We start from the raw sequence: 53,736 nt of genomic DNA on the forward strand, positions 1-53,736 counted from the left end.
ATCCGGGTCATCCTCTCCCTCCAATCCACGGACGAGCTGTCCGTGGGTGAACTGGCCGAAAGGGTCGGCAAGAATCCCTCCGGCGTGTCCCAGCACCTTGCCCGGCTCCGGATGGCGCGCATGGTCACCACCCGGCAGGACGGCACCAAGGTTCTGTACAAGCTCGCCGACGAGCACGCCCTCGGCGTCATCCTGGAGGCCGTCAGGCAGGCGGAGCACTCCGTCGCTGCGACCGGGCAGACGCCGCTGCACCACACCGTCGTGAACGACGACGCCCCGCAGCGGGGGACCGACAGACTAGGCCCCCGCCGCAGGTCCTCAGACGCCTGAGCGCGGGTCCTCACTATGCTGATAGTCCTTCGCAACCGCACCTACCGGACCCTGTTCTCCGCCCAGGTGATCGCGCTTCTCGGCACCGGCCTGCTCACCGTGGCCCTAGGGTTGTTGGCCTTCGAGGTCTCGCCGGACAGCGCCGGCGCGGTGATGGGGCTCGCGATGACCATCAAGATGGCGGCCTACGTTGGCGTCGCCCCCGTGATGTCCGCCGTCGTCGCCCGGGTGCCGCGCAAGCCGCTGCTGATCACCGCGGATCTGGTCCGCGCCGGCGTCGCTCTGTGCCTGCCCTTCGTGAGCGAGGCGTGGCAGATCTATGCGCTGATCTTCCTGCTTCAGTCGGCCTCGGCCACGTTCACGCCGGCCTTCCAGGCACTGATCCCGTCGGTGCTACCCCAAGAGCGGGAGTACACGCGGGCGCTCTCGTTGTCGCGGCTGGCCTACGACATGGAGGCCCTCGCCAGCCCCATGATCGCCGCACTTCTGTTGGCGGTGGTGGGATATCAGGACCTGTTCGTGGGCACCGTCGTGGGTTTTGCCGGCTCAGCGGTTCTGGTGGCTGTCACCCGGCTCCCACAGGTCGAGCCGCCCCCGCCCGCGCCGTTCCTCGAGCGCCTGACCAGCGGCACCCGGCACTTCTGGGCCGCGCCCGAACTGCGCGGGCTGTTGGGGATCAACCTCGTCGTGGCCGCCACCACCGCGATGGTAATCGTCAACACCGTCGTGATCGTGCGCGCGCACCTCGGGCGCGATCAGGGTGACCTGGCCCTGCTGCTGGCCGCCTACGGGGCGGGCTCGATGCTGGTGGCGTTGGCGGTACCGCGGCTGCTCGACCACCTGCCCGATCGTCGAGTGATGCTGGCGGGCGCGTCCATCCTTCCGGCGAGCCTGGGCGTGGCGGCTGCTGTCCTTGCGTGGGTCGATGCAGGGCTTGCGTGGCGGCTGCTGTTTGGGCTCTGGTTCGTCATCGGCGCCGCGACCTCTGCGGTGCTCACGCCGTCGGCGCGGCTCCTGCGCAGGAACTCGACGGAGCAGACCTGCCCGGCGGTGTTCGCCGCCCAGTTTTCGCTCTCGCATGCGTGCTTCCTCCTCACGTATCCGCTCGCAGGACTGCTGGGTGCCCAGTTCGGGCTGCCAGGTGTGGCGACGGTGCTTGTGGGCGTGGCGGTGGTCGGCCTGGGGTGGGCGCGCTCGGCGTGGACGGTGGTACCCCAGGTCTCGGACGAGACGTTCGTCCACCGAGGTTCACGTACGATCGACGCGTGAACGACGGTCATAGTCCTTTGCCCTCCGGGGCCGCCCAGATGTCTCTGAGCCCTTCGACGGGGGTGAGGCAGCGATGATTGTCGAGTGGCTACTGCTCCTGGCCGTGGTTGTGCTGATCGCCGCGAACGCCATGTTCGTGGCCGCCGAATTCTCCCTGGTGGCCGTGGACCGTCCCACTGTGGCGAGGCTCGCCGAGACGGACCCGAAGGCTAAGTCGCTGCGCGAGGCGCTGCGCACCATGTCGACGCAGCTTTCCGGCGCGCAGCTCGGCATCACCATCACCAGCCTGGTGGTCGGCTTCATCGCGGAGCCTTCGATCGCGACGCTGCTCCAGGTGCCGATCCGCGCCGCCGGCCTGCCTGAGGAGACGGCCTCCGTGGTGGCCTTCACCGCAGCCTTCCTCATCGCGACCATGGTCCAGATGGTGTTCGGCGAGCTGGTGCCCAAGAACTGGGCCATCGCTGAGCCTCTGAAGGTGGGGCGGGCGGTGGTGGGGTTCCAGCGTGGCTTCACCTGGGTGAGCAGGCCGCTGCTGTGGTTCCTCAACGGCACCGCCAACCACATCGTCCGCGCGCTGGGCATGGAGCCGCAGGAGGAGCTCGCCTCCGCCCGTTCCGCGCAGGAGTTGGGATCGCTCGCCGCCCGTTCCGCACAGCAGGGCCTGCTGGGCGAGGAGCTTGCGAGGCGGCTCGAACACTCCGTGGCACTCAACGAACGCACTGCTTCCGACGCCATGACCCCGCGACCCCGCGTCCGCTTCCTCGAGCTCGACGAGACCGCGTCGGACGTTCTCGATGCGGTCCGCGCCAGCGGCCACGCGCGTTTCCCGGTCATCGGCGAGAGCGTCGACGATGTCCGAGGGGTCGTGCTCTTCAAGGACGCCCTGGCGATCCCCTCGGCGGACCGCGCTGGCCGCACCGTCCAGGACCTGGTCCGTCCCATCCGGGCCGTGCCCTCGACGATGCCCCTGGGCTCGGTGCTCGAGGTCCTTCGACTCGGGGTACAGATGGCGGTCGTCGTCGATGAATACGGCGGCACCGACGGCATCGTGACTCTTGAGGACGTGGTGGAGGAGATCGTCGGCGAGATCGATGACGAGCAGGACAACCCCACCCGCGCCTACCGCCAGCTGGAGGAGCGGCGTTGGTCCTTGTCTGGGCTGCTCCGGCCGGACGAAGCGAGCGAGACACTGAGCATCGAACTGCCCGAGGGACGCGAGTCCGACACCCTCGGCGGCCTCATCACAGAGCAGCTCGGCCGCTTCCCGCGGGTGGGCGACGAGGTGCTCCTCGGCGTCCGCGACGAGACCAGACCCGACGGCGATGGGCTACCGACCCCGGCGGTCGCGCGGCTGAAGGTCACCCGTCTGGATGGCTGGCGCGTCGACAGGCTCACCCTGACCGTCGAGGATGCAGAGGAAGGTGAGGTCGATGCTTGATTCCACTGCCATCCTCATTGCCATCGCCCTGCTGATCGGCAACGCCTTCTTCGTGGGTGCCGAGTTCGCGCTCATCGCCGCTCGGCGCACGCAGATCGAGCCGCGGGCCGCGGCCGGATCGCGCTCGGCGCGGATCACGCTGCGGGCCATGGAACGGGTCTCCCTCATGATGGCCGGTGCACAACTGGGCATCACCATGTGCTCCCTCGGACTGGGCGCCATCGGTGAGCCCGCCGTCGCGCATCTGCTGGAGATCCCGCTGGCCGCCATCGGCATCAGCGGCGCCGCGCTCCACACGGTGTCTTTCATCATCGCGCTGGCCATCGTCGTGTTCCTGCACATGGTGCTCGGCGAGATGGTGCCGAAGAACATCGCGATCTCCGGTCCCGAGCGATCCGCCATGATCCTCGGCCCCATTCTCTACGGGATCGTGCTCGTGCTGCGCCCGCTGATCTGGCTGCTCAACTGGATCGCCAATGCGGTGCTGCGCCTGCTGAAGGTGGAGCCGAGGGAGGAGATCGCCTCGGCATTCACCGCCGACGAGGTGGCCGCCTTCATCGCGGAGTCGCGCGAGGAGGGGCTGCTCGAGGATCGCGAACACCAGCTGCTCAGCGGGGCGGTCAGCATCGGGACTGAGACCGTCGAGGCGGTGATGGTCCCGCTAGGCGACCTCGTGACGCTCCCCTCCGAGGCCACGCCGGCCCAGGTGGAGGCGGAGTTCCTGCGCACGGGATACTCGCGTTTCCCCGTCGCAGCGCAGGAGGGCCACGTCGTCGGCTACGTCCACCTCAAGGATTTCCTCGGGCTGACCGACGACGAATTCACCCGTCCCCTAGGCGAGCACGTGGTCCGGCCGCTGGCCACCATTGCGAAGGACGCCACCCTGGAGGCCACGCTCGCCGCGATGCAGGCCGGAGGCACGCACTTCGCGCTCGTCATTGACGGCGAGCAGACGGTGGGCGCGGCCATGCTGGAGGACGTCGTCGAGCGGCTGATCGGTGAGGTCAAGGACGCTGCGACGGTGGCGCGGCGGTAGGCGCCTCTGCATTCTGCTACCTAGAGAGCGGCATCTGTGCATATACGCAGATGCCGCTCTCTGGGTAGATAGTTGCAGACGGTCGAGGCCGATCAGAGGGTGATCTCCAGGGTGCTGGTCAGGTCGCAGGCGGAGCTGCCTCCGACGAAGACATCGATCACTGTGGCGTCCTGCACCCAGGTGCGGGTGGCGGCGCTCCAGTAGCGCAACTGGTCGGGACCCAGCTCGAACTCGACCTCCACCGAGGCACCCGCGGGCACGTGCACGCGCTGGAAGCCTTTGAGCTCGCGGACCGGACGGGTGGCGGTGCCGTAGCGCTGGTGGATGTACAGCTGGGCCACCTCGTCGGAATCCACTTCGGAGGTGTTGGTGAGTGTCACCGCGACCCTGGCCGTCTCCCCGACCGCGACACTCGCCGGCGCCCGCAGGTCCGAGTAGCCCACCGTGGCATAGGTGAGGCCGTGCCCGAAGGGGTAGAGCGGGGTGCTCTCCTCGTCCCAGTAGCGCTTGTCCGCCTCCTCCGGCTGGAAGGTGCGGTAGTGCGAGTGCACCATCGGCACCTGGCCCACATGCCGGGGCCAGGTGAAGGGCAGCCGGCCGGCGGGGGAGACGTCTCCGAACAGCACCCGTGCGACCGCGTCTCCGCCGCGCACGCCCGGGTACCAGATCTGGACGATGGCGTCGGCGTTGGCGTCGGCCCAGCGCAGGTCCAGCGGGCGGCCCGACATCACGAGCACGACCATGGGGGTGCCCGTGGCGTGGACGCGCTGCAACAGCTCAAGCTGGCGGCCGGGGAGGTCGAGCGTGGAGACCGAGGCCTTCTCGCCGATCATGTTCTGCGGCTGCCCCACCACCACGACGGCAACCTCGGACTCTGCGGCCAGGGCGACGGCGCGCTCCAGCTCGGCGTCCTCATCGAAGCCCTCAGGAGTCTGCGGCAGCGTGCCCGACTCGTGGCTGTCGAACATGGACGGGTAGACCCGGGTGGCGCAGGCCGTGGCCGGCGCGTACTCGACGCGCGTCCCCTCTCCGGCGCGGCGGCGGATGCCGTCGAGGAGGGTGACGGACTCGGACTCGTCGAAGTCGAAGATCCAGGGGCCGAGGATGTCGCGCTGCGAGTCGGCGAGGTCGCCGAGGACCGCGATCGAGGCGGGCGCCCTCAGCGGCAGGGCACCGTCGTTCTTGAGCAGGACGGCGGTGCGCTCGGCGGCCGCCTGGGCGGCGTCGCGGTGCGAGGCGTCGCCGAGGACGGTGGCGGTGGCGGCCTCGTCGACGAACGGCTGCTCGAACAGGCCGGCGGTGAACTTGGCGGTGAGGACCCGGCGGACGGCTAGATCGATGGTGGCCTCGTCGACCAGCCCGTCCGCCACGGCCTGCGGGAGGCGCGTGTAGGAGGCGTCGAACATGGCCATCTCCATGTCCAGCCCGGCGTAGACCGCGCGGGCGCCGGCGTCGGTGAGGTCGCGGGCGAAGTGCTGGGTCTCGAGCGATCGCACCGCGTTGGCGTCTGAGACGACGAAGCCGTCGAAGCCCAGTTCGTCGCGGAGCATGTCGGTGAGCAGCCAACGGTTGCCGCTCGCGGGCACGCCGTTGAGGTCCATGTAGGCGCTCATGATGTTCTTGGCGCCGGCGTCGATGGCGGCCTTGAAGGGCGGGAAGTAGACGTTGTGGAGCTCGGAGTCCGAGATTTCCGAGTCCTCGTAGTCGCGGCCGCCGCGGGCCGCGCCGTAGCCGGCGAAGTGCTTCGGCCCGGCGATGACGGACTCGGGCCCGCCGTCGCCCTGGAACCCGCGCACCTGCGCGGCCGCCATCGCCCCACCCAGGCACGGGTCCTCGCCGGCGCCCTCGATGATGCGGCCCCAGCGTGGGTCGCGGGCGATGTCCACCATGGGCGCGAACGTCCAGTGGATGCCGACGGCGCGGGCCTCGCGGGCTGCGACCCGCTGGCCCTGCTCGGCCACCTCGGGGTCCCAGCTCGCCGCGACCGCGATCGGCACGGGGAAGGTGGTGCGCAGGCCGTGGATGACGTCGAAGCCGAAGAGGGCCGGGATGCCGTGGCGGTTGCCGGCGATGGTCCTGCGCTGCAGGTGGTTGGCCAGTGCCGCATTGCGGACGAACAGCAGCGAGCCGACGCGTCCGGCGTCGATCTCCTTGTCCACCATCCGCGGGAAGTCGAGGAACTGCCGTTGCTCGAAGGGCATAGCCGCCAGGTCCTCGTCGGAGACTACCGGGGTGTCGAGCTGGCCGAAGTAGAAGTACTGCGTCAGCTGGCCGGCCTTCTCCTCCAGTGTCAGGCGGCCGAGGAGGTCCTCGACGCGCTCCTCGACGGGGAGGGCAGGGTCGCGGTAGGCGGGGGCGTCGGTCATGGGGGTCCTTCGGGGTCGGCGTCGACGGTGGTCTCAATTCGTAGTGAACAGCATAGTTCAAGGATGGTCAAGGCTTGACTCAGGCCGCTCCATGGGTTCAAGGTTTGGGGTAGGAAAGTTTTAAGGAGGTGGCGATGTCGACCAGCCCGGCGAAGCGTGGACCCTATGCGAAATCGGCGGAGAAGCGCGCCGCCATCGCCAAGGCTGCGTACGAGGTGGTGATGGAGATGGGGCATGTGCAGCTGACGACGGCGGCGGTCGCGGCCCGGGCCGGCATGTTGGAGCGGACGATGCTCTACCACTTTCCGACCCGCGACCACCTCCTGGTCGCGGCCATTGAGTACTTCGAGGGATTCATCGACGGCGACGGGCAGGAGGGTGAGCGCCCGCTCGCCCCGCCGTCGGAGTTCCGCGACCTCATTGATCAACTCGCCCAGCGCTCCCCTGGGGAGGACAAGCGGCTGCGCCTCCAGGTGGCGCTTGCGTCGGCCGCGCAGGACCCGACGCACCCCGCCCACGAGTTCTTCCAGCGCCATTACGAGCGGGTCATGGCGGAGATGATCGACCTCATGAAAGCCCGGCAGGCGGCGGGCCTGGCGCACCCTGACCGCGATCCGGTGCGGATGGCCCGTCAGTTCGTTGCAGTCTGGGACGGGCTCCAGCAGAGCTGGCTGATCCGCCGCGACTTCGACCTCACCGAGGAGATCACTGAGGCCTTCCGAGAGATCAGCGGCCAGAACGCGTTGGAGGCGAGGGCGGCGGTCCAGGACCTCCTCTCGCGCATCTGACACGTTCTCGCTGAACCTGGGTCGAGACACGCCCGCCCGCGGGTTGAGCCGGGCCACGCGGCGGAGCGGCGGAGCCCGCGTCGAAACCATCGGTTGGCATCCCAGGGACCTGGGTCGGGTTCGGCGGCGGCTGAGGGGGACCGGCCTCGCCCATGGGCGCCCTCGGCACGCCCAACCGCGGCGTGCCTTGCCCAACGCCCGACCCACCGCGACCGGTCCCCCTCATCCACCGCTCCGCCTGAAACCCTCGGATCTGCGCGACCCCAACCGCTGGCTGAGGTGCCGCGAAGCGGCCTCGAAGCCTAAAAGAAACGTAGGCTGACAAGGGAAGTTTTGAGGCTTCGAGGCTCGTCGCTGCGCTCCTCGCGCCTCAGCCCGCGGGCGCGCTCCTCACTCCTCATTCAGCAGGTGGAGGCTCAGTGGCCGAAGTGGTCCGAGTCCATCAGGTGGTAGTCCGAGCTCTTGAGCGCGGTCAGGGTCCGGACCTCGTCGTCGGTGAGTTGGAGGCCGAGCGCGGCGAAGTTCTCGGCCAGCCTCTCCCGGTTCGACGACTTCGGAATGGGGAGCAGGCCCTGCTGGAGGTGCCAGGCCAGCACCGCCTGGGCGGGGGAGACGTCATGCGCGTCAGCAACCTCCCAGACGGCAGGATGGCCGATCAGCCCGGTGCCGGCGGCCAACGGGGCCCACGACTCCGTCACAATCCCGTGCTTCTCATGGAATGCCCTCTCAGCCGTGCGCTCGGTGAACGGGTTGCACTGGATCTGGTTGACCTCCGGCGCGACACCCGTGGCATCGATGAGGCGCTGCACATGCTCGGGCTTGAAGTTGGACGTCCCGATCGCCCTGGTCAGGCCGCGCTCGCGCGCCTCGATCAGCCCCTCCCAAGCGCGGACGTACAGGTCCTGATCCGGGTTGGGCCAGTGGATGAGGACCAGGTCGGCGTACTCGAGGCTCAGCCGGCCGAGGTTTCCCTCCACTCCCGCGACGGCGTTGCCGTGCCACTTCTTGTTGAACTTCGTGGTGACGAACACGTCCTCGCGAGCCAGCCCCGACTCCCGCACCGCCCGCCCGACTCCGGCCTCGTTGCGGTAGTTCTCCGCAGTGTCGACGAGCCGGTAGCCGATCTCGAACGCGGTGAGGCACATCTCGCGCACCTCCGCGTCGTCCAGGGGCCAGGTGCCGGCGCCGATCGCGGGGATCGCAGTGCCGCCGGTCAAGGGAATTGTGGGCGCGAGCGCAGTCATGGCCCCATTCTCTCCGACGAGGCCAGCCTTGCGCGACGCGGAGACCTGCCCCCAGGTTCAGGGCAGATACCCCGGGGGGCATAATGGTTTCAGGCATACGCACATGCCAAAGACCAGGTGAGGAGAGAGATGACCACGCACGACCATGGCAAGAAGGTGCTGCAGGACCTCCAGGGGCCCGCGAAGGAGCTGCGCTCCCGGATTCCTGAGGTGTATGACGGCTACTCGGCCATGCACAAGGCGGTGCTCGGTCCCGGCGCGCTCGACACGAAGACGAAGGAGCTGATCGCACTGGCGATCGGCGTCTCGGAGAAGTGCGACGGGTGCATCGCCAGCCACGCACGCGGTGCCGCCCGAGCGGGCGCCACGGCAGAAGAGGTGGCGGAGGCGCTCGGAGTGGCCATTCTCATGCGGGGCGGCCCCGCGACGGTCTACGGCCCGCGAGCCATGGACGCCTTCCTGGAGTTCCTGGAGTGACCGTCTGCTGGTGGTGGGCTCCTTAGCCGAGGCGTCGGGCTGATCCGCCCCTGGCTACTGCTAGCGTCGGCGCCGTGATCACGCGCGCGCTCGGCATCGCCCTTGGGGTGGCGGCCGACGCCGTGCTCGGGGACCCCGCCCGGCATCACCCCGTCGCGTGGTTCGGGACCTTCGCGAGCCGCGTCGAGCAGCTCCTGTACGCCGACGACCGCGCCCGAGGCGCCGCGTTCACCGCCGCGACGGTGGCGCCGGTTCTCGCGGCAGGGGTCGTGGCCGAGCGCGTCACGCGCCGTCACCCCTGCGCGCACGTCGCCGCGACCGCGCTGGCCACTTGGGCCGTCCTCGGCGCCCGCAGCCTCGCCCGCGAGGGCAGGCTGATGGCTGACCGCCTCGACGACGGCGATCTCGACGGCGCCCGCGCCCGGCTCGGCCACCTCTGCGGCCGCGACCCCGCCGGCCTCGACGAGCCCGAGCTCGCCCGCGCCACCGTCGAGTCCATGGCGGAGAACACTGCCGACGCCGTGGTCGCGTCGCTGTTCTGGGGTGCCGTCGCTGGGATCCCCGGCCTCCTCGCCCATCGCGCGGTCAACACGCTCGACGCCATGGTGGGCCACCGCAACGACCGCTACGCCCGCTTCGGGACGGCCTCGGCGCGGTTCGACGACGCTCTCGACTACATCCCGGCCCGCCTCACCGGCGCGCTTGCCTGTGTGGCCGCGCCGGTCGTCGGAGGGTCGACGGCGGACGCTTGGCGGGTGCTCCGCCGCGATGCGCGTAACCACCCCTCGCCCAACGGCGGCTGGTGCGAGGCGGCCTGGGCCGGCGCCCTCGGCGTGCAATTGGGCGGTCGCAACGTGTACTTCTCCCGCGTGGAGGAGCGGGGCCTCCTCGGCGACGGCCCGAGACCGCGCGCGGCCGAGGTGCGGAGGGCCGCCCGGTTGGTGGGCGTGGTGACGGCGATGGCGACAGGACTTGCCGTGGTGGCGGGCTCCTCCGGCTGGCTGAGGTGCCGCGAAGCGGCCTCGAAGCCTATGAAGCGTGACCTGGTGGGCATGCGCTTGGAACGATTACGGAAGGGGAGTGGCGCATGACCGGGATCCTCATCGCGGGCACGTCGTCCGACGCGGGCAAGTCCCTGGTGGTCACTGGTCTCTGCCGGGCCGCACGCCGTCGCGGGATCGACGTGGTGCCGTTCAAGGCGCAGAACATGAGCAACAACTCCATGGTGTGCGCCGACGGCGCGGAGATCGGCCGTGCGCAGTACCTGCAGGCGATCGCGGCGGGCAAGACGCCGACGTCGGCGATGAACCCGGTGCTGCTCAAGCCCGGCAGCGACCGGCGCTCGTTCGTCGTGCTCCGCGGCGAGCCCGCGGGCGCACTGGAGGCGGGGGAGTACGCCACGGGCCGGCGGCTGCTGGCGGAGGCTGCCCACGAGGCGTACCGCGAGCTGGCCTCGGCGCATGAACTGGTGATCTGTGAGGGGGCGGGCTCCCCGGCGGAGATCAACCTCCGCGACGGCGACTACACCAACATGGGCCTGGCCAGGGCATTCGACCTCCCCGTGGTGCTCGTCGGCGACATCGACCGCGGCGGGGTCCTGGCCTCCATCTACGGCACCTGGGGGCTCCTCGACGACGAGGATCGCGCCCTGCTGGCGGGCTACCTGATCAACAAGTTCCGCGGCGACCAGGCCATCCTCGACCCCGGACTCACCGAGCTCACCCGACGCTGCGGCCTTCCAGCTTTCGGCGTGTTGCCCTGGCTGCCGGGCGTGTGGCTCGACGGCGAGGATGCGCTCGAGGTGGGCCGGTGGCGGGGCGACGCACGCGCCAGTGTGCCTGCCGGGAGCGCGACGCTGCGGGTCGCCGTCGTCCGCCTGCCGCGCATCTCCAACGCCACCGACGTCGACGCCTTGGCGCAGGAGCCGGGGGTCGATGTCGTGGTGACGACCGACCCATCGGTGGTGGCCTCGGCGGATCTCGCGGTGCTGCCGGGGTCGCGGTCCACGCTGACGGATCTGGCGTGGCTGCGGGAGACGGGTATCGCGGCGGCTGTCGGCGCCCGGGCCGAGGAGGGGCGGCCGGTGCTGGGAATCTGCGGGGGATTCCAGATGCTGACGCGCACCATCACGGACCCCGTCGAGGCCGGCCACCCCGGTGCGGTTCCGGGTATGGGGCTGCTTCCCGCGGACACGGTGTTCCACCCGGACAAGGTCCTGGGCCGGCCGTCGGGCCAATGGCGGGGCCACGACGTCGAGGGCTACGTCATCCACCACGGCCGCGTCAGGGTCGACGACGGTCACGAGGAGTTCCTCGAGGGCGTCCGCGCGGGCCCGGTTTGGGGGACGATGTGGCACGGGTCGCTGGAGTCCGACGGGTTCCGCCGGGCGTGGCTGTCGGAGGTCGCGGCTCTTGCCGGGCGCGACTGGGTCCCCGCCGACGGCGCACCCGGCTTCGCCGCCCGCCGCGAGGCGATGATCGAGACGGTCGCCGACGCCCTGGAGGCCCACGCCGACCTCGATCGCCTGCTCGCCCTCGCCCGCTGAGCCGAGCCGGCCCGGCCCTTCGGGGAGCCCGGCAACACGGTCCGAGACGTCGCCTCAGTTCGCGGGGAGGCTCGGCATGAACGCGTCGAGCACCCACAGGTCTCCGACTTCGCCCCAGGTGGCGCCTCCCCCGGCGGCCATCATCCGTTCGGTGATGCCGATCAACCCGAACCCTCGACGGTGAGCGGGTGGGAGGGGTGATTGGACACCCTCAGCGGGCCTCATGAAGTATCGAGGTCTTGTCGCCTCGACGGCCCGAACAGAGGCCGGGGACGGCCAGTCTACGAGGGTGCTACGAGGCGACATCGGAACGGCTGCCGACCTGTTGGGGCGCTGTAGGTGGTCATCGGAGAGCACGCAGCGAACCTGATGAGCGTGACGCCCAAGGGCATGTGGCCCGCTCGTGAAGGCGATGCTCCACTCAGTCTATGACCAGCCCGACGCCCTCCGTCGAAGCCCAGTTCGACCGGCTCCTGGACTACACCTCCGAGAGGCTGCCGGCCCAGGCCGGCCCATTCTGAATCGCTGGTGTAATGGCGGCAGTGATCCCGAACCCAGTGTCCGTACAAGCACTCCGCCGCACGGTTCATGACCCGCGATTCATTCTTCGCCCCGAGAGCGCATTCCTCTGATCATGCGCAGCACCGCTTGGTGGATCGCTACGCCAACACCTGCATTCACGACGGCAAGCCCAACTGCTTGCGCCAGTACCCCGACGAGGGGCTTTGGCGCGCTCTGAAGTGTTCCGCTGACAAGGAGGAGCAGTGGCCAGCCTATCGCTGCACCGACTAGCGCTGATTTCCACCAGCGCCCAAATACCAGTCCAAAGAAGATCAGCGTAGGAATCATAGGGTGCAGCCTCGTTTCTCCCCAACGCGGGCCCACTTGGGGGCTCAGTCTAGCTACCCGTGTGACTGTGGAAAGATAGCCACGAACTGCACCCACCGGACTTTGATGCGGACCAGTTGGCCGTGAAAGTTCCGTTGGGGTTCCCGCGGATCGAGTTTGGGGTAAACTGTGTGTACGCTGTTGGATTGCCAATACAGAAGAAGGAGTTACTGAAGTACGAGTTGCTGCGAGTCGTGGCCCCTGCGCAATTCCGGCTGGACGTCGTCCCAGAGCTCGTCTTAGACCATCCAGTCGCAGCCGCCCAATATTAATTGGTTACGTGACCAGAGCTACTCGTCACGCACCCGCCGGAGTAATTCCATGTGACGTTGGTGGTCGCACGGGTCACAGTGATGCCTGGCGGATCAACGTATCGTGTTCGGTGCCAGACGGATCGACTTGCTAGTGCAGCCACCTGTCCCACATCGTCGCTGGTAATGGGAACTGCGACTTCCTGTGCTTCGAGGCCGCCTTCCTGCTCTAGCGAGTCCACCGCCAGTGCGTCGATCTCCCCAACCTCTGTCACCATCAGGCAACTCGAGATATTAGTCGCGATTTCTCGCTCCACCGAAACTGTTCCACTCTCTCCGCTTACGGTGCGACTGCCCGAAAAAACACAAACATCTCCGTCGCGCTTGCCCTCGTGAAGCCTGCGTTCAGCATTGGAAAGGGCGTCCCTATATTCAAAACTGGTCCACCCATCGCCTTCTCGAATGGTTACGTAGTCAGTTTCAGCCATAATTGCACCGACCGCCACGTCTGTGTCCCACCCCCCAGCGCCGGGACCATCTTCTGCGGCGGCAGATGGTGCAGTTGCAAACAGTGTGGCGGCGAGTAGCAGCCCAGCCACGGTGATCCCACGGTGTTTCATGACGCAGTCCCCTTTGACATGTGCGATTCTTCTGACAATATCCGCTGAAGTGTGCAGAGTCAAGGGGCCGACGATCATCAGGTATGTCAGCCGCGAAAGGGTGGTCGTTCCTCACGTATTGGAGGCCACGGAGACACACTCCTGGCGCCAGCCACCGCTGGATACCGCCGCTCACGCTGTGAATGGCCCGTTCATTAGTTAGCAGTTGCTAAGGTGAAGTCCACCCGCGAGGGTACTTTCGTACCCGCAGAGCTGACGAAGGTTATCAGAGTCGCAAGTCAGCGAGAGCTGGGCCCCAGTGTGAACCCCGTTTCTGTTAGCTTCGTTTCGTGCCGACAGAGAAGACAGGAATGTACACGTGAACGATTCAGGCATCTTGGCTAGGTGGGCTCGACTAGCGTTGGCAATATTGATAGGAACGGCGCTTCTGAACTCGACATCCATTGCGAGCGCTGCCCCACATGCAAGCGCTCAGGGGAGGTCCAGCGATATCCCGGAATCCAGTTCAGCCACTCAGGACGAACGACGGATGCGCGAGATTGTCCGTCAGGCACGAACCGCCGATCCCGTTGGTTTCCGGGACCGACGCACAGCCCTTGCCAACAGCGATGGGTTCGAACAGATCATGCGGGGCTCCTCATCGGAGGCGGAGCGCGTGTACCTGGACTTCTTTACTGCCGTCAGCTCCGATGCTGAGATCGCCCGTTTCGTGGAGGCAACCGAAGGCAAGTTCATTGCAGTTTCGGGATCAGGTACTGATCTAGCCATTGAGTGGGTCGATACGCCTCCCGTTAGTACCCGCGCGCTTGACTGCTGGCAGGCATATGTGGCCTCGTACTCGTTCTTCGCAGCCTCGACCGCGATCTGCGGTGTTGTCACCATCGCTTCCGGGCCTGGTGGTATTGCTTGCGCTTTGGCGTTCTGGGGCATCGGTACACTCCCGGACTTCAATGATGCCTGTGACTGAGCGCTCTCCCCGAACCGGCCTGCGTTCTTGGTGGTCTCGATTCCTCACCGCAGCCGCCGTTCTTGCAGTGGGGATGGCGGGCATCACCGCAGCACTGATGATAGTTGGCTTGGAGACACGCCCGATAGGCGCCATCGTGCCCACGGGGCTGATCTACTGCATTGTGTTCAGTGCGATTCATGCCTCAGCTCACACTTGGCGGGAGCGCCTCCACAAGGGGGACTGACCAGGTTGCCGCTCACTCGCGTCCTTGGCCAGCCACCGGCTGCCCTGCTCGCGCTGATCGCTACTCGCAGCAGCAGGGCGAGAGAGCTTGGACTTAACGCAGCCGACGAGACCTACCCCCGAGCGCTGCCGGGACATTGCGCGATCAACAGCGACCATCCCAAGATGCTACCCACGGGCACCGCGCCCTGGCCGAGGTTCCTCCAGCCCCAGGTGACAGGCCTCCCAAAGTCCACCTGCAGGACACCGCGCTGGGGATGAATCGGTCGAGAGTGACCTGAGAGGGACTCCAGGCGATCGTGAGCATCTCTGACAACCCCACCGGAACGGGTGTCCGTTCTGGTCGACTTTCGACGGCTGCAGTAAGGACCGGCGCCCGCATCTGCCGCGCCTGGGGCTTCAGGCGACCTTGCTTGCGTAGCGCTGGCGGGCGGCCTCTCCGCTGGTGCCGACGAAGGCACCGATCGCTGACCATGGCATGCCGGCTTCGCGGGCTGCGCGGATGGCGTCAATCACGTGGCGCTCGGCTTCCGATCGCTCCGCCACCGCTGCTCGGAGCAGGGCAACTGCACCGGCGTCGAGTTCGTCGTCTGGATTGGGTTCGTGGAACTCGAAGCGCGCCGCCAGCTCGTCGGCGTGCTGCAGGATCTCGTCAACAGTGCGTGGCATGGTCACCACCCCAGGAACTTCTCGCGGGCTTTCATTGCGTGGACGATGACGTGCACTTGATCGCCATCGACATAGCCGACCTCCAAGAAGATCGCGGACTGGTTGGGACCCACGATCATGGTGAACCCGTCGCCGAGATCCCAGATCCGGACAGGGTGCGGTAGGCGTGGAGGATCTCAGGTTCACCAAGGCCATGCTTGAGTGCGGACGGGGCGATGACTGGATCCTCCATCGATCCAAGGTAACTTGCGAGCATGTGCAGGTCAAGTGCCCGGGGACAGCCGGGTTTGCCGCGGGGGTGCGAGCAACTCGGTGGCGGCCACGGAGGGACGCTCACGTCGTTCCTACTGAAGTGCCCGTGCGCAGGAAGGAACGGTGTGGCCGTTATCTCGCCTCGACCACGACACCGTTGCGCGGTAGTCCGCCGGGCATCGTGATTGGCACGGCGGTGGCGACCGTCACGTCCATGGTGCTGATGGCCTGCAGGTGCAGGTGCGGCTCAGTGCTGTTGCCCGTATTGCCGCAGTTGGCCACCGCCTGCCCCGCCGCGACGTACTCGCCGAGGTGCACCCGGACGCTGCCCTGCTGCAGGTGACACAACACCACGACCGGACCAGCGGGGATCTGGATCATCACGTGGTTCCCGGCCAGGGCGGGCCAGCCGGCCGCGACCCGGCGCGCTTGGCCGAGGGCGTAACCGAGTGAAGGCAGACCGCGGAAGGCCGCGTGATCGGGTTGCGTATCCTGCGCGGAGACGACCACCCCGTCGGCCGGCGCCAGTACGGGCCGACCGAACCCGACGAAACGCGTCGGCGGCTCGGGCCGGACCAGCGACGTCGCGGTGAACGGCGCGCTCCGGCCAGCGTCATCCACCCCGACGAAGTCGATCGCGAAAGCAGAGGCGAACTGGGTGGTGCCGTGGCTCGGGACCCGGTTGGCGGGGCTGCTCCGGGCCAGCCACCGGCCCGCAAAGGGATACGTCAGGTCAAGCGTTGTCGGCATGGCGCAACTCCAAGTCCTGCTGGTTACCAAGCCAACGGTCAAGGAAATCTGCCACCAGCGCGATGTAGGCCGCCCGGTCTGCGAAATAGCCGCCGCAGTGGTCCGCGCCGTCGAAGGTGATGAGCTCAACCGGCCCCGGGGCCGCTGCTGCGGCCAACTGCAGCGCGTGGTCGTAGGGGATGACCCTGTCGTTCGTCCCGTGTAGCAGCAGAAGTGGACGAGGGGAGATCGCGCCGATCCTGTCGAGGGGACGGACCTCGGAGAAGGCGTAGCCGTAGCGCAATCGGTTCACCAGGTCGGCAACCGGGATGAGCGGCTCGCTCGGCAGGCGATGACGGCGATATCCCGTGGCGACGACGTCACTGAGCGTGGCGAACGGTGAATCGGCGACGAGAGCCTCGATCCGGGAATCCTGTGCGGCCGTGAGGATGGCCGTGGACGCGCCCATCGAGAATGACACGACGGCGATCCGGGCGTCCGGGCGGCGCTCGCGCACCAGGTCCAAGGCGGCACTCAGGTCCCGCTGCTCGTGGTGGGCGAGGGACTGTGGGCCATCATCGGAGTCCCCGTTGCCACGGAAATCGAAGAGCAGGACACTGTGGCCTGCCCTCCACAGACCCGAGCCGATCCCCAACATGTCCGACTTGTTGCCTCGATGGCCGTGGGCGCAGACGACGACCGTGGACGACGCGGGCTGGTCAAGCCACCAGCCCGCCAAGGAGACTCCGTCGGCTGCGGTGAAGGTGACGTCCTCTGACGGAGCCCGAACCTCGAACGGAGTGAAGGTGTAGTTCGGCCAGGGGCGCCTTGGCCCGTTCAGAGTCCAGGCAGTGGCCCCGGCCACGGCGCCCACGCCGAGCGCGGCACCCGTCGCCAGCCACCCTGCTGCCGCCAACAACCTCTTCATCCGACCCCGCCTTCTCGATGCCACCAACCTAGTCCCCCGCCCGCCCGCGGGGCGCGCCGCTCTGCGCCGTCGCAGACGGCTCGGAGGCGCGAATCTGCTAGACGACCCCAAGTCAGGTCTAACTGCGGGCTCTGACAGACTGACGCTGCGCGCAGGCGACGTCGAGGAACCCGGTGTGAGTCCGGGACGGTGCCGCCACTGTGACCCCGATGGGGGAGTCAGGAACTCGGGCCTGCGCGGCCAACCATTCGGGCGAGCGACCCCAGGAGGCCACGGCAGATGTCCGTACCCACCATTCCCCACGACGACGGGCACGTTGAGCCCGACGCTTCGGTCACGACCCTCCGAGACGGGCTGGACGCTTCGCGCCCGGCCCTCCACTTCGAGAACCTCAGTGCAGCGCTCAGGGAGCGGCGAGGGCGGCGGCTGATCGGGGTCGGCGTCGGCCCCGGGGACCCGGAGCTGATCACTGTCAAGGCGGTGCGCGCCCTTGAGGGAGCAGACGCGATCCTCGTCCCCGCGACCGAGGAGTCCGGCGACGGGCCCGGCCGCGCGGAACGGATCGTCCAGGCGGCCTGCCCCGACGCCGCGACACGGATCGTCCGCGTCCCCTTCTCCATGGCCGACAAGTCGGGAGTCTCCCCGCGTCGCAAGCAGGCGTGGCTGACCTCCGCCCAGGCCGCCGTCGATGCGTTCGCCGACGGCGCTGCCACCGTCGCGTTCGCCACCGTCGGCGACCCCAGCGTGTACTCCACGTTCTCCTACCTGGCGGCGCACGTCGTCGAGCAGTTGCCCGACGTGGAGGTCGAGGTGATCCCGGGCATCACCGCGATGCAGGCGCTGGCGGCGGCCAGCCGCACGCCGCTGGTCGAGGGTCAGGAAGTGCTCGCGCTGGTCCCGGTGACGGCCGGGTTGGACCGCCTCCGCGAGGTGCTCGCCGTGGCCGACTCCACCGTCGCCTACAAGGGCGGACGGCGCCTCCCGGAGGTCGCGGAGCTGCTGCGCGGCGAGGGCCGCGACGCCGTCATGGGCGTGGACGTCTCGCTGCAGAACCAACGCCTCGTCCGACTCTCGGACCTGGCCGACGGCGAGTCCGCCCCCTACTTCTCCACCGTCCTGGCGGCCCCCAGCCGCTCGACGACGGGGGGTCGGCTGTGACCGGGAAGGTCGTCTTCGTCGGCGCCGGACCCGGTGCCGCGGATCTCATCACCGTCCGCGGCGCCCGCGTCATCGCGGAGGCCGACATCATCATCTGGGCCTCCAGCCTGGTCCACCCCGGCATCGTCGCGGGCGCCAAGCCGGGGGCCGAACTCGTCGACTCCGCGTCCGCGTCGCTGGAGGACATCGAGCCCCTCTACCGCCGCGCCCGCGACGAGGGCCTGCTCGTGGCCCGCGTCCACACCGGCGACCCGGCCATCTACGGCGCCACCGCCGAACAGCGCGACCTCATCCGCAGCCTCGGCCTGGACTTCGAGTCCGTCCCGGGCGTCTCCGCCTACTCCGCAGCCGCCGCGCGGATGGAGGTGGAACTCACGATGCCGGAGGTGTCGCAGAGCCTTGTCCTCACCCGCCTCGAGGGCGGCCGCACCCCCATGCCGCCGCGCGAGACCGTCCGCGGGTTCGCCGCCCACGGCACCACCATGGCGCTCTACCTCTCGGCCGCCCGCAACAAGGCGCTCCAGGAGGAGCTGCTCGCCGGCGGCTACCCGCCCGAGACGCCCTGCATCGTCGGCTACCAGGTGTCCTGGCCCGACGAGCTCATGCTGCGCTGCGAGCTGAAGGACCTGTCCGCGACCATGCGCGAGCACAAGCTATGGAAGCACACCGTCGTCCTCGTCGGCCCGGCGCTCGCCGAGGGCCCGCTCGCCACCCGCAGCCACCTCTACCACCCCGGCTTCCGGCACGAGTACCGCGCGGCCGAACCAGAGGCGCAGGCCGACCTGCGCGAACACGGCACCCGCGGCGTCCTGGAGGAGGACCGATGATCCACGTCCACGGCTACCTCGGCGAAATCTCGCCGGCCACCCGCAGCCTCGCCGGACGGGTCGCGCTCGTCGTCGGCGGGCGGCGCCACCTCGACGCCCTCGGCGTGCCAGACGAGCGGCGCGTCGTCCTCGGCGCGCTCAGCCCCGCCGTCGAGCGGCTGAAGGCCCTACCCGACGGCGACGACGCGCTGGTGCTGGCCAGCGGCGACCCCGGATTCCACGGCATCGTCCGCCGCCTCCGCGACGAGGGGCTCGACCTCGCGGTCACGCCCGCGGTCAGCTCGGTGGCGGCCGCGTTCGCCGCCGTCGCGCTGCCCTGGGACGACGCCGTCGTGGTCTCCGCCCACGGCCGCCCCATCGACGACGCCGTGGCAGCGTCGCGGCGGCACCCCAAGGTTGCGGTGCTGACCGGGCCCGGCGCCGGGGTCCGCGAGCTGGCCGGGGCGCTCGAGGGATGGTCGCGGCGCTACGTGGTCGCGGAGAGGCTCGGGGAGCCGGATCAGCGGGTGCATGAGCTGAGCGCCGAGGAGGCCGCCGTCGCGCAGGTGGCGGAGCCGAACGTCGTGCTGATCCTCGACGACTCCGTGCCCGGGGAGCGCGACGCCGACGGCCCGGTCATCGGGCAGGTCACCAACTCGGAGGCCGCGCGCGGGCACGCCGACGCGATCGACGCAGCCCTCGGCGCCGCCACCCGCCGGTACGACGGTCCGGCCGCCGAGGGACTGGTGCGGGCGTGGCGGGAGTGCGACCTTATCGTCTCCCACCTCGCGCTCGGCGCGACCGCCCGGATCCTGGCCCCGCTGCTCGCGGACAAGAAGTCCGACCCGGGCGTGGTGGTGGTCGACGAGGCGGGCCGGTTCGCCGTCCCGCTTGTGGGCGGACACGCAGGCGGCGCCAACGAGCTGGCCGAGCGCATCGCCGACGCGACGGGGGGCACGCCGGTGCTCACCACCGCCACCGACGCGCTCAACATCCCCGCCCTCGACACGCTCGGGTGGGCGTATCACGGCGACGTCGCGGGCGTGACCAGGGCCATCCTCGATGGTCGCCCCGTGCGGGTGGAAAAGTCCCAGCCCTGGCCGCTGCCGCCGCTGCCCGCCAACGTGTCGCCGGACGCCGACGACGCCGTCGTGCGGATCGTCGTGACCGATGAGCTCGCGCCGGATCCGCTGGCTGAGGTGCCCCATCCGCTGGCTGAGGTGCCGCGGAGCGGCCTCGAAGCCTATGAAGCGCAACCGTTCAGCGCGACTCCGGTGGGGCGTGAGGCCAGCGTTTCTGAGGCTTCGAGGGCGCTACGCGCCACCTCAGCCAGCGGGAAGGGGACCCGCGCCACCTCAGCCAGCGGTGGGGGTGAGATCCCGAAGGCGCATGAAGCGAGGGGCGTAGTCGTCCTGCACCCGAAGAGCCTCGTCGTGGGGATGGGCTGCAACCGCGGCACCGACGTCGCCCACCTCCGCGACCTCCTCGAGCGCACCCTCGCCGACCACGGCCTCGCGCTCGACTCGGTCTCCGCGATCACCACCGTCGACCTCAAGGCCGGCGAGATCGGGCTGCTCCAGCTCGTCAAGCAACTCGGCGTGAAGCTGATCGACTACCCGGCCGAGGAGCTGGCCGCCCAAACGGTGCCGACGCCCAGCGCGCTGGTGGAGGGGCACGTCGGCACGCCGTCGGTGGCGGAGGCGTCCGTCCTCGCGCACGGCGCCGAGCTGATCGTGGCCAAGCAGCGCAGCACCGACGCGACGTGCGCCGTCGGCCGGATCCCCGCCCGCGGGCGGCTGAGCGTCGTGGGGCTGGGCCCCGGGGTACGTGACCTCCTCACCCCGCGCGCCAAGGAGCGCCTCCAGCAGGCGACGTTCGTGGTCGGCTACGGCCCGTACGTCAAGCAGATCCGCGACCTCATCCGCCCCGGCGTCCGCGTCATGGCCTCCAAGATGGGCACGGAGGAGGCCCGCACCTCCGCCGCGATCGAGGCCGCGCGCAACGGCGAGAACGTGGCACTGGTCTGCGGCGGCGACCCCGCCGTCTACGCCATGGCCAGCCCCGTCCTGGAGCAGGGCACCGACGGGATCGACGTCGACATCGTGCCGGGCGTGACCGCCAGCCTCGCTGTCTCGGCGATCCTCGGCGCACCGCTGGGCCACGACCACGCCACCATCTCGCTGTCCGACCTCCACACCCCGTGGCCCAACATCGAGCGACGGCTGCAGGGCGCGGCCGTCGGCGATTTCGTGGTCGCGCTCTACAATCCCCGATCCCGCACCCGCACGGCCCACCTGCCCCGCGCGCTGGAGATCCTCGGCGCGCACCGCTCGCCGGAGACCCCCGTCGCGGTGGTGCAGCAGGCGTGCCGGCCGCGGCAGAAGGTGATCATGAGCACGCTGGCGGAGTTCCAGCCCGAGTGGGTGGACATGAACTCGCTGGTGGTGGTGGGATCGTCGACGACGAGGTTTGTCACCTCGGGCGGCGGGCGGCGGCTGATCGTTACGCCGCGCGACTATCAGTGGATGCCGGACGCGGAGGAGGTGGACGCATGAGCGTGCCGCTGATCATCGCCGCCCACGGCACCCGCGTGGGCGAGGGTGTCGCGCAGTGCGAGGAACTGGCCGGGCTGGTCTCGGAGCGGCTGCCCGGCGTCCCGGTCACGGTCGGCTATGTCGAGCTCGCCCAGCCCACCATCACCGACGCGTTGGTGGCGTCACTGGCCGACGGCGGGCGCCGCGCCGTCGTCGTGCCCCTCATGCTCGGCACCGGCGGCCACGTCCGCTCCGACATCCCGCAGTTCATCGCCGAAGCGACGGCGCGGGTGCCGGGCAGCCGCGTGGAATACGCGCGGCACCTGGGCCCGGAGCCGAGGCTGATCGAGGCCGTCGAGGCGCGGCTGACGGAGGCCGCGGAAGAGTGGGTCCCCGGCGAGACGACGGTGGTGTTCGTGGGCCGAGGCGCGCTCGTGCCCGAGGCGAACGCCGACCACCTCCGGGTGGCGCGGCTGCTCTACGAGCGGGGCGGGTGGGCCGACGTCGAGTCGGCGTTCATCCAGGTGACCCGGCCGTCGCTGCCGGAGGCGCTGGACCGGGCCTACGCGCACGGCGCGCGGCGCATCGTCGTCATGGGGCACTGGTTGTTCGCGGGCCGGCTCAAGGGCTGGACCCGAGAGCAGGCCGCGGAGTGGCAGGGGGCGCACCCGGACGCGGAGGTGCGGGTGGCCAACGTGATCGGGGCGTGCGCGGCGCTGGCCGACGTGGTGGCCGAGCGGTACCGGGAGACGCTGCCGGTGTCGGAGGGCGGGTCGCCGGCCTACCTGGCCGGGCTGATGCTGGGTGGGCGTGACGTGCTCGTCGTCGGGGGCGGCAATGTGGCCAGCCGGCGGGTGTCGCGGCTGGTGGAGTCAGGTGCCCGGGTGCGGGTGGTGGCGCCGTCGGTCACGCGGGCCGTGGAGGCCCTTGCCGACGCCGGTCGGCTGACCTGGCTGGCGCGGGAGTTCGACGACGCCGACCTCGACGGCACCTGGTACGTGATGGCGGCCACCGACTCGCCGGAGGTGAATGCGAAGGTCGCGGAGGGCGCGGAGCTGAGGCACACGTTCTGCGTGCGGGCCGACGACGCCCGCGGCGGTTCGGCGTGGACCCCGGCGACGGCGGAGGTGCGGGGTGTGACGATCGGCGTGGTCGGGAACCGGGAGCCCCGTCGCACGCGAGATGTCCGGGACGCGATCGTGGCGGCACTCTCGGAGCCGCCACACTCGACTCAAGGTGAATGACCGGCTCTCGTTCCAGCGTGCTGCCCGAATGCGCCGGGCTACTTCCGCTCATGCCGAGAAGCGAGCTTTCGCGCGACGCTCACGGACCCTTGTCTAGCCTTGCCCCATGCAGATCCTGGGAGATAGGACCCGACAATTGCCGGCGCCGCCGCACGTCGTGTTCACCTCCCTGACACACCCAGGCCTTCCCGGTGCGCGTCCCTGGTTGGTGCTCCTGGACGACGAGGTGCCACCCGTCATCCTCAGCAGTCACGAGCCGCACCGTGTCCAGTGGAGCTCCCTGTGGCCCTCGCGGCCCAACGACCTCGTGGACCTCGAGCTCAGCCCCAAGGACGGTGGCACGCTGCTGCGGTTCATCCTGTCGACGCCCGACGAGGAACCCGACGCCAGCAAGCTCGGACACATGCGGAGACGACTCAACCACCTGCTGTTCGCTGACCTCCGCTTCTCCTACGGCCAGTGACGCACTCAACTGCCGCCGACCGAGCGTACGTTTCTCGCGTTTGCATGTCCAGCTGCGCTCCGCCTTGAGAAGTCTGATTCGGTCGGGTTCGCGAGATCGTGATCCTGGGCTTGAGTCGGCGGGTCTTCGGCGACGGCGAGCTCGTGGGCCTGCGATTGATGCTGCGTCTACGCCGTGGCGATAAGTGTCGCAATCCCGAGCGCGATGACCGCGACCACCAACACAGTGATGATCAGCCAACGCAGGCGCTGGGTTCGCGTGGCCCGCGTCTCTCCAGCGGTGGAGCCGGGGGTGGGTGGCCTGTCGTGCTCGGAGAGTTCAGGCGGGATCTCGCCGACGACGGTCACGGGAGCGTCGCCGGCTGGGTTAACCCAGGCTCGGGCGGGATCGGGAAGTGGAGCGTTGATCCACCGCCCGGTGATCGGGTCGAACCGCTCTTCCGCGGGCGGCAGTACGCGTTCCATGGGCCCAGTCTGACAGCGGGCCAGCCCTCTCGAACCCTGCAGCTGGGAACACCCCGCCCGTCGGAGTGGGTCCATGCCGCGAAACCAGATCGGGCTCAGGAGCCAAACGACCCGATGTCTGCCGACACCGCTTCCCACGCGGTGACGCTCGGACCTGAGGAGCTGAGTGCGCTCACGGCCCGACGGAGGGCTGCACAGCCAAGGATGCAAACCACGCAGTGACAGCGACCAGCGAAAGCAGACCTGGGGCCACCGTGGGCCACAGTCGCTTGGCGACGTCATGGGCTCCAGCGGGTGGCTCCGGTTTCGCAGAAGCTGGTGCGGACTGCCGGGCCTTCGAGGCAGGCGGCGTCGACCAGGGCGCGATCGCCGATGGGCTCGTGAAGGGAAACGGTCATCTGGACGCTGTCGTTGCCCTGGCAGTTCTGGGGCTCGTTGCCAGGGAGCGGTTCGGCGTCGACCCGGATGATGATGTCGTCGATGCCGAGTGAGACAACTGGCTGGGCGATCGCCCCGGTCACCCCGCTGGAGCACTCTGCGCGAGTGACCTCGATAGTGACGGTCGTCGACGTGGCGGTCACGCGCTCGGAGTCGGCGAGAGTCCAGGTCGCGGCTGCGCCCACCTGGGGCGGGATCGTCGCGGTGACATCGGGGATCGCCGGGTTCGAATCTGGCAGGGCGGTCCGGGTCGCGTCGTCAAGCAGCGGGCGGACGGCGTCGTACACCCGGTTGTAGAAGCCGCTGCCGGGGTCGTCGACGCGCCCGGGGGTGCCCGACTCGTCCAGATAGACGGCCGTCGGCAGGATCCGCAGCACCGGGAGGTCCGCGTCGGCGGGGGTGACGACGAAGCCGCGGAAGCCGGGCCCGGGGTCCGGCGGGTCGGCAGGGATCACCTCCCCGGCAGCCGCACTATCGCCGATCATCAGGTACATTTCCTCGGCAACGTCAGGGTCGAGCGGGAGCTGCGGGTTCTCCCGTCCCGAGTAGAGGTCGACCATCACGGTGGTCCGGCCGGGCGGGGCCGCGGGCGCGTCGGAGACTGGCGTGCTGCAGCCCGAGGCGGCCAGTCCGATGCCGGCCACCACGACGATGCCAACGGCTGCCGCCAGCCAGCGCCGTACTGTAGGGGCGGCAGGTTGGTGGCCCGGTCGGGCGGCGCGGTCGACCGGACCGAGCGGGACCGCCGAAACCGGGATTGGCGACGCTCGGCGGAGACTCTCCCGGATCCGGGTCCCGAAATCACTCATGTCGGAAGTACACACCCGCCTGTGCCGCCACGCCTACCCGGTCCCTGCCTCAACCTCGCCACAACGGCGATTCAGTCTCGCGAACCCTGATCCGTTGCAGCAACGCTCTACTAAACGTCTGATCATGCCGCTCCTGGGACGGTTGAATCCGGTGTGGCAGGTGTATGGCCAGACCGAATCGCATCGGTGCCCCTGCCGCGTGACCTTGACTCTTCCGTCCATACTTGCAGGAACGTACGTCATAACGTACGCTGCTTGGTGGAGGTGGTACCCATGACTGCTGTAAGCGCAACGTCTGCCCGCGCGAACCTGTACCGGTTGATCGACCAGGTCAACGAGGAGTCCGAGCCGCTGACCATCACCGGCCAGCGTGGCAACGCGGTGCTTATCGGCGAGGAGGACTGGCTCGCCATCCAGGAGACGCTGTTCCTTGAGTCGGTACCGGGGTTGGCCGATTCCATCCGTCGTGCCCGCGCGGAGGGTGTCGACGCGGGCTCGACCGAGCTTGACTGGTGAGTCCCTGGACTCTGGTGTACTCGCGCCAGGCCCAGAAGGACGCCCAGAAGCTGGCCTCCTCAGGGCTGAAGACGAAGGCGCAGCACCTGCTGGAGGTTCTGGCCCAGGACCCGTTCACCACGCCACCCAAGTACGAGAAGTTGGTCGGCGACCTCGCTGGCTGCTATTCACGGCGCATCAACATCCAGCACCGACTTGTCTATGAGGTGCTCCCTGATCGCCACGTCGTCCACATCCTGAGGATGTGGACCCACTACGAGTAGCCACTCACCGAACATCCGGACATGCCGCGTGGTGCGCGGACGATTTGTCTGAGACGGGTGACGACTTGTCTGAGACGGGGTGACGACGGGCTTGGTGGCCGTATTGCGCGTGTAGTACGCTGGGATGGTGGATGAAGGCATCGACTGGCGCCATCGGGGCGACTACATCGCCAAGCATGGGCTGACCCCAGTTGTTGCCGACGAAGCTTTCGCCGATCCCAACAGGCTGGTCATCGATCCGGATCCCGCGTCCGTGTCGGGCAGAACCATTCGGGTCATCGGCTGGGCAGCCTCCGTCCGGAGACTGGTCACGATCATTGTCCTTCCCGACGAGGACGTCATTTGGGGAGTCAACGCGTGGCCATCGAACACCACCGATCAGCGCCGTTACAGAGAGGAGCGGACAAATGTCGATTAGTGATCTCATCGCGACCGAGGCCGAGGCGGCTGAACGCAACCCCGACGCCGTGATCAAGCCCGGCAGCAAGGTCACCCGCGGCCATCAGCGTGCCAAGACGCTCCAGGTTCGCCTGAACGTCGAGGAGTTGGAGACGTTGACGCGGCTGGCCGAGCAGCGCGGGCTTCCCGTTTCCACTCTGGCTCGCGACCTCCTGCTGTCACAATTGGCGGGCCCAGACGAGTCCGCCAAGGCGCTGATTGCCAGGATCCGGGCAGAACTCGACGACCTTGCAACCCGTGTAGCCTGACGGGCCCCCGAACATCCGCCTCTGCCGCAGCCAGTTCGAAGATGCTGCCTCTGGCGTTGTGGTCGGTGTGAGCGCAGCATCATGTATGACCAGTCTTGAGCCCATGTTGTTCCCGGTCCTCCTCGATGCAGCGACCGATCCTCTGGTGAGGGCAGTCGCCGCCTACCTCGCCCGCTACCGTGGGCAGACGCGCGTCCATACCGAGTCGGACCTGCGTAGCTTCCTGGTGTGGTGCCGCGAGCGGGGTGTCGACCCCCTGGGGGCGAGCCGCGCCCAGGTCGAGTTGTACGTGCGCTGGATGTGCTGAGTGAAGAGCAGCCCCAGCATCACCACCAGAGCGAAGTCATTGACGTTGACAGACAGCCGGGAAGCGCTGAGCAAGGCTTCGAACTGAAGATGAGACAAACCCAGAGTCGGAGACTCAGCCGGCACGTTCGGGCGCCGCACGTAGTCCGCCGGTGAAGCAGCGATCACCTGGTCAATGACACAGGTGCGGTAGAAGCCCGCCATCACAGAGACACGCCGGCTCACGGTCGAGGGCTGGAAGTGACGGACTTCCTGCCCAATGGACGAATGAGGCCGAAGCCGGCTACGACGTTGCGGAGTTGAAGCGTCGCGGCCGTGGCCGTCCCGGGCGCGGTGCCGAGCCGATGCAGGTCATCGCGGTACGCCTGACAGCCGAGGAATTCACGGCATTGGATGCGCTGGCCGAGCGTGACAATGTGTCACGCTCTGAAGCGATCCGGCGCGCGCTTGCTGGCTACGCCGCGTGAAGGTACACCGCAGCGCAGGCAAGCACGGGGTCCTGCCCGAGGACGCGGTGCAGGCCGCCGACTGGTCCCTGTGGATTGAGCCGCTTGACGATGACGGCTGGCCGCAACGAGAACTGCGACTCGGCTTCGACACCCAAGCTCGTCTACTCGAGACCGTGGTCCTGGTCTTCGCGAGTGGTGAGGAGATGGTCATTCATGCCATGCCTGGGCAGAAGCAGTATTGGGACCTCCTGCCCTGAGCTGACCGATCAATGCTCGCTCATGCCGCGCCTGGTGCGTCAGGCGACCTTGCTTGCGTAGCGCTGGCGGGCGGCCTCTCCGCTGGTGCCGACGAAAGCGCCGATCGCCGACCATGGCATGCCGGCTTCGCGGGCTGCGCGGATGGCATCAATCACGTGGCGCTCGGCCTCGGATCTCTCCGCCACCGCTGCTCGGAGCAGGGCAACTGCACCGGCGTCGGGCGCGTCGTCGGGATTGGGTTCGTGGAACTCGAAGCGCGCCGCCAGCTCGTCGGCGTGCTGCAGGATCTCGTCAACAGTGCGTGGCATGGTCATCACCCCAGGAATTTCTCGCGGGTTTTCATTGCGTGGACGATGACGTGATCGCCATCGACATAGCCGACCTCCAAGAAGATCGCGGACTGGTTGGGACCCACGATCATGATGAACCCGTCGCCGAGATCCCAGATCCGGACCGGGTTGCGGTCGGCGTGGAGGATCTCAGCTTCACCAAGTCCATGCCCGCCGCGGACGGTGCGAAGACTGGATCGTCCATCGTCCCAAGATAACTTGCGAGCATGCAGGTCAAGTGCCCGGGAATATCCGGATGTGCTGGTGGTGGTCAGTGCCAAGACGCGAGGCGCGCCGATGCCTCCTGGTACGTCGCGGTCCCGCTGGCGACCGCGATGACCAGGTCGTACGCCTCGTCGTCAGGCGCGTCCAAATCGATGCCATTGAGTCCGTAGAACACCACCAGCGACAGCCAGCCGAGACGCTTGTTCCCATCGACCAGGCCATGGTTGCCGACCAACGATTCCAGGAGCACGGCAGCCTTGTCATCGACGCCGGGGTACGCATCCCGGCCGAAGACGCTCACACGCGGGCGGTGGACCGCGGAGTCGAGCAGTCCGATGTCGCGAACGGGGCCGACTCCAAGGTCCTCCACCAACGACAAGATGTCCTCGAGGGTGAGGTACTCGATCACTGGCCCAACCGGTCGAGCAGGTCTGCGTAGCGGGTCCGAGCCGCAGTGGAGAGGAGCCGCACCTTATCCTCGCGGAGCCGTCGTGCGGCGGCTTCCCGGATAGCGCGCACTGTGGCTTCCTGCTTGCTCACACCCTCTGCCTCGGCGAGCAGCGCGAGGGCCTTCTCGTCCTCAGGTTCCAGCCGGAGTGTCATTGCCATGCCGTCATGATACCAGTGTGGTATCTCGCGATCATGCCGCGGTGTGCGAGGGTAGCCTTCGGCTTCGGTGTCGCCGGGCACGACCGCCCTCAATTACCGCGCTGAGGGCGGATACGCTCGCCCGGATTCGGCCCCCGTTAGTCAAGGACGGCTGTGGGTCCGGTCTCGTCTCGGTCTTCCGGGCCTGTGAGGCGTAGCGTGGGTGTCGCGGGTCCGGAAGGTGCGGCTCGCCGAGACCGGGGGGACAGCATGGTCGGCAGCATCCGCAGGATCGACTTCGGCGTGAACTGCTATCTCATTGATGTTGAGGGCGGCTACGTTCTCATCGACACGAGCTTCCCGAACAAGCGGGACAAGCTCGACGCCGAACTTGCTGCAGCAGGTTGTGGGCCTGACGATCTGCGCCTCATTGTCCTGACCCACGGGGATGTCGATCATGCGGGCAACTGTGCACATCTGCGCAGTACTTACCATGCCCCCATTGCGATTCATCGCCAAGATGCCGAGATAGTCCGGAGCGGAGACATGACCGCCGGCCGGACGGACAAGCCCGACAGGCACACTCTCGCGTTTCGGTTCCTGACATGGGCTTCTGGGCTGCTGTACAAAATCACCAGGACGGGTGTGGACTTCGAAGCCTTCGAGCCGGACGTACTCCTGGAGGATGAGCAGGACCTCTCGGCCTATGGGCTCGATGCGCGGGTTGTGCATCTTTCGGGTCACTCGAGCGGATCAATCGGTATCCTTGCGGGCGGTGGGGTCCTGTTCTGTGGGGACCTGCTCGTGAACGTGATGAGACCTTCACTCCACTACTACATAGACGACTTGGCCCAAGCGCACGAGAGCATCCGCAAGCTGAGCGGCCTCGGCGTCGAGACCCTCTACCCAGGGCACGGCAAACCGTTCCCGTTGAGCGAACTACCGATACCGGGCCGGCGATTCGGTTGATTCCTGCAATTACTAGGTGCTGGTAAGTGCTTGAACTCAACAACCCCAAGGGTGCCTTCACCGCCGCCAGGCTCGCGCCTCTCAATGGACGGCAACCCCTATGGGCGGCCAGCTCTCAGTCGTCCGCACCTGACCAAAAGGTGGTGCCGCAGACGGACTTACTCAAGCTGGTCTCGGTACAACGGAAGCTCGGCGCCGTATGCCACCTGTCGGGTCCTTTCCGGGAAGGCGTTGGCAAGGACGTGTGCCACGACGAGAGAGCATCCGACGGTGAACTCGATCTCCTCGTCGACTTCGCATGCGAGACACCAGGCCTTGTCCTCAGGCCATGCGAGATGAGGGGCGACGTGGATTCCTGGCTCGTCCCAGGCTAGGGCTGGTGCATCCCTTAACACTTCGATGGGACCAGTGAAGAGCAGCATCTCTCGGTTGGGAATGTTCAAGCGTGGTGCTGCAGGTGCGGGCGGATTTCCGCCCCACCCCTCCCAAACCGCCGCGTAGCCTTTGCCTGCCGTGGATGTGCACGAGGCAAGGATGGCCAGAGCTGCGCGAACGGCGTCGCCGGCATCGTCCTCCGGGAACGCAATCCGCACGTACACGTCAAAGCCCGGCGGCCCGTAACGAACGAGCTCCCACCAATCAGCACCAGGCTGAAACAGCCATTGAGCAGGCGCCGCATCTTCTGCGGGGCGAACATTCGTCACCTCGACCAGTCTGCCATGCAGACTCTCGCACCCTCATGCCGCAGCCCGTTCGAAGATGCTGCCTCTGGCGTTGTGGTCGGGGTGAGCGCAGCATCACGTATGACCAATCTTGAGCCCATCTTGTTCCTTGTCCTCTCCTCGATGCTGCGACCGATCCTCTTGTGAGGGACCCGCGTGTTGACTGAGCGTGCTTGCAGAGTGCTAGCATGTTGTCATGACGACCCTGTATATCCGTGACGTCTCCGACGATGTCGCCGCTACCTTGAAGGAGCGGGCGGCGTCGGAAGGTATGTCGTTGTCGGCCTACGTCGCCGCAGAGTTGGCCAAGATCGCCGCACGGCCCACGAACGAGCAGATCGTTGCTCGGCTCAGGGCGCGGGATCGCTCCAGTGGGCCCAGTTCCGACGACATCGTCGCTGCCGTGCAGGCGGGCCGCCGGTGATCGTGCTAGACGCCTCCGCGATGGTCGAGGCGCTGATCGGCAGCGAGGTGGCCGACGAGTTGCTGGATGCTCTCACCGGCGACGTGCACGCACCGCACCTGCTCGACGTCGAGGTGTTGTCCGTACTCCGGGGCTTGCTCCTGGGCGGCAAACTCGATCCTGCTGTCGCGGAGGAGGTTCGTCGCGACCACTTCGCGTTCGTCATCAATCGCTACGAGGTCTCACCATTGGCTGATCGGATCTGGCAGTTGCGTCACCAGTACACGAGCTACGACGCCGCGTACCTCGCTCTGGCAGAGGCGCTGGACGCACCGCTGTACACCTGTGACGCGAAGCTCGACCGCGGCGGCCACCACGCCAAGGTTCACCTGCTCCACCGAACGCACTGATCTGCCGCTGGTGGTCGTTGACGGCGTGGGTGGGGCTTGTATCGTGTAGCGCTACGCGATACGATGCTTTTTGTGATCGTCAGCTTCCGGCACAAGGGTCTGGAGCGGCTGTATCGCGACGGTTCGAAGAAGGGTGTTCAAGCGACTCACATCCCCAAGTTGCTTCGCATCTTGTCGCTTCTGGACGTGGCACAGACCCCCGACGACCTCGCGATCCCGTCGTTTCGGACCCACCCCCTCAAAGGAGACCTGGCCGGGCACTGGTCGATCTGGGTGAACGGCAACTGGCGAGTGACGTTCCGCTTCGTTGAGAGCGACGTCGAACTCGTCGACTATCAGGACTACCACTGATCAGGAGGTGGACAACATGGTGATGAGGACCCCGGTCCATCCCGGCGAGATCCTTCGCGAGGACGTGCTGGCCGATCTCGGGCTGAGTGTTGGGGAGGCCGCGTCCCGGCTCGGGATCTCCCGGGTGACGTTGAGCCGAGTCCTGCACGGCCATGCCCGCGTGAGCCCCAACCTTGCTGTTCGACTGGAGGGAGCAGGCGTCGGTACCGCCCGCGTTTGGCTGGCCCTGCAGTCGGCTTTTGACCTCGCGGCCGAGCGTGCCGCCGGATTACCCACCGTCCGCAGGCTCGACCCCGTCGCCTGACAACATCCGCAAATGCCGCAGCCAGTTCGAAGATGCTGCCTCTGGCGTTGTGGTCGGGGTGAGCGCAGCATCATGTATGACCAGTCTTGAGCCCATCTTGTTCCCGGTCCTCCTCGATGCTGCGACCGATCCTCTGGTGAGGGCAGTCGCCGCCTACCTCGCCCGCTACCGTGGGCAGACCCGCGTCCATACCGAGTCGGACCTGCGTAGCTTCTTGGTGTGGTGCCGCGAGCGGTGTGTCGACCCCCTGGGTGCGAGCCGCGCTCAGGTCGAGTTGTACGTGCGCTGGATGCAAGAAGTCCGTCACTTCCAGCCCTCGACCGTGAGCCGGCGTGTCTCTGTGATAGCGGGCTTCTACCGGACCTGTGTCATTGACCAGGTGATCGCTGCCTTCACCGGCGGACTACTTGCGGCGCCCGAACGTGCCGGCTGAGTCCCCGACTCTGGGCTTGTCCCATCTTCAGTTCGAAGCCTTGCTCAGCGCTTCCCGGCTGTCTGCCAATGTCAATGACTTCGCTCTGGTGATGCTGGGGCTGCTTGGGCTCCGGATCTTCGAAGCATGCGGCGCCAACGTCGAGGAGCTGGGAGAGGAGCATGGCCATCGCGTGCTGAGGGTTCACGGCAAGGTTGTTCTCACTCCACTGGCGCCGGCTGTTCAGCGGGCGATCGAACGTGCCGTCGCGGGACGAGCGGAGGGGCCGATTCTGCTCAACCGTTGTGGCTCACGGATGGACCGTCACGCTGCCACCCGGCGGCTGAAGCACCTCGACAACTCCGCCGCGATCCAGCTTCCGCGGATGCACCCGCACATGTTGCGGCACACCTTCGTCACCACGATGCTCGATGCCGGAGTCGACCTACGTGACGTCCAGATCGCCGCCCGCCACGCCGACCAAAGAACCACCATGCGCTACGACCGTGCCCGCAGGAACCTCGACGGGCATCCCCAACTACATCCCCGCCGCCTACATGGCCTCCGGGACCTGACTGCGGGGCTCTTTCGCGGCTGCAGATTCCGTTATACGATATTTGTATGGTGAGTGAAGAGCAGATCCGACAATGGACGAATGAGGCCGAAGCCGGCTACGACGTTGCGGAGTTGAAGCGTCGCGGCCGTGGCCGTCCCGGGCGCGGTGCCGAGCCGATGCAGGTCATCGCGGTACGCCTGACGGCCGAGGAAATCACGGCATTGGACGCGCTGGCCGAGCGTGACAATGTGTCACGCTCTGAAGCGATCCGGCGCGCGCTTGCCGGCTACGCCGCGTGAAGGTACACCGCAGCGCAGGCAAGCATGGGGTCCTGCCCGAGGACGCGGTTCAGGCCGCCGACTTGTCCCTGTGGATTGAGCCGCTTGACGAGGACGGCTGGCCGCAACGAGAACTGCGACTCGGCTTCGACACCCAGGCTCGTCTACTCGAGACCGTGGTCCTGGTCTTCGAGAGTGGTGAGGAGATGGTCATTCATGCCATGCCTGCGCGCAAGCAGTATTGGGACCTCCTGCCCTGAGCTGACCGATCGATGCTCGCTCATGCCGCGCCTCGTGCGTTGAGCCGGGGACCTTGGCACACAGTTCGGCATGGAGTTACAGCGAACCCTTGCAAGGGTCGTCGTCGGGCCTCTCAAGCAACCGCGAGGCATGTACAGCTGTTCAGGGGGCGAGTGGGTGCGGGGGCGTCAGCTGACGTTGTTCCCGAACTCCTTGAGCTGGCTCGCTTCTGCGATGGAGCTCGCGAGTGCTCCGATGAGTTCGGCGACGTCTGCAGGCGAGAGTCGCACCGTGGCACGGCAGGTGTTGTCCTCCCAGATGGACAGGATCGTCCTGCCGGTCTCGGGATGAGACGAGACGCGCAGCACACGGCCAGGACGGTCGCGTCCTTCAAGTGCGATCCCGCGCCGGGGCAGTGGCGAGACGGTCATCTTCCGAGGATGCCATCGGGGACGGCCTGTGTGAAGGTGCTGACCGGTGCGGTTGGGTCGGACCTGCTCGCGCACACTCGCTCATGGTGCTCGGGGTTGCCGGGGCCGGGTCGGAAACGGAGTGGTCGCTACTCGTGAACTGCCACGTAGCAAGAGCCGCCACGATCACTGTGGCCAGGAATGCCGGCAGGACCGTGGGCCAGCGGCGCGGCGTGGGGTTCATCGGAATCCCGCTGCCGGGTTCCGCTGGGATGGCTTGGGATGTGAGTCGAGGCGAAGGGTGTCGGTCGTTTGGTTGGGATGGATCGACTCGATGCCTTGCACGATGGTGTGTTGACCTTCTTCGGGTGGGGCCGCAGGATGTGGAGGGCTGCTGCGAGGGTGTCTACTGGCAGCCCACTGAGCCGTTGTCGTGTACTTGGTACTGGCATCGGTCGGCGCGTTCTTGTAGTTCCAGCGGGATATCGTCGACCAGTTGTCGGTGTAGCGTCTCGACGGACTCAAGCTCTTCGTCGGGGTGCCGCCAGATCTCTCCGACCACTTGGCCGCGGGCGGGGTCGATGATGAGTTCGCTGGTGGCGCCGTAGATGTCCTTCGCGCCGATCACGGTGACGTCGATTCCGTCCATCACGCGCTGGCTGGTGACTTCCACGGTGGGGAGCTTCTTCAGGACTTCGAAGAGTGAGCTGCGTAGGTCCGCGGGGACGATACCGGAGCGCAGTACGTCGGCGACGTAGACGTGGACGGCGTGGTCTTTCCCGCGGCCCCGGTCTTCCGTGTCGGCTTGGAGGCGTTCGAGCAGCGCATCGGGGTCGCGGGGGAGTTCCGCGAAGAACCGCATGGAGGGTGATTGCCACGAGGCCGGTAGGTCGTTGGGTCCGAGGTCTCCGGCCCACGCCTCGGGTGGGCCGTCGACCCGGCACCCGTCACCGTGGAGTACCTGGGCGAGCTCGCGTTGAGTTCGGTCGTACCAGGTGGGTTCAGTTCCGTCCACGGAGACGTACATGGTGTCTGTGAAGCTCACGAGGCAGGTTGCCGCATTGTCGATGAGCAGTGTCTCGCCTTGGTTGACGATCTTCCAGTATTGCCCCGGTTCGGTGGGTTCGTCGACGGCGTTGATGGCTGCCTCGGTGAGGACTTCCTGGGCTTGTGCTGTTGCGCCGGTGCCTGGGGGTTGGAAGAGCCCCAGGCCGACGACGAGTGCGCTGGCCGCGGCGACCGCGGCGATGCGCCACTTGTGGCTCCGTCTCGGGGTGGGGGCGGTGAGTGCCTGGGTGAGGAGGCGGCGACGTTCGTCCTGACTGTAGGCGGGGGTGTGGGCTGCGGGGTCGGTTTCGCGCAGGAGGGTTTCGATGTCACGCATGGTGGGCTCCTTGTGGTGCGGGGACGACGGCCAGAGGCAGTGAGGTGTGGTCGTCGGAGAGCAGTTGCTGAGCGCGTCGGCGGGCGCGCATCAGGCGGTTGCGGGTGGCTGAGCCGCTGAGGTCGAGAACGACGGCGATCTCGGTGGGCGTCAAGCCTTCCCAGGCCGTCAGTCGCAGGATCTCCGCGTCGAGGTCCGGCAGCTGGGCTAACACGCTCTCAGCTAGAGCCCGGCTACTGTGTTCGGGCGCCGGGTGGTGACGCGGCGGGTCATCGGCGACTGCGTCGCGTACCCTCATGCGCCTGGCCAGGGAGCGCCGTTCGTGGAGGATCGTGTGGTGGGCCACCCTGAACAGCCAGGGCAGCGCAGGATCGGGGACGTCCCCCAGGCGGCGCCACGCGGTGGTGAACACCTCGCTCACGATGTCGTCTGCGGCATGGGGTCCGATCCGGCGGATGGCGTATGCGCGAACCGCCCTCGAGTGGAGCTCGAAGAGATCTTCGAGGCGCTCATGGTCGGAAGGCTGGTAGCGGCTCACATCTGGTACTTCCCGGATCCGGTCCGCGCGTCACAACGGGACCGCAATCTGTTCACTGTCCGTTCCCGCGGCGGTTCCCCATCGTCCCATCCTCGTCTAGCCCGCACGGCCGATGCCTGGATTGATGCCCCGGCATACTGAGCGCAGATGCGGCCGCATGAAAGGGGGGCGGGATGTGAGATATCTGGCGAGGGTGGGGCTGACGGTTCTGATGGTGCCTGGTCTGGCGGCGTGCGGTGGGCAAGGGGAGGTCGTCCAGTCCGGTGACGTCTCCGTCTTGGTGTCGGAACGCGCCGACGGTGGAATGGCCGCTCAAGGTGGAGGGACGCTGGAAGTGGTTGGCGGTTGCCTTGGAGCGGGTGGCTCGGTCATCGTGTGGCCGCACGGTACTCAGGTTGTCCAGGACCAGCCGTTGACGATCCGGATCCCCACCGTGGGGACTTACCGTCTTGGCGACGAGGTGCTTGTCGCTGGAGGTTTCGTCCTGGAGCATTCGTCGCGAAACGTTGAGGCAGGCGACTTCCTCGCGGGCGGTGTCACGGTCCCCGCAGAATGCGCGGAACACGACATCTTCCTCGCGAACTGAGACCCCCTGCAGAATGCGCGCATTTGCCGCATCCTGCGCGTCGCAGATGAAGGCGGGAGTCTCTTTACGAGTCTTCTTCCAGCGCGGCTGGGCAGTCGCTCGCCAGGACCAGGGTGAGACGCGATGTCGCAGTCCTATCGCGCGGCTCTCCGTCGACGCGGTAGGTGACCACTTGGCTGGCGGCGCTTCCTGTGTCCGCTGCCTCCGGTCGCAATGCGATGGCCAGGCTCACTGTGGCGGTTGGAGGTATCAGGTATGCGGCGACGGGTTGGCGTCCGGCCCATAGGGCGGCGTTCTGGGCCGCTGGGTCATGGGTGACTCCGAACCCCAGGGTTGTGCCGTCTTCGAGTCTTATCGGAGGTACGACCACCACGTCGCTGAGTTTGACGTGGTCATGCTCGCCGACCTGTACGGACTTGAGCGTGATTGCGTGTGGGCTCGTGTTCGTGATCGGCACGCCGAACCAGTAGTCGGTGTCGCCAGCGAGTGTGGATTGGCAGATTCGGGTGCTGTTGTCAGGCACCTCCAGAGACGGGCCAACGGCGCAGCCCGCAGTGCTGGCTGCGGTGAGCAGGCTCCATGCGATCCATGCCGTGCCCTTGTTGCCCATGACGAGACTGTAGACCGGACGGGGTTCACCACCGACAGGCTTACTCTCATGCCGCGGTGTGCGAGGGTAGCCTTCGGCTCCGGTGTCCCCGAGTACGACCGCCCTCAATTGCCGCGTTGGGTATGTGCGTTGGCCGTCAGTCGGGGTTCAGTGCCTGTGCCTCAGGCGGACGTCAGTTTCCTGAGCGTCGTCCCCAGGCGCGCATGCGGCGTTAGGACGTGGACGGTCCAATCTGATGATCCGGGTGAGACTGGACTATCTCTTGGTGGACAGGGGACTATCGGTTCAGGGGCTCGCGGAGGCGGTGGGGATCACCGCGGCGAATGTATCGGTTTTGAAGAATGGCCGGGCGAAGGCTGTGCGGTTTTCCACCCTTGAGGCGATGTGTCGGGTGCTCGATTGCCAGCCGGGTGAGATCCTTGAGTTCATCGCTGATGAGGACGGCGACTCAGCCGATTCTGTGAATCGATGAGGCGCCGTCTTGGTCACCTTGATCAGGTTCAGGGGTTGATCCGGGTCGTTTGAATGTTGAAGATCGTCTCGGGTGCGACTGGATTGATAGAATCCCATGTCGTGGTGATGGCCTCGGCACCAGGAGCCGCATTTCTGCTCATCCGCGTTGGGTGGAGCTCGCGTGTCAAGGAGTTCGTTGGCGTGCCCACCGTCGCCAGGACGCGCACGGGAGCCCCCTGGGCGCCAGCAGCGTCCAGAGTTCGTCCATCCCGGACGCTCGGTCCAGGCTGCCGTGGCGATAGCGCCAAAGTCCACCAGTCCTCTCGGAGAGGAGGGGATCACCGGCTCACAAAGCATGCGCCCTCTGTGGCTGACTCGTCGGCCATGACCTGACCGGCGAATCGCCACGTTCTCATCCCCGGTCCTGTCAGAACGAGTTCCTCGGAAAGGTCGGCATTGAGAAGCATCAATGTATTGGACTCAACGCGGCACTCGAGAGCACCGATGCTGCCGGCGGTGTAGCCATCAGGAGCGGCGACGAGCGTTAGCGAGGTTCTCCCGGGAACCTCCACCGACAGTATCGAGAAGGTCTGGTCGGGCGAGTTCAGCTCGTTGCATGATGTGGCCACCTGGTCGTGGATGATGCCCACGCACACCCGCCCATTGCCGGTGGCGATGTAGGCGTCAATCCCCGGTGGGCCGCTCGGAGAGAAGGCCTGAAATTCCGGACCAAGGTGCCTCTCAAATCGACTGGACAGTGCCGGTAAGACCTCAGTGCTGGTGCTGACAGCCGAGAATGTCGCCACGTCGGAATGGCTGGACGGGGGTGGCACACATCCGGTCGGCAGCAGCGCCAGGGCGACGCAAACGCTCAGACAACGCCGCATTGAATGGCATTCGAGTATCCGGAGGCGTTTTGGCACACGGCCTTGTGCGAGGCAGTGACATCTGCAACCTCGATCTGGCCGGCACCAGATGTGGTACCCACGAGGACGTTGGCAGAGGTTCGCAACTCGACTCTCATCCAGTACGGGGACTGACCCACCGCTGCCACGTAGCCGATTGTCTGAACCGAGGAGGTGTACTTGGCGCTCGGAGTCATGACTGAGCAGTTGACGATTCTGAGCTTCACGGGTAAATCCCGGAACCAGTACGAACCGCACCAGGACGCCCGTGTCTCCGCGAACGCCGAGCTGGGGACGATCGCCAGTCCGGCGATCGCGAGAAGCACCAGAATCCATATCCTGGTGTTGCGAATCATGCTCTCCATACCGCGAAGGTACTCCACAGAGGGGTCCACCCCGCCGCGGATGGTCGCTCTGCCCGGTGGTCAACGGTTCAACGGGTCGGGTTCAGGGTATTCGAGGTCGAGACATTCGAAGCCCTTCGCGACGGCGGCGTGGAGGCGCTGATGGCCGGCAGCGTCCCATTTCACGTGGGGGAAGTACTGCCAGTAGAAGGAGTCGTTGGAGGCCATGCCTTCGCCGGTGTAGGCCTGCCAGCCCGATGCGATCAGCCATTCCGCGTCCGCAGGGTCATCCAGGCTGTCGGCGTTGGTGAGCCGGGCGCGGCCCGTGACGCCGTCGGGGGTTGCCACGACGACCCACCAGTTGATTCCCGCGGTCAGTCCTTCACCCACCGCGATCTGCACGGCCTCGTCCCAGTCCACAGGCCCCCACCGTGATTCATGGCTCAGACGCGTCGCACGGCTGATCGGCTCGCATACCATCTGAGCAGCCAGCGCCGCGTCGGGAACCGGCTCGGACCGACCGGGCTCAGCGGTCACCCCGGATGACTCAGAGGGCTCCACCGGGACAACGACGATGGGCGTGTCCTCGGGGCCTGTCCCGGCCGGGGTAGCCGACCGCTGTGAGCTCGCCGCGACTGAGGCCGATGACGTGGCGCCCCCAGGCTCGTCCACTTGTATCGGCGTGCCCACCATCGCCAGGACGCGAGTAGGGCCGCTGCGGTCGACAGCAGCCACCAGAGTTCGTCCATCCCGGGCGGATCGGCCCAGGGGCCGAGGTAGAACATCGTGACCATGACGGCCGCGGTGACGATCGCGGCCACTGCGACGCCGATGATCAGTTCGAGGATGAATCGCACCACTCCTGGCCTCCTTCGCCTGCGCACCGTGCGCATCACGTTACCTGCGCACGGCCTTCTCTCAGCGGGTGTCGTGCCATTGAGCTCGCCGGTAGCGGATGGTGGTGCCTTGGTGGGCGGGTCCGCGTCGACGGGGCTGGCGGCGGTCCGCTGGTTTCCCCTGCCGCGGTGCCAGCGGTGGCGTATGCGGTGATCCAGGCGCGCGGACTGGCGGGTCGACCCACGGTCACGTCCTGCTCGTCGGCCAGGACGCGTCAGGGCACGGGTTGAGGTAGGTCCCAGCTGGGTCCGGCGGGCAGGCGGGGCCAGGGATCGGATCCCACAACATCCGCGGCTGGTCAGGCCGTTCGGAGTACCGCCACGGGGTCGCGGTGTGCGGCCACCGTGCCTGCGGGCACCGTCGCGACGAGGGCCGCCACGACCACGAGGGTGGCGGTGGCGGCGGTATGCCCGAGCGGAGCGATGGTTTCCGTGGCCATGCCGAAGGCCGTTACCGCGACGATGCCCAGCACCGCGCCGGCGGTGGTGGACAGCGCGGCGCGAAGAACGATCAGGCTCATGAGGTCGACGCGGGTGATGCCGAGGGCTCGCCGCCGGCCGAGGTCGCGTTGCCGGATGAGCACGTCGGCCAGGGCGACGGCGCCCACGAACAGCGCGCCGACGAGCAGGACGATGAGGGTGGTCTCGTAGCCGGCCAACCGGACGTCCCCGCCCACCAGTTGGGAGGTCTCGGCGAGGTCCCGTGGGGAGGAGAGGCCCAGGTTCGCGGGGTCGGTGGGCGCCAGCAACCTCCGGAGACCGCGTTCGGTGGGGCCCAGTTGACCCACATCGTCGACGATGACTCGTGCCTGCTCACCAACCCCGGGTGTCGCGGAGACGTAGATGGCGCCGTCGCGGAGCCAGTCGAACGGGGCTGCCGCGTCGTAGGTGCCGACGACGGCGTAGGTGTGGTTGTCCCTCGTGATCAATGCCCCGGACGGAGCCTCCATCCTGAGGGTGGCGCCCGAGGTGGCCGAGACGATCGCCTCACCAGGCTCCGGCCAACGGCCGGCGCGGAGAGCGACCACGTCGTCGGGGCTGGTGCCGACGAGGCCCCAGGCGCTCACCGTCGGCCCGCCCCAGCCGAGGGCGGCGTTGGTGACCGTGGACGCCTTGGTCACTGCTGCGACGGTGTCGACGCTGGAAAGGTCCGCGATGACGCTGACCGCTTCGGGGGTGAGGAACCCATCGGAGCCCTGGTCGGTGACCGCAATCACGCGGGCGCCGGCGTCCTCAATGCGCTGCTCCAACTGCTCCTGCAGGGCCGCCCCGCGCCCGGAGGTGGCGGCTGCGGCGAAGGTCATTGCGGCCGCAGCCAGCAGGATGAGGATCGTGGGGACCCGGGCAGCCATCGCGGAGGCAACGGCCTCCCGGAGGAGCGAGACCGCCCTCACAGCTCGATCACCCTGTCGACCCGGGAGATGACGAAGGGGTCGTGCGTGGCGATGATCAGGGCCACGGACTCGTCCTTGGCGGCCCCGACGAGGCGGTCCAAGACGTTCTCCGCGTTGGTGCGGTCGAGGTTGCCAGTGGGCTCGTCCGCCAGCAGGATCGTGGGGCGGTTCATCAGCGCCCGGCACAGCGCCACCCGCTGCGCCTGGCCGCCGCTGATCTGCCCCGGGAGGTGATCAGCCCGGGCTTCCACGCCGAACGCGCCGAGCAGTTCTCCCGCTCTGGCGATGACATCCCTCCTGCGGTGGCCGGCGTACAGGGCGGGTTCAACCACTGAATCCAGGACGGTGCGGGCGGGGTCGAGCTCAGCGTCCTGGAACACGAAGCCCATGTGGCGGGCGCGCATGGTGGAGCGCTGGGCGTCGTTGAGCGTGGAGGTGGGCCGTCCGTGCACTTCCACCTCACCCTCGTCCGGCGTGAGCAGCAGCCCGAGTAGGTAGAGGAGGGTGGACTTCCCGCGTCCGCTGGGGCCCGTCAGCGCAACCGACTCGCCGGCGTCGAACTCGGCCGACACGTCGACGAGGACCGGCTCGCGTCCCCTCGGGTAGGTGAACCGCAGCCCGGACACGGAGAGCACCGATGTCACGGAGTCTCGCTCGGTGACGGCCTCGGGGAGGACGTCGCTGTGGCTGACGCCTCGGGTGTGACGTCGGCCGAGGCGAGGGCCTGTACGGACTCGCCTACCTCGACTCCCTCGACGACGGCGAGCCCCGCGTGCGACCTGCTGACCGTCACGGGTCTGCGTTCGCGCGCGTTGCCGTCGACCACGGTCACCCAGGCCTGCCCGGTGGCGTCGGTAGAGACGGCGGCCACCGGGAGCGTGGGGCCGGTGGTCCTGGGGATGACTTCGATGTGCACCGTCACCCACGTTTGCTCGGCTGGCACGGCGTCGCAGTCGTCTCCGCACACCGGCCCGCCGTCCGGGCTGGTCAGCGTCACGAGTTCGCCCGCGCCCAGCTCGTCGTTGGGCCGGCTCGACCCCCATACCGCGGGCCAGCTGTGCCCGAGACCCTCGACCGTCATCGGCGCGTCCGCTGGGACCAGGCTCATCTGTCCGGGTGACAACGGGAGGATGAACTGCGGGTCGCCTGTCGTCATCGAGACGGCCACCTCGCCGCCGCCCAGCACCGCCCCCGCCCAGACCTGTTGCGCGTCGACCACAACGCCGGCGGGCAGTGAGTCGGCGGCGACCAGCTCTCCGAGGCCCACCATTCCTGTAGGGGCGACGCCGAGGTTGCGCTGCCACTCGGACACGCCGCGGCCGGTGGCCTCGTCGAAGGTGGAGTCTGCCACGTCGAGGTATTTCAGAGCGACGAGCGCGCCCTCCAGCTGCTCCACGTCCCGGCCGGCCATGCCCAGGGACAGATCGCGGTGGAAGGGTACCTCTCCTTCGACGATGCGCACTGGAATGCCCCCCACTTCGTAGAGCACGTCGCCGACGGCGCGGACAGCCACCGGCTGGTCCGGCGCCGCCGTGACGACCCCAGCCAGAGCGTTGGTGGCGATGGTTCGGGATGCGCGGGATGTTCGGGCACCGTAGTCGAGGGTTTGGCCGATCGTGCGCTCGGTCACCGTGACCACTAGATCCTCGTCCGCAGTCTCAAGTAACCCGGGCGGCGGAGTCAGGGTGACCCTTCCCGCCCAGAAGGCCGCGGTGGCCAGCAGCAGGGCACCGACCAGAATCACTGGCCATCGGCGAGGCGGACCTGGCGGAGCCGTGTCGGATGTGGCGATGTCAGGAGCCATAGAAGTGTTCCCGGGGGAGCGAGGGGCACGCCGCTAGAATGTCGTCTCGGTTGTCGGATCCGATGGTGGGGTCGCTGAATGCCCAAGCGCGGGCTTCGGAGCCGTCTGTGAAAAACTCGTTGATAAACGACGCGCGGTCGGGACCTTCACTGGTGACAAGCCCAAAGGATTCCAGGCAAGGATTGCGCCACTGAGTCAGATACTCCCACAGGAGACCGAGTTGATCATCGTTCCAATCGCGAAGCATCAGCGGATCCGGCGTGAATTTCGAGTAGCAGACGTAATGTGCCAGGCCGTACTGTGGCGACGCCTGGACCCCGCCCGGGAAACTGACTCCACCCTCCTCCGCGACGGCCGGGTATCCAGCATCTGTGAAACACTGTGCCAAGAATTCATCTCCGCCGAGGGGATCCCCGAACGAGACCAGTTCCACCGTCGGTCGTGCATCCTCTTCTGCCAGCTCTGGCCATTGCTGCACAACGGATTGCCACTCCGCATCGAGCCACTGCTGCCGGAACTCCAGCTTCTGCTCCATTGTCATCGGCGGGAGAGTGATGCTCTGATAAGGCGCCCAAGGCTCATTGCGGTCGAAGACGGGCGCCGACGAGCTGGAAGCGGCAGCAACCGGTTCCTGCGCAACACATCCGCAGATACCAAGAACTGCCAGCAGCGCAGCTGCGATCGAACTAGACCGGCGCGCAAATACCATACGTTCCTGAGTCCTTCAAGGAGATGGACGACGCGTACCATGAAGCGCGGGTCATGGTTGGATGCTGATAGGCGAGGTAGTATTTTGTCGCGTTGTTGTGACGAATTGTGCCACTGGGCATGTCGACACGGAGGATATTGAGACTCGTCTGCTCTCCCCGCACAAGAGGCCGCGCCCCGGCAACACACGTCGGTGTGATTCCTGATTCCGTCGCGGCACCGGCGGACAGTGGTGCAGCCACGGACAGTGAGAGAGCGGCGATGAATGTCAATGCCGTCGCGAAGTGTCTTCTATGCATGTGTCGGACACTAACACGTGGGTCGACTGCTTCAATAGGCGGCTGCACGCCTCAGGGTACTTAAGTACCTTCGTGAACCTTTGAATGCTGGGCCCTGCATGATCTCCTTCAGGTGCGCGAGTATCACTCATATGGGCATGGCTTCTCTCAGCGTTTGAGGGCTGACCTCGGTCAGCAGCCCGGGTACCAGGGGAAGACCGTGCAGATGTCCCGGGCCTCGGCGTCGGGGCGCGGGGGCGCCTCGGCGGGGGCGACGATGAGGAGCAGCAATGCGAGGAGCGAGACCATGATCGGCATGCTGCCCAAGTAGACAGGGGTCCCGGTGGACGTAGGTGCCCGTGGGGTGTGGGTGGGTTCATTCGTGCCCGGATTGGGTACGAAAGATCCTTCTTGCGGGTGTCGGAGTTGTGGGCGTCCTAGGGTGGGTGCTCGTGAAGCGTGCAATGGTGGTGAATCGCCTGCTGGCGTGGGGTGGGGCTGAGTCAGCCGTCGCGCTGCTGATGATTGCGGCTTCGTTGTTTGCGTTCGTGGGCGGCCGGATCTCTGTGTCTGCATTGGCGGCGGATGTGTTGGCGCTGGTGTTGGCGCTTGTCGCTCTGCGCTGGCTGGGGTTGGGGATCGGCCTTCTGCTGCCCGGGCTGGCTGTCGTTCTCTGGCTGGATCCTGACGGTTCGGGAATGGCTCTGTATCTGTGCGCGCTGCCGACCGTGACGGCGATCCGGCTTGGCCGGATCGGACTGGCGGGTGCTGCGACGGCAATCGGGGGTGCCGCGGGGTGGTGGGTGAGTTATCGGGTTCACCCGGACGACAGGGACCTGATCGGGATCACGATCACCTGGCTGTTCACGTACGGGCTGGTGTGGGCGGTCGGGTTCGCGGGTCGCGCGCTCGCGAGGGTAGCCGAGGAGCGCGTGCACCGTGACTACCAGGAGCGTGCTCTTGACCTGGCCCGGGACCTGCATGATTCGACCGCACGGAATCTTGCTGTTCTGGCCATGCAGGCGGATGCTGCCGTTGTGGCGGGTTCGGCCACTCCGGAGCAGTTGGAGTCGATGGCGCAGATGGCGCGCGAGGCGAGTGTCGCGATCCGTCGAACCATGCAGCTGCTGGGGGGTCGGCCCGCAGCCCCTGAGCGGGACACGGGTTTGTCTATGGCGGTGGATGTGGGGCGTGCTGAGTTGGAGAGGCTCGGGTTCGAGGTTCGGGTGAGCATCGAGGTGGACGCTCCACTCCGCACCGCGGTGGATCACGCGGCGGGCCGGATCATGCTGGAGGCGCTGCACAACGTGGCCAAGCACGGGAACCCCGACGGGCCGTGCTTGATCATGGTCGAGGCCACCGACGATGCCCTTGATTTCGCGGTGACCAACACACCCCGCGCCGGGGCAGCGGGCGGCCACTCGGGGCTGGGGCTGGAGAGCATGGGGAACCAGGCGCGGGCGCGAGGGGGCTTGGTGTCGGCTGGCCTTTCCCACGGCGTGTGGGTACTTGAGGCCAGTCTTCCGCTCGTGCAGGACACCCGCAGTGGCGTCGCATGATCAGGGTGGGCGTCTGTGATGACGATCCGCTGGTCCTTCGGCTGGTCGCCGATGTCATCGGCCGCGCGGACGACCTCGTCGTGGTCGCGGTCTGCCGTTCCGGGGAAGAAGCCATCGCTGTCGATGAGCCGGTTGATGTGTGGCTGATGGACCAACGCATGCCGGAGATGACCGGTATCCAGGCGTGTGCCGTCCTGACTGCTGGCACGGATCCGCCCCGCGTGCTGATCCTGACAGCCTCCACCTCGGAGACGGTCTCCGAGGCGTACCGGTCAGGAGCCTCGGGCTACCTTTTCAAGGACGAACAGCCGGATCGACTCCACACCGCTGTCCGGGCCGCAGCAGCGGGGTTCCAGGTTCAGTCTCCGCAAGCCGCGGTCATCATCCCCCGGTCACGCGACGCCGCCTCGCCCCGCCCCCGGGGCGAGGCTCCCCAACTCACCGCCGACGAACGGAGAATCGTGACCGAGGTGATGACCGGCCAGACATACGCGCAGATTGCTCCGCGTGTTGGCATGTCCCAGTCCGGGCTGAAGAAGCGTGTCGCGGCGCTCATGAAACGCCTGGACGTCCACTCGCGCCCCCAACTCATGGCCAAGCTCCGAGACCTGGACCTCGGGCGGTAGGAGAGTGCCGGCCTGCAGTGGATGGCGCGGATCGCAACCGTGATGCACAAGGAGCACACCGGCCTGATTCACGGCACTTCTGTACCGTGTCCAGGTACTTTCGATCCGCGTTCTGCGGTTGTCCCGCGAATCATCTCCCGGATCGTGCAGGGTCTGTTTGTGGGGCGACTTCCGCCGTCCCCACTCGATCGAAGGAGTTGGGGCTCATGGGGCTTCGGGCTTTGGTTGTCAGCGTTGTAGCCGCAGGATGTTTGGTGGGCTCCGAAACCACCTTGACACGGCACAGCCCCTCGGCATCGTTGACATGCTAGAACGCATTACGACCGCTGCGTGCGCGGTCTTACTGCTCAGCGCTTGCACTGCTTCTGCGACGGACTCTCAGGCGCCAACCGAGGCCGAGTATCGCGCGGCGTGGCAGGCAGGTGCGGACTGCCTCGTTTCCAAGGGATTCGATGCGCGCGTTGACTGGAGCGAGCTGTCGAACGACTACGCCATGGAAATCCAGAACACACAGGGTCGTGACGCTGAGCTCGATGAAGCCTACAACGAGTGCTATGCGGAGCATATGGACGAGATTGTGAACGCATACCAGGAGACCAAACGGGTCTCGGGTAGCGAGCGTGAAGCGGTGATGCGAGAACTCATGGAGTGCCTGGGGGACCTCGGTGTCACAGGGTTGGATGCCGGGACGAACGATTCGCGGGTCTTCGTCAAGGCCATTTGGGAGCAGTTGTCGGACACCCCAGAGGAGATTGAGGCCATGGCGTGCATGGAGCGCTACCGCGGCGTCTGGCCCAAGGGAGACGCGAACAACCCGTGAGGCGTCGGTCGTGGTTGTACCCCGTCACCGTGTTCATCGCGGTGGCGGTCTTGATCGGCGCGGGCGCCTGGCTGGCACTGGCGCTTCGCGGTCAGTTGGCGGCGCTCGATGCACCGCCGGTACCGGTGGTTGTCGAGGTCCGCGAGGCGCAACTCGACTACTCGTCTGCGGCGTCGCTGACGGGTCGCAGGGTCGCGCCGGAGCCGGTGCTGTGGAACGGCTCGGCGGGCACTGTCACCGCTGTCCATGCCGGGAGCTCGGATGAGTTGGGAACGGGCAGCGCAATCGTGGATGTCGACGGGGTGACGCTGCGTGCCTACACCGCCGGCACTGCACTGTTCAGGTCACTGTCGCGGGGAGACAAGGGTGCCGACGTGAAGGTGGCCCAGGAACTTCTCAACGTTCTCGTCCCCGGTGCATCACTGTCTGTGTCGGGCACCTTCGGGAGTGCAACGGCCTCGGCCGTGCGCGCCTACGAGAAATCGCTCGGGACGACGCCCACCGGAGTGTTGGATCCGCGGTGGTTCCTAATGCTCCCAACCGACACATACCGCGTCGCGTCCGTCGCCCTGCGCGTCGGGCAGCCGGCGCCGGCCCCCGGTGCGGCCTTCCTCGACGGAGTGACGACCGTCGAGGGTCTGAAGTTTGAAGTGGAGGGCGGTGGGCCGGATGGAGCGTACCGGTTCTCCTACCTGGGCAGTTCGTACGATGTCATGTTGAGCGAGGGGGCTTGGACGCTTGTCGACGAAGCCGCGTTGGCGGCACTGCTGGATCCGAAACCTGGCGCAACGTCTGATGCCGAGGGCGCCGTCGAGGAGGAGACCAGTCCCCCCTCGGACACGACGGGGAGTGTGACGGTGGATGGCAGAGTGGCATTGACCGATCCGGAGCCGGGGCAGGCAGTGCCCCCGGCGGCGTTGGTGCTGGACCCGTCGGGTGCGTCCTGCGTTCTGCTGGCCGGTGACCACAGTCCTGCGACGGTGACGTTGATCGGCTCGGCGGTCGATGGCAGCGCCCTGATCGGACCTGATCTGGGCGAGGGCGCGCGCGTCCTGGTCAATCCCTTGGAGGTCGTACCGGAGGCTGAATGTCCCTGAGGCTGGTCGACGTGGCGTTCAGGTACGCGGGGGCAGACCGGGCCGTGCTGGACGGGGTGAATCTGACGGTGGCATCAGGGGAGTCGGTGGCCCTGATGGGGGCCTCAGGGAGAGGGAAGACCACACTGCTCAACGTCGCTGGTCTTCTCGCGGTGCCTACCACGGGGCGGGTGGAGATCGATGGGGTCGCGTGCTCGGTGCAGGATCGCCATCGGCTACGGATCGCGTGGATCCTCCAGAGCGTCAACCTGCTACCACGGCGCAGTGCTCTGGACAACGTGGCGCTCCCTGCCCTGGCCGCGGGCTCCACGTCGGGCGCCGCCTGGGCCACGTCGTCCGAACTGCTGGTCAGCGTCGGGCTGGATCCATCGGATCAACGAGATGCGCGAACGCTCTCCGGAGGCGAGGCGCAGCGCGTGGCTCTCGCCCGAGCGCTGATCTCCCTCCCCAGCCTGCTGCTCGCCGACGAGCCGACGGCGAACCTCGACGCCCGCACCGCGGACGTGGTGGCGGAGGCGCTGTTCACGACGGCCGGCCACACGGCGGTGCTCCTGGCCACCCACGATGAGCGCATCGGGGCGATGGCGGACCGGATCGTGCGGATCCGGCCTGACGGATCCCTGGGGGAAGGCTGAACTGTGTGGCATCCGGGTCTTCTGCTGCGCGAGGCATTCCGAAACCTCGGTCCCCGGCATGCCGTGCTGGCAGTGGTCACAGCCGCAGTGCTCGCCATGTGCGGGGTTGCCACCGTCGTGTCCGCTTCGAGCGTCCTCAACCAGCACGAGGGTGAGTTGGTCCGTGGAGGAACTGTCTGGTGGATTCAGGCCGATTCGGATGGGCAGCCGGTGCCGGCCAGAATCTGCGCCCAACTCAATGGTCAGCCCGGGGTGGTGGGCGCCGGGGCCGTCGGGCAGGAGCAGCGTGAGTGGCATGCGTTCTCAGGGGCGCGGGGCGTGACCGTCGATGTCGCGACCCCCGGACTCTGGGCTGCCTGGGCGGTTGCCGAACCACCTGGAGATGTTGTTGCAGGCTCAGACCTGACCGACACCGGGCTGGCTGCAGTGGGAACGGTGCTCTACGACGCGGAGGGCAACTCGCATCGCATCGACGCACGGACTCCGGACACGGTGAAGCCGGCCCGGCTCCTGGCCAATGTGGTGGTGGTGCGCCCGCCCGATTTCGCGATGAGCGAGTGTTGGGTGCGGATGGACCATGGGGCGTTCGAGGCGGGCCGCGACCTGCTCGATTTCTCTTTCGCAGGGCACGGCGTGGCGATCAGCCCGTTCGCCGTCGACGACTCGGCCCTCCTCAGCCCTCAGGAGCAGTGGCAACGGTACGCGGGACTGGCCCCGGGACTGGTGGCGGGCGTGCTGATCGGGTTGCTGGTCCTGCTCACCTACTGGGGCAGGCGCCCTGAGCTCGCGGTCTATCGCACCTTCGGCAGCAGCCGCGCGGAGATCGTGTTCCTCGCGTTGGGCGAGGTGGTACTGGTCCTCGTTCCGTCGGTGATTCTCGCCTGCGCCGCCACCGTCGCCGCGCTCGCGGTGGCCGTCTCGCAGCAGGGCGTCCCGCTGACCGGGGTCGCGGCGACGTTGGGTGCAGGTCTCCTCGCCATCGGTGCGGCCGCCGCGTCCGGGTGGGCACTCGGGGTGGCCTTGGTTCCGCTCGCGCTGCGGGGCGGCCTTTATGAGCAGCTCAAGGACAGGTGAGCCGGCGATAGACCGGGAGCCCATGAATCTCAGCCCACACCTCGACCGTGAGGAAGTTGCACGTGTTTTGGATCTCGACGGCTATCTGCGTGATGAGTTGCGGCGCTCGGCTGTGGAGCGGCTCGAGATCGTAGGGGAGGGACTCAAGAACCTGAGGCGGTAGGACCCTGAAACGTCTGCGCTCATCCCCGACATTCACCGGACCGGCGTGCCGCATCCCTCATCAAGCCGAGTTGCCGACGATGGCGCCGCCCCGATCGATGCAGATGACGTCGACCGCCACGAGAGAGCCGCGCAGGACGGTGAGGGCGTGATCGCGGGCCGCGGTGGCGACGGCGTCGCCCAGCGGGATGCCGTCTGCCTCGGCCAGGTCGAGGGCCTCTGCCGCGGTGTTGGCGGCACGGATCGCCGTGGCGAGCGCCTCTCCGGCGCCTGCCTCGATGGCCAGGCCCGCGAGGTGGGACAGGTCCACCTGGGTGCGGTGGGAGTGCAGGTCGAGGTGTCCGGCGGCGAGCTTGGTGAGCTTGGCGAACCCTCCGCAAATCGTGAGGCGTTCGACGGGGTGCCGGGAGACGTACTTGAGCACGGCGCCGGCGAAGTCGCCCATGTCCAGCAGCGCCAGCTCTGGCAGGCCATACAGCTCTGCGACGACGCGCTCCGACGTCGACCCGGTACAGGCGGCCAGGTGCTGCATGCCGGCGGCGCGGGCGACGTCGACGCCGCGGCGGATCGAGTCGATCCACGCGGAGCACGAGTAGGGGACCACGACGCCGGTGGTGCCGAGGATGGAGATCCCGCCCAGGATGCCGATGCGCGGGTTCCACGTGTGCCGCGCGAGGGCCTCGCCGTCGTCGACCCCGATGGTCACCTCGAGGTCGAGGGGCACGCCGTGTCGGCGGGCGACGGCGGAGAGGTTCGCCCTGATCATCGCCCGGGGTGCGGGGTTGATGGCCGGCTCGCCCACAGGGAGAGGGAGCCCGGGCAGCGTGACGGTGCCGACGCCGGGGCCGCCGACGAACCGCACGCCCGAGCCCGGCGGGCCGGGCCGCACCCAGGCGCGGACGAGGGCGCCGTGGGTGACGTCGGGGTCGTCGCCGGCGTCCTTGGTGACGGCGGCCATCGCGACGCCGTCGGTCACCTGCTCGAGGGTCAGGGCAAACGACGGCCGGCGGCCCTGGGGTAGCTCCACCTCCACCGGGTCCGGGAACTCGCCAGTGAGCAGAGCCTCGTAGGCGGCCGTCGCGGCGGCGGTGGCGCAGGCGCCGGTGGTCCAGCCGGGCCGGAGCAAGGAGTCGTCGAGTTGCCCGCGGCGCGCCATGTCAGCAGCCTCGAGTCACAGGGTGAGGGGCGGTGAGGGGCACGGGCGCCAGCTTAGCCGGGAAGGAGCGCCTTCTGGACGGCCGGGCTGGGCTGAACTTCGCTCCCTGCGCGCAGCGGCAGGAAACGGAAATGCGACTCAAGGTTGCCCTATTAGTTAAGTATGCTGGCGCGGCGCGGGTACGAAAGCACCCAGATTCTTGTCGACGCATTCGCTACAGCAGGGGATTCAGCTAGTCTGGCTTCAGTTCAACTCAAGGAGAATGCAATGAAGCATCGTTCGAGAATGGCAGCAGTGCTAGCTGCCATGCTGTTGATCAGCTACCAAGCGCCAGCTCTGGCGGAAAGTACTGCCACGTTGTCACATGCTGAGCAGTGGCTGACGACGCTATGTTCCTAGCCGCAAGCACAGGCCTACCAGAGGAACTAGCGCTTCAACGTGTTGGGGAACAAGCGGAATTAGCGGCCGCGCTAACGGACTTCGAGAAGGATCAGAGCAGCCTCTTGTCCGGGGTTTCCGTGGAGGTGAGGACTGGAGAGGTGCTGGTGCGCCTGGTCGCAGGTGCAACAAGTGTGCTCGACTTTCAGGTGCCGGAATCGTACCACGTGAAAGTGCTAGAGGGCGGTAAGTGCACAGCACGACAGTTCGCGGATGAGGCGACCCGAATCGCAGCCGCATTAATGAGCTTGAATGTGCATCATCATGGTGTCGAATATGATCCGCGGGCCGGTGAGATTTTTCTTCTGGTTGGTAATGAGCAGGACCAGATAGACCTGGCTGGACTGACTGAGTACCCATTCAGGATAGAGGTGGTGGAAGGTCTGGTCGGGTCGGCCAATCGCGGAGGAGTGAGGATGACCAGTTGCACGGCTGGCTTCTCTGTCCGCATCCCGTCTGGCAATACGGGATTACTGACAGCGGGGCACTGCGGAAATACCCAAAGCTACTCGACCACCCCCGCAGGATCGATCTCGTATAGTTCGACGTATGTCGCGGGTCTGAACAGCCCAAGTGCTGACCTTCAGTGGCATCGGCTCACATCTCACACGCCGGTCAATCAGTTCTACGGATCGTCCGCCACGACCGCGACTACGAGGGTCGGGACGGGTACCGCGTACGTGGGTCAGTTCCTGTGTCATCGCGGGAAGACCACGGGGTACTCATGTGGTGGGGTGACGAGTGTCACCCATGCGCCCCCTTCGTCTTGGAACGTGTGTGGTGGTTCGGCCTGTTCCGCGAACTGGGTCCGGGTTAGTGGTGTGGACCTCGCGAACTTGGGAGGAGATAGTGGTGGCCCATGGTTCAGCGGAGGCTACGCCTAGGGAATCCACTCTGGCGGACTCCTCGGCGAGGTTGGAGCATGGGCCGCCTTCACCCCCATCTCTCGCATCAGCGGGCTGGGTATCGTTCTAGTATGAAGTGCGCGATGCGGTGGCTAATCTGGGCTTGGGTGGGCCTGAGCCTCGGCTGCACGGCGAGCCAGGCTGCCCCCGAGGTAGCTTGGCGGGAAGGGGCGCTCAACGACGGCGGACCGACGGCCCTGGTCAGCGGGATGCTGCAGCTCAACGATGGCTGCCTGTACCTGACTGCCGAAGATGGGACCGACTATCTCCCGGTCTTCCGCGGCGCCCCGAGTTGGGCTGACCATGGTGCACTCGAGACAGAGCAAGGTACCTTCGAACTCGGTCGGCTGGTTGGACTGACCGGCGGTGAGTCCGCGGCCTCGGCTGAGGTCTCCGATGACACGCACATCCCCAAAGAGTGCGATCTCACCAAGCCGCGCTGGACCGTCAACTAGGACGGAGCAGGACTATCCGGGCGGGGCGACTCCGATGGCTGCGTTGACCAGGAGACGGACTGTGCCATCAGCTGGGGGCGGCTGCTGACGCCCGCGCGCCTCATGAGGGTGCCGACCCGCTTCTTGACCCCTGACACCGACATGCCCAGCGCCTCGGCCATCTGGTCGTAGCCGCGTCCGGCGTTGATGGCGCGGATCAGCTCGTGGTCGACGGCGTCGCGCAGCACTCCGTCGGGGGCCGACTCCCGGCTGGTCACCCTGGTGGTCAGCCCCCGCGCCGCGTCGGGGGAGTGGACGAAGATCCCGGCGTCCGCGGTCCGGATGGCCGCGGCGAGCGCCTTGGCCGGGGTGTCCTTGTAGAGAAAGCCGCAGGCGCCGGCGCCGACCGCCTCGGTGAGACTCGTGGTGCTGAGGCTGGTGAGCAGCAGGACCCGCGGCGGGTCCGGGCGGGAGGTCAGCGCGCGGCACGTCTCCACCCCGGAGATACCGGGCATCCGGATGTCCATGAGCCACAGGTCGACTGGGGGCGCAGCCAATGCCTCGTGACCCCCGGCGCACTGGTGGACGACGGCGATGTCGTCGACGCGGGCGAGGGTCGCGGCGAGGTAGCTCAGGACGAGCGGGTCGTCGTCGCAGATCCCGACGCTGATCATGTCTGCAATTGGCGCACGGTCAGCGGCATCTCCACCAGGCACGTCCACGTGCCGTTCGCGGATGCCAGCCGGAGACTACCGCCGGCGAGCGTGGCGCGGTGGCGCATGCCGAGCGTGCCGAGGCCCGCGCCGGTCGTCCGATCAGGCGGCATCTGGTTGGTGACGATCAGCTGGTAGTCGACGGCGGACAGCTCGCCCACGATCGTGCAGGGCCCGTGCTTCAGGCCGTGTTTGGCCACGTTGTGGAGCGCCTCGCGGAGGATCTGCGCTAGCGCGCGGTCGATGGACGCATGCAGTGTGGGGCTGAGGTCTCCGGAGGTGGTCACCTCGTGGCCGCGACGCTTGAGCTCGCGGACCTCCTGCGCCAAGGTCTCCCGGAAGTCCGCGTCCGTCGGCGCGCTCTCTCCCAGCTGCATCATGCGGATGGTGTCGCGGAGGGCGGCCCCAGCGTTGCGGGCCCGCTCGGACAGTGCGGCCAGCGCCTCCGGAGATGCTCCGCCCGCGTTGTGCGCGGCGTCGGCCTCCATCGCGATGAGAGTGAGCTCGCGGGCCACCGAGTCGTGGAGGTCGAGGGTGGCTTGGAGCCTGAGGTCCCGCTGGCGCCTGGACTCGGCCTCGGCGG

General features: G+C 67.4%; 67 protein-coding genes, 1 pseudogene and 1 riboswitch (2 of these 69 running past the window's edge). Of the genes and pseudogenes, 40 read left to right on the forward strand and 28 right to left on the reverse strand.

The annotated features are described in order from the left end of the window. From H5399_RS03275 to H5399_RS03290, 4 genes are all read left to right on the forward strand, one after another. Positions 1-330, forward strand: partial view of a metalloregulator ArsR/SmtB family transcription factor gene (locus tag H5399_RS03275; protein WP_182781573.1) — the 3' portion only. The gene continues 90 nt to the left of window position 1, outside the view; the window shows 330 of its 420 coding nt (coding positions 91-420); the start codon falls outside the window, past its left edge; its stop codon occupies positions 328-330. 15 nt (positions 331-345) lie between these two features. Then, positions 346-1,599, forward strand: a complete 1,254-nt coding sequence (locus tag H5399_RS03280) for an MFS transporter (protein ID WP_182781574.1) — start codon at positions 346-348, stop codon at positions 1,597-1,599. A 73-nt stretch (positions 1,600-1,672) separates the two neighbouring features. After that, positions 1,673-3,037 carry a hemolysin family protein gene (locus H5399_RS03285; RefSeq protein WP_182781575.1) on the forward strand — a complete coding sequence of 455 codons (1,365 nt, stop codon included), beginning with the start codon at positions 1,673-1,675 and terminating at the stop codon, positions 3,035-3,037. Further along, positions 3,030-4,073 (forward strand): hemolysin family protein, encoded by a 1,044-nt coding sequence (locus tag H5399_RS03290; RefSeq protein ID WP_182781576.1) that lies wholly within the window; start codon positions 3,030-3,032, stop codon positions 4,071-4,073. Before H5399_RS03285 ends, H5399_RS03290 begins: the two co-directional genes overlap by 8 nt. Positions 4,074-4,165: 92 nt before the next feature. Here the strand turns inward: H5399_RS03290 and H5399_RS03295 are convergent, their stop codons facing one another. After that, entirely contained in the window at positions 4,166-6,439 is a 2,274-nt protein-coding gene (locus H5399_RS03295) for a glycoside hydrolase family 3 N-terminal domain-containing protein (RefSeq protein WP_182781577.1), read from the reverse strand. A 134-nt stretch (positions 6,440-6,573) separates the two neighbouring features. Here H5399_RS03295 and H5399_RS03300 point away from each other — a divergent pair, with 134 nt between their 5' ends. Next, the gene (locus H5399_RS03300) at positions 6,574-7,227 is read left to right on the forward strand and encodes a TetR/AcrR family transcriptional regulator (RefSeq protein ID WP_182781578.1); all 654 of its coding nucleotides are present in this window, start codon (positions 6,574-6,576) and stop codon (positions 7,225-7,227) included. Positions 7,228-7,643: 416 nt separating this feature from the next. Here the strand turns inward: H5399_RS03300 and H5399_RS03305 are convergent, their stop codons facing one another. Further along, positions 7,644-8,471, reverse strand: a complete 828-nt coding sequence (locus H5399_RS03305) for an aldo/keto reductase (RefSeq protein WP_182781579.1) — start codon at positions 8,469-8,471, stop codon at positions 7,644-7,646. Positions 8,472-8,600: 129 nt separating this feature from the next. Between H5399_RS03305 and H5399_RS03310 the strand changes: the two genes are divergently transcribed. The 4 genes and pseudogenes from H5399_RS03310 to H5399_RS03325 form a co-directional block, all read left to right on the forward strand. Further along, the gene (locus H5399_RS03310) at positions 8,601-8,948 is read left to right on the forward strand and encodes a carboxymuconolactone decarboxylase family protein (RefSeq protein ID WP_182781580.1); all 348 of its coding nucleotides are present in this window, start codon (positions 8,601-8,603) and stop codon (positions 8,946-8,948) included. A gap of 74 nt (positions 8,949-9,022) precedes the next feature. After that, positions 9,023-10,039 (forward strand): cobalamin biosynthesis protein, encoded by a 1,017-nt coding sequence (locus tag H5399_RS03315; protein WP_182781581.1) that lies wholly within the window; start codon positions 9,023-9,025, stop codon positions 10,037-10,039. Then, positions 10,036-11,493, forward strand: coding sequence for a cobyric acid synthase (locus H5399_RS03320; protein ID WP_182781582.1), 1,458 nt, complete (start codon positions 10,036-10,038; stop codon positions 11,491-11,493). Before H5399_RS03315 ends, H5399_RS03320 begins: the two co-directional genes overlap by 4 nt. A 354-nt stretch (positions 11,494-11,847) precedes the next feature. After that, a pseudogene (locus H5399_RS03325) lies at positions 11,848-12,002 on the forward strand (transposase); the annotation flags it as partial. A gap of 647 nt (positions 12,003-12,649) precedes the next feature. Here H5399_RS03325 and H5399_RS03330 read toward each other — a convergent pair. Beyond that, positions 12,650-13,252 (reverse strand): hypothetical protein, encoded by a 603-nt coding sequence (locus tag H5399_RS03330; protein ID WP_182781583.1) that lies wholly within the window; start codon positions 13,250-13,252, stop codon positions 12,650-12,652. 529 nt (positions 13,253-13,781) lie between these two features. On the opposite strand from H5399_RS03330, the gene H5399_RS03335 reads away from it, so the two are divergent. Further along, positions 13,782-14,219, forward strand: a complete 438-nt coding sequence (locus H5399_RS03335) for a hypothetical protein (RefSeq protein ID WP_182781584.1) — start codon at positions 13,782-13,784, stop codon at positions 14,217-14,219. A gap of 624 nt (positions 14,220-14,843) precedes the next feature. On the opposite strand, the gene H5399_RS03340 is transcribed toward H5399_RS03335, so the two are convergent. From H5399_RS03340 to H5399_RS03350, 3 genes are all read right to left on the reverse strand, one after another. Then, positions 14,844-15,113: a hypothetical protein gene (locus tag H5399_RS03340; protein ID WP_182781585.1), complete on the reverse strand. Its 270-nt coding sequence runs from the start codon at positions 15,111-15,113 to the stop codon at positions 14,844-14,846. Between the two features lie 384 nt (positions 15,114-15,497). Further along, positions 15,498-16,115 carry a M23 family metallopeptidase gene (locus H5399_RS03345; RefSeq protein ID WP_182781586.1) on the reverse strand — a complete coding sequence of 206 codons (618 nt, stop codon included), beginning with the start codon at positions 16,113-16,115 and terminating at the stop codon, positions 15,498-15,500. Continuing rightward, positions 16,099-17,022, reverse strand: coding sequence for an alpha/beta hydrolase (locus H5399_RS03350; protein WP_182781587.1), 924 nt, complete (start codon positions 17,020-17,022; stop codon positions 16,099-16,101). Before H5399_RS03350 ends, H5399_RS03345 begins: the two co-directional genes overlap by 17 nt. A 120-nt stretch (positions 17,023-17,142) precedes the next feature. Next, positions 17,143-17,272, forward strand: a riboswitch (cobalamin riboswitch). A gap of 29 nt (positions 17,273-17,301) precedes the next feature. Between H5399_RS03350 and cobI the strand changes: the two genes are divergently transcribed. The 5 genes from cobI (at position 17,302) to H5399_RS03380 (ending at position 23,227) form a co-directional block, all read left to right on the forward strand. Next, positions 17,302-18,180 (forward strand): precorrin-2 C(20)-methyltransferase, encoded by an 879-nt coding sequence (gene cobI / locus H5399_RS17830; RefSeq protein ID WP_182781588.1) that lies wholly within the window; start codon positions 17,302-17,304, stop codon positions 18,178-18,180. Then, positions 18,177-19,007 (forward strand): precorrin-4 C(11)-methyltransferase, encoded by an 831-nt coding sequence (cobM, locus tag H5399_RS17835; protein ID WP_182781589.1) that lies wholly within the window; start codon positions 18,177-18,179, stop codon positions 19,005-19,007. Before cobI ends, cobM begins: the two co-directional genes overlap by 4 nt. Continuing rightward, a complete protein-coding gene (cobJ, locus tag H5399_RS18435; protein ID WP_370585673.1) occupies positions 19,004-21,541 on the forward strand; it encodes a precorrin-3B C(17)-methyltransferase in 2,538 nt (845 codons plus the stop codon). Before cobM ends, cobJ begins: the two co-directional genes overlap by 4 nt. Continuing rightward, positions 21,538-22,764 carry a CbiX/SirB N-terminal domain-containing protein gene (locus H5399_RS03375; RefSeq protein WP_182781590.1) on the forward strand — a complete coding sequence of 409 codons (1,227 nt, stop codon included), beginning with the start codon at positions 21,538-21,540 and terminating at the stop codon, positions 22,762-22,764. The genes cobJ and H5399_RS03375 overlap by 4 nt, the downstream gene beginning before the upstream one ends. A 106-nt stretch (positions 22,765-22,870) precedes the next feature. Further along, positions 22,871-23,227 carry a hypothetical protein gene (locus H5399_RS03380; RefSeq protein WP_182781591.1) on the forward strand — a complete coding sequence of 119 codons (357 nt, stop codon included), beginning with the start codon at positions 22,871-22,873 and terminating at the stop codon, positions 23,225-23,227. A gap of 167 nt (positions 23,228-23,394) precedes the next feature. Here H5399_RS03380 and H5399_RS03385 read toward each other — a convergent pair whose 3' ends face one another. Continuing rightward, positions 23,395-23,691: a hypothetical protein gene (locus H5399_RS03385; protein WP_182781592.1), complete on the reverse strand. Its 297-nt coding sequence runs from the start codon at positions 23,689-23,691 to the stop codon at positions 23,395-23,397. A 278-nt stretch (positions 23,692-23,969) separates the two neighbouring features. After that, entirely contained in the window at positions 23,970-24,938 is a 969-nt protein-coding gene (locus tag H5399_RS03390; protein ID WP_182781593.1) for a hypothetical protein, read from the reverse strand. Between the two features lie 273 nt (positions 24,939-25,211). Here H5399_RS03390 and H5399_RS03395 point away from each other — a divergent pair, with 273 nt between their 5' ends. From H5399_RS03395 to H5399_RS03425, 7 genes are all read left to right on the forward strand, one after another. Beyond that, positions 25,212-25,454, forward strand: coding sequence for a type II toxin-antitoxin system Phd/YefM family antitoxin (locus H5399_RS03395; protein WP_068751161.1), 243 nt, complete (start codon positions 25,212-25,214; stop codon positions 25,452-25,454). Beyond that, positions 25,451-25,717, forward strand: coding sequence for a Txe/YoeB family addiction module toxin (locus tag H5399_RS03400; protein WP_182781594.1), 267 nt, complete (start codon positions 25,451-25,453; stop codon positions 25,715-25,717). Before H5399_RS03395 ends, H5399_RS03400 begins: the two co-directional genes overlap by 4 nt. A 127-nt stretch (positions 25,718-25,844) precedes the next feature. Beyond that, a complete protein-coding gene (locus H5399_RS03405) occupies positions 25,845-26,135 on the forward strand; it encodes a hypothetical protein (protein WP_220489047.1) in 291 nt (96 codons plus the stop codon). Further along, on the forward strand, positions 26,125-26,424 hold the full coding sequence (locus tag H5399_RS03410; protein WP_182781596.1) for a ribbon-helix-helix domain-containing protein: 300 nt from the start codon (positions 26,125-26,127) through the stop codon (positions 26,422-26,424). The genes H5399_RS03405 and H5399_RS03410 overlap by 11 nt, the downstream gene beginning before the upstream one ends. Before the next feature lie 85 nt (positions 26,425-26,509). Next, the gene (locus H5399_RS03415; RefSeq protein WP_182781597.1) at positions 26,510-26,731 is read left to right on the forward strand and encodes a hypothetical protein; all 222 of its coding nucleotides are present in this window, start codon (positions 26,510-26,512) and stop codon (positions 26,729-26,731) included. A gap of 343 nt (positions 26,732-27,074) precedes the next feature. Continuing rightward, a complete protein-coding gene (locus H5399_RS03420) occupies positions 27,075-27,197 on the forward strand; it encodes a ribbon-helix-helix protein, CopG family (protein WP_255421945.1) in 123 nt (40 codons plus the stop codon). Continuing rightward, positions 27,194-27,436, forward strand: coding sequence for a toxin (locus tag H5399_RS03425; protein WP_182781599.1), 243 nt, complete (start codon positions 27,194-27,196; stop codon positions 27,434-27,436). The genes H5399_RS03420 and H5399_RS03425 overlap by 4 nt, the downstream gene beginning before the upstream one ends. Before the next feature lie 39 nt (positions 27,437-27,475). On the opposite strand, the gene H5399_RS03430 is transcribed toward H5399_RS03425, so the two are convergent. The 4 genes from H5399_RS03430 to H5399_RS03445 are packed head-to-tail and all read right to left on the reverse strand — an operon-like array spanning position 27,476 to position 28,600. After that, the gene (locus tag H5399_RS03430; protein WP_255421946.1) at positions 27,476-27,745 is read right to left on the reverse strand and encodes a hypothetical protein; all 270 of its coding nucleotides are present in this window, start codon (positions 27,743-27,745) and stop codon (positions 27,476-27,478) included. 5 nt (positions 27,746-27,750) lie between these two features. Then, a complete protein-coding gene (locus tag H5399_RS03435) occupies positions 27,751-28,047 on the reverse strand; it encodes a hypothetical protein (protein WP_220489046.1) in 297 nt (98 codons plus the stop codon). Further along, a complete protein-coding gene (locus H5399_RS03440; protein WP_182781601.1) occupies positions 28,038-28,400 on the reverse strand; it encodes a type II toxin-antitoxin system death-on-curing family toxin in 363 nt (120 codons plus the stop codon). Before H5399_RS03440 ends, H5399_RS03435 begins: the two co-directional genes overlap by 10 nt. Then, entirely contained in the window at positions 28,397-28,600 is a 204-nt protein-coding gene (locus H5399_RS03445; RefSeq protein WP_182781602.1) for a CopG family transcriptional regulator, read from the reverse strand. Before H5399_RS03445 ends, H5399_RS03440 begins: the two co-directional genes overlap by 4 nt. Positions 28,601-28,849: 249 nt before the next feature. Here H5399_RS03445 and H5399_RS03450 point away from each other — a divergent pair, with 249 nt between their 5' ends. Next, complete coding sequence (locus H5399_RS03450) at positions 28,850-29,548, forward strand: MBL fold metallo-hydrolase (RefSeq protein ID WP_182781603.1); 699 nt, start codon at positions 28,850-28,852, stop codon at positions 29,546-29,548. Between the two features lie 158 nt (positions 29,549-29,706). Here the strand turns inward: H5399_RS03450 and H5399_RS03455 are convergent, their stop codons facing one another. Next, entirely contained in the window at positions 29,707-30,252 is a 546-nt protein-coding gene (locus tag H5399_RS03455; RefSeq protein ID WP_182781604.1) for a hypothetical protein, read from the reverse strand. A 214-nt stretch (positions 30,253-30,466) separates the two neighbouring features. On the opposite strand from H5399_RS03455, the gene H5399_RS03460 reads away from it, so the two are divergent. From H5399_RS03460 to H5399_RS03490, 8 genes are all read left to right on the forward strand, one after another. Further along, positions 30,467-30,694: an antitoxin gene (locus H5399_RS03460; protein WP_182781605.1), complete on the forward strand. Its 228-nt coding sequence runs from the start codon at positions 30,467-30,469 to the stop codon at positions 30,692-30,694. After that, entirely contained in the window at positions 30,691-31,083 is a 393-nt protein-coding gene (locus H5399_RS03465; protein ID WP_182781606.1) for a type II toxin-antitoxin system VapC family toxin, read from the forward strand. Before H5399_RS03460 ends, H5399_RS03465 begins: the two co-directional genes overlap by 4 nt. Positions 31,084-31,155: 72 nt before the next feature. After that, the gene (locus tag H5399_RS03470) at positions 31,156-31,434 is read left to right on the forward strand and encodes a type II toxin-antitoxin system RelE/ParE family toxin (protein ID WP_129459402.1); all 279 of its coding nucleotides are present in this window, start codon (positions 31,156-31,158) and stop codon (positions 31,432-31,434) included. A 22-nt stretch (positions 31,435-31,456) separates the two neighbouring features. Further along, positions 31,457-31,738, forward strand: coding sequence for a HigA family addiction module antitoxin (locus H5399_RS03475; protein WP_220490743.1), 282 nt, complete (start codon positions 31,457-31,459; stop codon positions 31,736-31,738). A 76-nt stretch (positions 31,739-31,814) separates the two neighbouring features. Further along, a complete protein-coding gene (locus H5399_RS17510; protein WP_220490745.1) occupies positions 31,815-32,171 on the forward strand; it encodes a phage integrase N-terminal SAM-like domain-containing protein in 357 nt (118 codons plus the stop codon). Between the two features lie 16 nt (positions 32,172-32,187). Continuing rightward, positions 32,188-32,778: a tyrosine-type recombinase/integrase gene (locus H5399_RS17515; protein WP_220490747.1), complete on the forward strand. Its 591-nt coding sequence runs from the start codon at positions 32,188-32,190 to the stop codon at positions 32,776-32,778. Beyond that, positions 32,772-33,005, forward strand: coding sequence for a CopG family transcriptional regulator (locus H5399_RS03485; protein WP_182781607.1), 234 nt, complete (start codon positions 32,772-32,774; stop codon positions 33,003-33,005). The genes H5399_RS17515 and H5399_RS03485 overlap by 7 nt, the downstream gene beginning before the upstream one ends. Continuing rightward, positions 33,002-33,244: a toxin gene (locus H5399_RS03490; RefSeq protein WP_182781608.1), complete on the forward strand. Its 243-nt coding sequence runs from the start codon at positions 33,002-33,004 to the stop codon at positions 33,242-33,244. The genes H5399_RS03485 and H5399_RS03490 overlap by 4 nt, the downstream gene beginning before the upstream one ends. A 168-nt stretch (positions 33,245-33,412) precedes the next feature. Here the strand turns inward: H5399_RS03490 and H5399_RS03495 are convergent, their stop codons facing one another. The 3 genes from H5399_RS03495 to H5399_RS03505 all read right to left on the reverse strand — a co-directional run bounded on the left by H5399_RS03495 (position 33,413) and on the right by H5399_RS03505 (position 35,556). Further along, the gene (locus H5399_RS03495; RefSeq protein WP_182781609.1) at positions 33,413-33,655 is read right to left on the reverse strand and encodes a hypothetical protein; all 243 of its coding nucleotides are present in this window, start codon (positions 33,653-33,655) and stop codon (positions 33,413-33,415) included. A 385-nt stretch (positions 33,656-34,040) separates the two neighbouring features. Then, positions 34,041-35,018, reverse strand: coding sequence for a hypothetical protein (locus H5399_RS03500; RefSeq protein ID WP_182781610.1), 978 nt, complete (start codon positions 35,016-35,018; stop codon positions 34,041-34,043). Continuing rightward, complete coding sequence (locus H5399_RS03505; RefSeq protein WP_182781611.1) at positions 35,011-35,556, reverse strand: sigma-70 family RNA polymerase sigma factor; 546 nt, start codon at positions 35,554-35,556, stop codon at positions 35,011-35,013. Before H5399_RS03505 ends, H5399_RS03500 begins: the two co-directional genes overlap by 8 nt. 175 nt (positions 35,557-35,731) lie before the next feature. On the opposite strand from H5399_RS03505, the gene H5399_RS03510 reads away from it, so the two are divergent. Next, positions 35,732-36,142 (forward strand): hypothetical protein, encoded by a 411-nt coding sequence (locus tag H5399_RS03510; RefSeq protein ID WP_182781612.1) that lies wholly within the window; start codon positions 35,732-35,734, stop codon positions 36,140-36,142. 64 nt (positions 36,143-36,206) lie between these two features. Here the strand turns inward: H5399_RS03510 and H5399_RS03515 are convergent, their stop codons facing one another. Next, positions 36,207-36,752, reverse strand: a complete 546-nt coding sequence (locus H5399_RS03515) for a hypothetical protein (RefSeq protein ID WP_182781613.1) — start codon at positions 36,750-36,752, stop codon at positions 36,207-36,209. 235 nt (positions 36,753-36,987) lie between these two features. Between H5399_RS03515 and H5399_RS03520 the strand changes: the two genes are divergently transcribed. Beyond that, the gene (locus H5399_RS03520) at positions 36,988-37,224 is read left to right on the forward strand and encodes a helix-turn-helix transcriptional regulator (RefSeq protein ID WP_220490749.1); all 237 of its coding nucleotides are present in this window, start codon (positions 36,988-36,990) and stop codon (positions 37,222-37,224) included. Positions 37,225-37,543: 319 nt separating this feature from the next. On the opposite strand, the gene H5399_RS03525 is transcribed toward H5399_RS03520, so the two are convergent. From H5399_RS03525 to H5399_RS17840, 8 genes are all read right to left on the reverse strand, one after another. Then, the gene (locus H5399_RS03525) at positions 37,544-37,855 is read right to left on the reverse strand and encodes a hypothetical protein (protein ID WP_182781614.1); all 312 of its coding nucleotides are present in this window, start codon (positions 37,853-37,855) and stop codon (positions 37,544-37,546) included. Positions 37,856-38,076: 221 nt separating this feature from the next. Then, positions 38,077-38,475 (reverse strand): hypothetical protein, encoded by a 399-nt coding sequence (locus H5399_RS03530; RefSeq protein WP_182781615.1) that lies wholly within the window; start codon positions 38,473-38,475, stop codon positions 38,077-38,079. 60 nt (positions 38,476-38,535) lie between these two features. Further along, positions 38,536-38,874, reverse strand: coding sequence for a hypothetical protein (locus H5399_RS03535; protein ID WP_182781616.1), 339 nt, complete (start codon positions 38,872-38,874; stop codon positions 38,536-38,538). 775 nt (positions 38,875-39,649) lie between these two features. Further along, a complete protein-coding gene (locus H5399_RS03540; RefSeq protein WP_182781617.1) occupies positions 39,650-40,744 on the reverse strand; it encodes an ABC transporter permease in 1,095 nt (364 codons plus the stop codon). After that, positions 40,741-41,388 (reverse strand): ABC transporter ATP-binding protein, encoded by a 648-nt coding sequence (locus tag H5399_RS17520; RefSeq protein WP_220490751.1) that lies wholly within the window; start codon positions 41,386-41,388, stop codon positions 40,741-40,743. The genes H5399_RS03540 and H5399_RS17520 overlap by 4 nt, the downstream gene beginning before the upstream one ends. After that, positions 41,385-42,488, reverse strand: a complete 1,104-nt coding sequence (locus H5399_RS17525) for a peptidoglycan-binding domain-containing protein (protein WP_220490753.1) — start codon at positions 42,486-42,488, stop codon at positions 41,385-41,387. The genes H5399_RS17520 and H5399_RS17525 overlap by 4 nt, the downstream gene beginning before the upstream one ends. A gap of 49 nt (positions 42,489-42,537) precedes the next feature. Beyond that, the gene (locus tag H5399_RS03550; protein ID WP_182781619.1) at positions 42,538-43,089 is read right to left on the reverse strand and encodes a hypothetical protein; all 552 of its coding nucleotides are present in this window, start codon (positions 43,087-43,089) and stop codon (positions 42,538-42,540) included. Between the two features lie 637 nt (positions 43,090-43,726). Then, positions 43,727-43,852, reverse strand: a complete 126-nt coding sequence (locus tag H5399_RS17840; RefSeq protein WP_255421948.1) for a hypothetical protein — start codon at positions 43,850-43,852, stop codon at positions 43,727-43,729. A 134-nt stretch (positions 43,853-43,986) separates the two neighbouring features. Here H5399_RS17840 and H5399_RS03555 point away from each other — a divergent pair, with 134 nt between their 5' ends. From H5399_RS03555 to H5399_RS03580, 6 genes are all read left to right on the forward strand, one after another. Then, positions 43,987-45,093, forward strand: a complete 1,107-nt coding sequence (locus tag H5399_RS03555) for a histidine kinase (RefSeq protein ID WP_182781620.1) — start codon at positions 43,987-43,989, stop codon at positions 45,091-45,093. A 5-nt stretch (positions 45,094-45,098) separates the two neighbouring features. Further along, positions 45,099-45,719 (forward strand): response regulator transcription factor, encoded by a 621-nt coding sequence (locus tag H5399_RS03560; protein WP_182781621.1) that lies wholly within the window; start codon positions 45,099-45,101, stop codon positions 45,717-45,719. Between the two features lie 304 nt (positions 45,720-46,023). Beyond that, entirely contained in the window at positions 46,024-46,539 is a 516-nt protein-coding gene (locus tag H5399_RS03565) for a hypothetical protein (protein WP_182781622.1), read from the forward strand. Further along, positions 46,536-47,636 (forward strand): peptidoglycan-binding domain-containing protein, encoded by a 1,101-nt coding sequence (locus tag H5399_RS03570; protein ID WP_182781623.1) that lies wholly within the window; start codon positions 46,536-46,538, stop codon positions 47,634-47,636. The genes H5399_RS03565 and H5399_RS03570 overlap by 4 nt, the downstream gene beginning before the upstream one ends. Next, a complete protein-coding gene (locus tag H5399_RS03575; RefSeq protein WP_182781624.1) occupies positions 47,627-48,271 on the forward strand; it encodes an ABC transporter ATP-binding protein in 645 nt (214 codons plus the stop codon). The genes H5399_RS03570 and H5399_RS03575 overlap by 10 nt, the downstream gene beginning before the upstream one ends. A gap of 3 nt (positions 48,272-48,274) precedes the next feature. Continuing rightward, positions 48,275-49,345 (forward strand): hypothetical protein, encoded by a 1,071-nt coding sequence (locus H5399_RS03580; RefSeq protein WP_182781625.1) that lies wholly within the window; start codon positions 48,275-48,277, stop codon positions 49,343-49,345. Between the two features lie 223 nt (positions 49,346-49,568). Here the strand turns inward: H5399_RS03580 and H5399_RS03585 are convergent, their stop codons facing one another. Next, the gene (locus H5399_RS03585; protein WP_182781626.1) at positions 49,569-50,663 is read right to left on the reverse strand and encodes a cobalt-precorrin-5B (C(1))-methyltransferase; all 1,095 of its coding nucleotides are present in this window, start codon (positions 50,661-50,663) and stop codon (positions 49,569-49,571) included. Positions 50,664-52,089: 1,426 nt separating this feature from the next. On the opposite strand from H5399_RS03585, the gene H5399_RS03590 reads away from it, so the two are divergent. After that, on the forward strand, positions 52,090-52,461 hold the full coding sequence (locus tag H5399_RS03590) for a hypothetical protein (RefSeq protein WP_182781627.1): 372 nt from the start codon (positions 52,090-52,092) through the stop codon (positions 52,459-52,461). Here the strand turns inward: H5399_RS03590 and H5399_RS03595 are convergent. Continuing rightward, positions 52,458-53,114, reverse strand: coding sequence for a response regulator transcription factor (locus tag H5399_RS03595; protein WP_182781628.1), 657 nt, complete (start codon positions 53,112-53,114; stop codon positions 52,458-52,460). The two genes, H5399_RS03590 and H5399_RS03595, sit on opposite strands and share 4 nt — an antisense overlap. After that, a protein-coding gene (locus H5399_RS03600; protein ID WP_182781629.1) for a histidine kinase crosses the window boundary here: on the reverse strand, positions 53,111-53,736 show its 3' portion. It continues 457 nt past the right edge of the window; 626 of the gene's 1,083 nt are visible here — the last part of the coding sequence; its start codon lies beyond the right edge, outside the window — the gene reads right to left on this strand; it ends in the stop codon at positions 53,111-53,113. Before H5399_RS03600 ends, H5399_RS03595 begins: the two co-directional genes overlap by 4 nt.

It is taken from the genome of Tessaracoccus sp. MC1627 (assembly GCF_014164725.1).
Lineage (GTDB): Bacteria > Actinomycetota > Actinomycetes > Propionibacteriales > Propionibacteriaceae > Arachnia.

Coding starts and splice junctions, on each gene's coding strand:
- H5399_RS03290 (WP_182781576.1), top strand. CDS start 3,030: ATGCTTGATTCCACTGCCATCCTCATTGCCATCGCCCTGCTGATCGGC.
- H5399_RS03335 (WP_182781584.1), top strand. CDS start 13,782: ATGCGCGAGATTGTCCGTCAGGCACGAACCGCCGATCCCGTTGGTTTC.
- H5399_RS03310 (WP_182781580.1), top strand. CDS start 8,601: ATGACCACGCACGACCATGGCAAGAAGGTGCTGCAGGACCTCCAGGGG.
- H5399_RS03585 (WP_182781626.1), bottom strand. CDS start 50,663: ATGGCGCGCCGCGGGCAACTCGACGACTCCTTGCTCCGGCCCGGCTGG.
- H5399_RS03445 (WP_182781602.1), bottom strand. CDS start 28,600: ATGGCAATGACACTCCGGCTGGAACCTGAGGACGAGAAGGCCCTCGCG.
- H5399_RS03550 (WP_182781619.1), bottom strand. CDS start 43,089: ATGACAATGGAGCAGAAGCTGGAGTTCCGGCAGCAGTGGCTCGATGCG.
- H5399_RS03380 (WP_182781591.1), top strand. CDS start 22,871: ATGCAGATCCTGGGAGATAGGACCCGACAATTGCCGGCGCCGCCGCAC.
- H5399_RS17510 (WP_220490745.1), top strand. CDS start 31,815: ATGACCAGTCTTGAGCCCATCTTGTTCCCGGTCCTCCTCGATGCTGCG.
- H5399_RS03375 (WP_182781590.1), top strand. CDS start 21,538: ATGAGCGTGCCGCTGATCATCGCCGCCCACGGCACCCGCGTGGGCGAG.
- H5399_RS03415 (WP_182781597.1), top strand. CDS start 26,510: ATGACCAGTCTTGAGCCCATGTTGTTCCCGGTCCTCCTCGATGCAGCG.
- H5399_RS03575 (WP_182781624.1), top strand. CDS start 47,627: ATGTCCCTGAGGCTGGTCGACGTGGCGTTCAGGTACGCGGGGGCAGAC.
- H5399_RS03285 (WP_182781575.1), top strand. CDS start 1,673: ATGATTGTCGAGTGGCTACTGCTCCTGGCCGTGGTTGTGCTGATCGCC.
- H5399_RS03495 (WP_182781609.1), bottom strand. CDS start 33,655: ATGACCGTCTCGCCACTGCCCCGGCGCGGGATCGCACTTGAAGGACGC.
- H5399_RS03395 (WP_068751161.1), top strand. CDS start 25,212: ATGACTGCTGTAAGCGCAACGTCTGCCCGCGCGAACCTGTACCGGTTG.
- H5399_RS03390 (WP_182781593.1), bottom strand. CDS start 24,938: ATGAGTGATTTCGGGACCCGGATCCGGGAGAGTCTCCGCCGAGCGTCG.
- H5399_RS03385 (WP_182781592.1), bottom strand. CDS start 23,691: ATGGAACGCGTACTGCCGCCCGCGGAAGAGCGGTTCGACCCGATCACC.
- H5399_RS03565 (WP_182781622.1), top strand. CDS start 46,024: ATGCTAGAACGCATTACGACCGCTGCGTGCGCGGTCTTACTGCTCAGC.
- H5399_RS03450 (WP_182781603.1), top strand. CDS start 28,850: ATGGTCGGCAGCATCCGCAGGATCGACTTCGGCGTGAACTGCTATCTC.
- H5399_RS03300 (WP_182781578.1), top strand. CDS start 6,574: ATGTCGACCAGCCCGGCGAAGCGTGGACCCTATGCGAAATCGGCGGAG.
- H5399_RS03350 (WP_182781587.1), bottom strand. CDS start 17,022: ATGAAGAGGTTGTTGGCGGCAGCAGGGTGGCTGGCGACGGGTGCCGCG.
- H5399_RS03500 (WP_182781610.1), bottom strand. CDS start 35,018: ATGCGTGACATCGAAACCCTCCTGCGCGAAACCGACCCCGCAGCCCAC.
- H5399_RS03485 (WP_182781607.1), top strand. CDS start 32,772: ATGGTGAGTGAAGAGCAGATCCGACAATGGACGAATGAGGCCGAAGCC.
- H5399_RS03330 (WP_182781583.1), bottom strand. CDS start 13,252: ATGAAACACCGTGGGATCACCGTGGCTGGGCTGCTACTCGCCGCCACA.
- H5399_RS03295 (WP_182781577.1), bottom strand. CDS start 6,439: ATGACCGACGCCCCCGCCTACCGCGACCCTGCCCTCCCCGTCGAGGAG.
- H5399_RS03340 (WP_182781585.1), bottom strand. CDS start 15,113: ATGCCACGCACTGTTGACGAGATCCTGCAGCACGCCGACGAGCTGGCG.
- H5399_RS03345 (WP_182781586.1), bottom strand. CDS start 16,115: ATGCCGACAACGCTTGACCTGACGTATCCCTTTGCGGGCCGGTGGCTG.
- H5399_RS03460 (WP_182781605.1), top strand. CDS start 30,467: ATGACGACCCTGTATATCCGTGACGTCTCCGACGATGTCGCCGCTACC.
- cobI (WP_182781588.1), top strand. CDS start 17,302: ATGTCCGTACCCACCATTCCCCACGACGACGGGCACGTTGAGCCCGAC.
- H5399_RS03430 (WP_255421946.1), bottom strand. CDS start 27,745: ATGCCACGCACTGTTGACGAGATCCTGCAGCACGCCGACGAGCTGGCG.
- H5399_RS03530 (WP_182781615.1), bottom strand. CDS start 38,475: ATGGAGAGCATGATTCGCAACACCAGGATATGGATTCTGGTGCTTCTC.
- H5399_RS03590 (WP_182781627.1), top strand. CDS start 52,090: ATGCGGTGGCTAATCTGGGCTTGGGTGGGCCTGAGCCTCGGCTGCACG.
- H5399_RS03420 (WP_255421945.1), top strand. CDS start 27,075: ATGCAGGTCATCGCGGTACGCCTGACAGCCGAGGAATTCACGGCATTG.
- H5399_RS03595 (WP_182781628.1), bottom strand. CDS start 53,114: ATGATCAGCGTCGGGATCTGCGACGACGACCCGCTCGTCCTGAGCTAC.
- H5399_RS03410 (WP_182781596.1), top strand. CDS start 26,125: ATGTCGATTAGTGATCTCATCGCGACCGAGGCCGAGGCGGCTGAACGC.
- H5399_RS03475 (WP_220490743.1), top strand. CDS start 31,457: ATGAGGACCCCGGTCCATCCCGGCGAGATCCTTCGCGAGGACGTGCTG.
- H5399_RS03515 (WP_182781613.1), bottom strand. CDS start 36,752: ATGGGCAACAAGGGCACGGCATGGATCGCATGGAGCCTGCTCACCGCA.
- H5399_RS03280 (WP_182781574.1), top strand. CDS start 346: ATGCTGATAGTCCTTCGCAACCGCACCTACCGGACCCTGTTCTCCGCC.
- H5399_RS03520 (WP_220490749.1), top strand. CDS start 36,988: ATGATCCGGGTGAGACTGGACTATCTCTTGGTGGACAGGGGACTATCG.
- H5399_RS03305 (WP_182781579.1), bottom strand. CDS start 8,471: ATGACTGCGCTCGCGCCCACAATTCCCTTGACCGGCGGCACTGCGATC.
- H5399_RS03320 (WP_182781582.1), top strand. CDS start 10,036: ATGACCGGGATCCTCATCGCGGGCACGTCGTCCGACGCGGGCAAGTCC.
- H5399_RS17840 (WP_255421948.1), bottom strand. CDS start 43,852: ATGCCGATCATGGTCTCGCTCCTCGCATTGCTGCTCCTCATCGTCGCC.
- cobJ (WP_370585673.1), top strand. CDS start 19,004: ATGATCCACGTCCACGGCTACCTCGGCGAAATCTCGCCGGCCACCCGC.